The 57,671-nt window shown below is 38.4% G+C and carries 49 protein-coding genes and 3 tRNA genes (1 of these 52 running past the window's edge); 41 read left to right on the top strand and 11 right to left on the bottom strand.

All coding sequences use genetic code 11. The annotated features are described in order from the left end of the window. The first annotated feature begins 47 nt into the window (after positions 1-47). The 7 genes from rlmH to AC3E9F_RS06915 all read left to right on the top strand — a co-directional run bounded on the left by rlmH (position 48) and on the right by AC3E9F_RS06915 (position 3,230). A complete protein-coding gene (gene rlmH / locus AC3E9F_RS06945; RefSeq protein WP_263394198.1) occupies positions 48-527 on the top strand; it encodes a 23S rRNA (pseudouridine(1915)-N(3))-methyltransferase RlmH in 480 nt (159 codons plus the stop codon). 41 nt (positions 528-568) lie between these two features. After that, positions 569-642 (top strand) — tRNA-Arg (locus tag AC3E9F_RS06940). A 163-nt stretch (positions 643-805) separates the two neighbouring features. After that, positions 806-931 (top strand): competence-stimulating peptide ComC, encoded by a 126-nt coding sequence (gene comC / locus AC3E9F_RS06935; RefSeq protein ID WP_006149099.1) that lies wholly within the window; start codon positions 806-808, stop codon positions 929-931. Between the two features lie 28 nt (positions 932-959). Then, complete coding sequence (comD, locus tag AC3E9F_RS06930) at positions 960-2,279, top strand: competence system sensor histidine kinase ComD (RefSeq protein ID WP_263394197.1); 1,320 nt, start codon at positions 960-962, stop codon at positions 2,277-2,279. Then, positions 2,276-3,028 (top strand): competence system response regulator transcription factor ComE, encoded by a 753-nt coding sequence (gene comE / locus AC3E9F_RS06925; RefSeq protein ID WP_195184452.1) that lies wholly within the window; start codon positions 2,276-2,278, stop codon positions 3,026-3,028. Before comD ends, comE begins: the two co-directional genes overlap by 4 nt. 51 nt (positions 3,029-3,079) lie before the next feature. Continuing rightward, positions 3,080-3,151, top strand: a tRNA-Glu gene (locus tag AC3E9F_RS06920). Positions 3,152-3,156: 5 nt separating this feature from the next. Beyond that, positions 3,157-3,230 (top strand) — tRNA-Asn (locus tag AC3E9F_RS06915). A gap of 39 nt (positions 3,231-3,269) precedes the next feature. Here the strand turns inward: AC3E9F_RS06915 and AC3E9F_RS06910 are convergent. After that, a complete protein-coding gene (locus AC3E9F_RS06910; RefSeq protein ID WP_214262866.1) occupies positions 3,270-3,812 on the bottom strand; it encodes a TetR/AcrR family transcriptional regulator in 543 nt (180 codons plus the stop codon). Positions 3,813-3,940: 128 nt separating this feature from the next. Here AC3E9F_RS06910 and AC3E9F_RS06905 point away from each other — a divergent pair, with 128 nt between their 5' ends. Then, on the top strand, positions 3,941-6,595 hold the full coding sequence (locus tag AC3E9F_RS06905; RefSeq protein ID WP_263394196.1) for a YhgE/Pip domain-containing protein: 2,655 nt from the start codon (positions 3,941-3,943) through the stop codon (positions 6,593-6,595). Positions 6,596-6,707: 112 nt separating this feature from the next. Here AC3E9F_RS06905 and AC3E9F_RS06900 read toward each other — a convergent pair whose 3' ends face one another. Then, positions 6,708-8,330, bottom strand: coding sequence for an ATP-binding cassette domain-containing protein (locus tag AC3E9F_RS06900; RefSeq protein ID WP_006150830.1), 1,623 nt, complete (start codon positions 8,328-8,330; stop codon positions 6,708-6,710). A gap of 207 nt (positions 8,331-8,537) precedes the next feature. Between AC3E9F_RS06900 and trpS the strand changes: the two genes are divergently transcribed. Both trpS and guaB read left to right on the top strand, forming a co-directional pair. After that, positions 8,538-9,563 carry a tryptophan--tRNA ligase gene (gene trpS / locus AC3E9F_RS06895; protein ID WP_263394195.1) on the top strand — a complete coding sequence of 342 codons (1,026 nt, stop codon included), beginning with the start codon at positions 8,538-8,540 and terminating at the stop codon, positions 9,561-9,563. Between the two features lie 163 nt (positions 9,564-9,726). Beyond that, a complete protein-coding gene (gene guaB, locus AC3E9F_RS06890; RefSeq protein WP_006154819.1) occupies positions 9,727-11,205 on the top strand; it encodes an IMP dehydrogenase in 1,479 nt (492 codons plus the stop codon). 55 nt (positions 11,206-11,260) lie between these two features. Here the strand turns inward: guaB and recF are convergent, their stop codons facing one another. Next, entirely contained in the window at positions 11,261-12,352 is a 1,092-nt protein-coding gene (recF, locus tag AC3E9F_RS06885; RefSeq protein WP_195183550.1) for a DNA replication/repair protein RecF, read from the bottom strand. 2 nt (positions 12,353-12,354) lie between these two features. After that, positions 12,355-12,723, bottom strand: a complete 369-nt coding sequence (yaaA, locus tag AC3E9F_RS06880) for a S4 domain-containing protein YaaA (RefSeq protein WP_195183549.1) — start codon at positions 12,721-12,723, stop codon at positions 12,355-12,357. 159 nt (positions 12,724-12,882) lie between these two features. Here yaaA and yfmF point away from each other — a divergent pair, with 159 nt between their 5' ends. From yfmF to tsf, 13 genes are all read left to right on the top strand, one after another. Further along, on the top strand, positions 12,883-14,133 hold the full coding sequence (yfmF, locus tag AC3E9F_RS06875) for an EF-P 5-aminopentanol modification-associated protein YfmF (protein WP_263394194.1): 1,251 nt from the start codon (positions 12,883-12,885) through the stop codon (positions 14,131-14,133). Then, positions 14,130-15,410 (top strand): EF-P 5-aminopentanol modification-associated protein YfmH, encoded by a 1,281-nt coding sequence (gene yfmH, locus AC3E9F_RS06870; protein WP_263394193.1) that lies wholly within the window; start codon positions 14,130-14,132, stop codon positions 15,408-15,410. Before yfmF ends, yfmH begins: the two co-directional genes overlap by 4 nt. A gap of 40 nt (positions 15,411-15,450) precedes the next feature. Then, a complete protein-coding gene (gene rodZ / locus AC3E9F_RS06865) occupies positions 15,451-16,278 on the top strand; it encodes a cytoskeleton protein RodZ (protein WP_263394192.1) in 828 nt (275 codons plus the stop codon). 16 nt (positions 16,279-16,294) lie between these two features. Then, the gene (pgsA, locus tag AC3E9F_RS06860) at positions 16,295-16,834 is read left to right on the top strand and encodes a CDP-diacylglycerol--glycerol-3-phosphate 3-phosphatidyltransferase (protein WP_247913081.1); all 540 of its coding nucleotides are present in this window, start codon (positions 16,295-16,297) and stop codon (positions 16,832-16,834) included. Between the two features lie 2 nt (positions 16,835-16,836). Beyond that, complete coding sequence (locus AC3E9F_RS06855; RefSeq protein WP_263394191.1) at positions 16,837-17,664, top strand: energy-coupling factor ABC transporter ATP-binding protein; 828 nt, start codon at positions 16,837-16,839, stop codon at positions 17,662-17,664. Further along, positions 17,649-18,488 (top strand): energy-coupling factor transporter ATPase, encoded by an 840-nt coding sequence (locus AC3E9F_RS06850; RefSeq protein WP_263394190.1) that lies wholly within the window; start codon positions 17,649-17,651, stop codon positions 18,486-18,488. The genes AC3E9F_RS06855 and AC3E9F_RS06850 overlap by 16 nt, the downstream gene beginning before the upstream one ends. Beyond that, positions 18,481-19,275: an energy-coupling factor transporter transmembrane component T family protein gene (locus AC3E9F_RS06845; RefSeq protein ID WP_263394189.1), complete on the top strand. Its 795-nt coding sequence runs from the start codon at positions 18,481-18,483 to the stop codon at positions 19,273-19,275. Before AC3E9F_RS06850 ends, AC3E9F_RS06845 begins: the two co-directional genes overlap by 8 nt. Before the next feature lie 31 nt (positions 19,276-19,306). Next, the gene (gene mreC / locus AC3E9F_RS06840) at positions 19,307-20,128 is read left to right on the top strand and encodes a rod shape-determining protein MreC (protein ID WP_263394188.1); all 822 of its coding nucleotides are present in this window, start codon (positions 19,307-19,309) and stop codon (positions 20,126-20,128) included. Next, positions 20,125-20,619, top strand: a complete 495-nt coding sequence (gene mreD / locus AC3E9F_RS06835; protein ID WP_214262851.1) for a rod shape-determining protein MreD — start codon at positions 20,125-20,127, stop codon at positions 20,617-20,619. The genes mreC and mreD overlap by 4 nt, the downstream gene beginning before the upstream one ends. Positions 20,620-20,712: 93 nt before the next feature. Continuing rightward, the gene (gene pcsB / locus AC3E9F_RS06830; protein WP_263394187.1) at positions 20,713-21,921 is read left to right on the top strand and encodes a peptidoglycan hydrolase PcsB; all 1,209 of its coding nucleotides are present in this window, start codon (positions 20,713-20,715) and stop codon (positions 21,919-21,921) included. Positions 21,922-22,128: 207 nt separating this feature from the next. Beyond that, positions 22,129-23,340: an aminoacyltransferase gene (locus AC3E9F_RS06825; protein ID WP_263394186.1), complete on the top strand. Its 1,212-nt coding sequence runs from the start codon at positions 22,129-22,131 to the stop codon at positions 23,338-23,340. Between the two features lie 281 nt (positions 23,341-23,621). Then, positions 23,622-24,404 (top strand): 30S ribosomal protein S2, encoded by a 783-nt coding sequence (gene rpsB, locus AC3E9F_RS06820; RefSeq protein ID WP_490672950.1) that lies wholly within the window; start codon positions 23,622-23,624, stop codon positions 24,402-24,404. Positions 24,405-24,482: 78 nt separating this feature from the next. Next, complete coding sequence (tsf, locus tag AC3E9F_RS06815; protein WP_006150917.1) at positions 24,483-25,523, top strand: translation elongation factor Ts; 1,041 nt, start codon at positions 24,483-24,485, stop codon at positions 25,521-25,523. 86 nt (positions 25,524-25,609) lie between these two features. On the opposite strand, the gene cysK is transcribed toward tsf, so the two are convergent. Both cysK and AC3E9F_RS06805 read right to left on the bottom strand, forming a co-directional pair. Further along, entirely contained in the window at positions 25,610-26,536 is a 927-nt protein-coding gene (cysK, locus tag AC3E9F_RS06810; RefSeq protein WP_263394185.1) for a cysteine synthase A, read from the bottom strand. Between the two features lie 193 nt (positions 26,537-26,729). Further along, positions 26,730-27,365, bottom strand: coding sequence for a YigZ family protein (locus tag AC3E9F_RS06805; RefSeq protein WP_263394184.1), 636 nt, complete (start codon positions 27,363-27,365; stop codon positions 26,730-26,732). Positions 27,366-27,420: 55 nt separating this feature from the next. Here AC3E9F_RS06805 and AC3E9F_RS06800 point away from each other — a divergent pair, with 55 nt between their 5' ends. From AC3E9F_RS06800 to polA, 9 genes are all read left to right on the top strand, one after another. Continuing rightward, on the top strand, positions 27,421-28,719 hold the full coding sequence (locus AC3E9F_RS06800) for an ATP-dependent helicase ComFA (protein ID WP_490672949.1): 1,299 nt from the start codon (positions 27,421-27,423) through the stop codon (positions 28,717-28,719). After that, positions 28,716-29,378: a ComF family protein gene (locus AC3E9F_RS06795; protein ID WP_263394182.1), complete on the top strand. Its 663-nt coding sequence runs from the start codon at positions 28,716-28,718 to the stop codon at positions 29,376-29,378. The genes AC3E9F_RS06800 and AC3E9F_RS06795 overlap by 4 nt, the downstream gene beginning before the upstream one ends. A 79-nt stretch (positions 29,379-29,457) precedes the next feature. Next, positions 29,458-30,006, top strand: a complete 549-nt coding sequence (gene hpf / locus AC3E9F_RS06790) for a ribosome hibernation-promoting factor, HPF/YfiA family (RefSeq protein ID WP_263394181.1) — start codon at positions 29,458-29,460, stop codon at positions 30,004-30,006. Between the two features lie 152 nt (positions 30,007-30,158). Beyond that, positions 30,159-32,132, top strand: coding sequence for a DHH family phosphoesterase (locus AC3E9F_RS06785; RefSeq protein ID WP_263394180.1), 1,974 nt, complete (start codon positions 30,159-30,161; stop codon positions 32,130-32,132). After that, the gene (gene rplI, locus AC3E9F_RS06780; RefSeq protein ID WP_049494446.1) at positions 32,129-32,581 is read left to right on the top strand and encodes a 50S ribosomal protein L9; all 453 of its coding nucleotides are present in this window, start codon (positions 32,129-32,131) and stop codon (positions 32,579-32,581) included. The genes AC3E9F_RS06785 and rplI overlap by 4 nt, the downstream gene beginning before the upstream one ends. A 42-nt stretch (positions 32,582-32,623) precedes the next feature. Further along, positions 32,624-33,982 (top strand): replicative DNA helicase, encoded by a 1,359-nt coding sequence (dnaB, locus tag AC3E9F_RS06775; RefSeq protein WP_251938711.1) that lies wholly within the window; start codon positions 32,624-32,626, stop codon positions 33,980-33,982. Further along, positions 33,979-34,245: a Veg family protein gene (locus tag AC3E9F_RS06770; protein WP_000128621.1), complete on the top strand. Its 267-nt coding sequence runs from the start codon at positions 33,979-33,981 to the stop codon at positions 34,243-34,245. The genes dnaB and AC3E9F_RS06770 overlap by 4 nt, the downstream gene beginning before the upstream one ends. Before the next feature lie 94 nt (positions 34,246-34,339). Then, positions 34,340-35,467, top strand: coding sequence for an N-acetylmuramoyl-L-alanine amidase family protein (locus AC3E9F_RS06765; protein ID WP_490672948.1), 1,128 nt, complete (start codon positions 34,340-34,342; stop codon positions 35,465-35,467). A gap of 57 nt (positions 35,468-35,524) precedes the next feature. Continuing rightward, entirely contained in the window at positions 35,525-38,158 is a 2,634-nt protein-coding gene (polA, locus tag AC3E9F_RS06760) for a DNA polymerase I (protein WP_263394178.1), read from the top strand. Between the two features lie 106 nt (positions 38,159-38,264). Here polA and AC3E9F_RS06755 read toward each other — a convergent pair whose 3' ends face one another. Together AC3E9F_RS06755 and AC3E9F_RS06750 are read right to left on the bottom strand one after the other, a co-directional pair. Next, complete coding sequence (locus tag AC3E9F_RS06755; RefSeq protein WP_263394177.1) at positions 38,265-39,713, bottom strand: APC family permease; 1,449 nt, start codon at positions 39,711-39,713, stop codon at positions 38,265-38,267. Positions 39,714-40,138: 425 nt separating this feature from the next. Next, complete coding sequence (locus AC3E9F_RS06750) at positions 40,139-42,223, bottom strand: GH92 family glycosyl hydrolase (RefSeq protein WP_263394176.1); 2,085 nt, start codon at positions 42,221-42,223, stop codon at positions 40,139-40,141. A 170-nt stretch (positions 42,224-42,393) separates the two neighbouring features. On the opposite strand from AC3E9F_RS06750, the gene AC3E9F_RS06745 reads away from it, so the two are divergent. The 9 genes from AC3E9F_RS06745 to AC3E9F_RS06705 all read left to right on the top strand — a co-directional run bounded on the left by AC3E9F_RS06745 (position 42,394) and on the right by AC3E9F_RS06705 (position 55,277). Next, positions 42,394-43,674, top strand: coding sequence for a glycoside hydrolase family 125 protein (locus AC3E9F_RS06745; protein WP_263394175.1), 1,281 nt, complete (start codon positions 42,394-42,396; stop codon positions 43,672-43,674). A gap of 204 nt (positions 43,675-43,878) precedes the next feature. Beyond that, positions 43,879-46,524 carry an alpha-mannosidase gene (locus AC3E9F_RS06740; protein WP_263394174.1) on the top strand — a complete coding sequence of 882 codons (2,646 nt, stop codon included), beginning with the start codon at positions 43,879-43,881 and terminating at the stop codon, positions 46,522-46,524. Between the two features lie 84 nt (positions 46,525-46,608). Beyond that, the gene (locus AC3E9F_RS06735) at positions 46,609-47,478 is read left to right on the top strand and encodes an ROK family protein (protein WP_490672947.1); all 870 of its coding nucleotides are present in this window, start codon (positions 46,609-46,611) and stop codon (positions 47,476-47,478) included. After that, a complete protein-coding gene (locus tag AC3E9F_RS06730) occupies positions 47,472-49,352 on the top strand; it encodes a beta-N-acetylhexosaminidase (RefSeq protein ID WP_490672946.1) in 1,881 nt (626 codons plus the stop codon). Before AC3E9F_RS06735 ends, AC3E9F_RS06730 begins: the two co-directional genes overlap by 7 nt. 210 nt (positions 49,353-49,562) lie before the next feature. Further along, positions 49,563-50,492, top strand: a complete 930-nt coding sequence (locus AC3E9F_RS06725; RefSeq protein ID WP_263394171.1) for an ABC transporter permease — start codon at positions 49,563-49,565, stop codon at positions 50,490-50,492. Between the two features lie 13 nt (positions 50,493-50,505). Continuing rightward, positions 50,506-51,426, top strand: coding sequence for a carbohydrate ABC transporter permease (locus AC3E9F_RS06720; protein WP_263394170.1), 921 nt, complete (start codon positions 50,506-50,508; stop codon positions 51,424-51,426). Positions 51,427-51,532: 106 nt separating this feature from the next. Further along, positions 51,533-53,017: an ABC transporter substrate-binding protein gene (locus tag AC3E9F_RS06715; RefSeq protein ID WP_263394169.1), complete on the top strand. Its 1,485-nt coding sequence runs from the start codon at positions 51,533-51,535 to the stop codon at positions 53,015-53,017. Positions 53,018-53,306: 289 nt separating this feature from the next. Further along, positions 53,307-54,293 (top strand): oxygen-dependent tRNA uridine(34) hydroxylase TrhO, encoded by a 987-nt coding sequence (gene trhO, locus AC3E9F_RS06710; protein WP_263394168.1) that lies wholly within the window; start codon positions 53,307-53,309, stop codon positions 54,291-54,293. A 123-nt stretch (positions 54,294-54,416) separates the two neighbouring features. Further along, positions 54,417-55,277: a DUF4299 domain-containing protein gene (locus AC3E9F_RS06705; RefSeq protein ID WP_263394167.1), complete on the top strand. Its 861-nt coding sequence runs from the start codon at positions 54,417-54,419 to the stop codon at positions 55,275-55,277. Positions 55,278-55,381: 104 nt separating this feature from the next. Here the strand turns inward: AC3E9F_RS06705 and AC3E9F_RS06700 are convergent, their stop codons facing one another. The 3 genes from AC3E9F_RS06700 to AC3E9F_RS06690 all read right to left on the bottom strand — a co-directional run. Further along, positions 55,382-56,395 carry a DUF6574 domain-containing protein gene (locus AC3E9F_RS06700; RefSeq protein ID WP_263394166.1) on the bottom strand — a complete coding sequence of 338 codons (1,014 nt, stop codon included), beginning with the start codon at positions 56,393-56,395 and terminating at the stop codon, positions 55,382-55,384. 87 nt (positions 56,396-56,482) lie between these two features. Further along, entirely contained in the window at positions 56,483-57,391 is a 909-nt protein-coding gene (locus AC3E9F_RS06695; protein ID WP_263394165.1) for a DUF4097 domain-containing protein, read from the bottom strand. Next, positions 57,384-57,671 carry the end of a DUF1700 domain-containing protein gene (locus AC3E9F_RS06690; protein ID WP_006151044.1) on the bottom strand. 306 nt of this gene lie beyond the right edge of the window, so the window shows 288 of its 594 coding nt (coding positions 307-594); the start codon falls outside the window, past its right edge; it ends in the stop codon at positions 57,384-57,386. The genes AC3E9F_RS06695 and AC3E9F_RS06690 overlap by 8 nt, the downstream gene beginning before the upstream one ends.

Below are 57,671 nucleotides of genomic sequence, written 5' to 3'. Positions count from 1 at the left end.
TTTGTGAATAAGATGTGAATAGAGTATGATTATGATAAAATAGAAGCATGAAAATTAAAATTGTAACAGTAGGAAAACTAAAAGAAAAGTATCTCAAAGATGGAATTGCAGAATACTCTAAAAGAATATCTCGATTTGCTACCGTAGAAATGATTGAATTAGCTGATGAAAAAACACCAGATCGTGCCAGTGATTCTGAAAATCAGAAGATTTTAGAGTTAGAAGGAAATCGAATTCTTTCCAAAATTGGGGATAGAGAATTTGTTATCGTTTTGGCTATTGAAGGGAAGACCTTATCTTCTGAAGAATTTAGTAGCCAATTAGAACAAGCTTCTATTAATGGTTATTCAACTTTAACCTTTGTTATTGGTGGGAGTTTAGGGCTCTCTCATCAAGTAAAAAAGCGTGCGAATCTATTTCTTAGCTTTGGTCGTTTAACTCTACCACATCAATTAATGCGCCTCGTTCTTATAGAGCAAATATACCGAGCTTTTACTATCCAACAAGGTTCTCCATATCATAAATAGGATTGACTATTCTCGATTATTTTGATAAGATAAACTAGTTAGGTCTCATAGCTCAGCTGGATAGAGCATTCGCCTTCTAAGCGAACGGTCGCAGGTTCGAATCCTGCTGGGATCATACACTAGATGTAACGCTGGGGAAACCCAGCGTTTTTTGTAAAAAATGACAGTTCAGGTACAAAAATGTGCAGTTGAGAATGAATTATTTTAAAATGAACTCCGTTTTGTATAATAGGCTTGTAAGTTAATTTACAAGAAAAAACAATAAAGGAGAATTTAATATGGAAAAAACAGTTAAATTAGAACAGTTCAAAAAACTTACAGAAAAAGAATTACAGGAAATTCAAGGTGGGGATAAAAGATTAACTTACTTTATTACTAACCTTTTTCCTAAAAGGAAAAAATAGAAAACATTGTAGATTATAGGGAGACATAATGGATTTATTAAAAATATTCATAGTTATTCTTCATATTTTTATTTTAACAAATAGCTATAAACTAATTTGTAGAGCAACAAAAAAAGAAAGATTTCTATTCATATGTTGGATTTTTATATTGCAGTCCATAGTTGAAATTTTCTTTTATTTTGTTTTTTTACATGGTTTAGGTTTAGAAAAACTAATGTTTCCCTTTATTATATATGTTTATCTAATAGGAATAAAAAAGTATGATAAGTACAAGGCTATTTTTATCAGTCTACTATTATCTTTATTATATCATAGCACTCATACTTTTTTATCAGTAACTTTATCTTCCATAACAGGTGATTCTTTTGTAACAAAATATGAAAATTTCTTCTTTTTAGTAGTATTATTACTAACTTATTTTGCTATAAAAAAAATTATTACTTATTTTCACCTTGAACTTAATTATTTTGACAAAGACTACCTCTATCCATTTCTTAAGAAAGTTATACTTGCTTTCTTTGCTTTACATGTTCTATCATTCATTTCAGATATGGTGAGCACTCATACGCATTTTAACAGTTTTGGTAGTATTTTAGCAACAATTGTCTTTATTTGTTTACTGCTAATCTTCTTCGCAATGAATTCTCATAAGGTAGGAGTTGAAAAAGAAATAGCCCTAAAACAGAAAAAATTTGAACAAGAACATTTACAGACTTATACAGATGAAATTGTTGGTTTGTACAATGAAATCCGTGGATTTCGTCATGATTATGCAGGTATGCTTGTCAGTATGCAAATGGCTATTGACAGTAGAGATTTACAGGAAATTGACAGAGTTTACAATGAAGTTCTAGTTAAAGCTAATCAAAAATTACGTTCAGATAAGTATACATACTTTGATTTAAACAACATAGAAGATTCAGCTTTAAGAAGTTTAATTGCGCAATCTATTGTATATGCACGAAATAAGAACGTAGAGTTTACACTAGAAGTAAAGGACACTATCACAAAATTGTCAATCGATTTACTTGATCTTGTTCGTATGATGAGTGTTTTGTTGAACAATGCTGTTGAAGGTGCTGCAGAAAGTTATTTGAAACAAATGGAAGTTGCAGTGATTAAGATGGATTTGGAAACAGTTATCGTGATTCAAAATTCGTGTAAAATTACCATGACACCTTCAGAAGATTTGTTTGAACTAGGTTTTTCTACTAAAGGGAGAAATAGAGGAATAGGACTTAATAATGTTAAAGAAATTTTAGGTAAGTATGAAAATATCATTTTAGAAACAGAGATGGAAGATAGTACGTTTAGACAGATTATTAGATTTAAGAGAGAGTTTGAATGAAAGTATTAATTTTAGAAGATGTTATTCAACATCAAGTCAGATTAGAAAGAACCTTGGATGAAATTTCAAAGGAATTAAATATTCCTATTTCTTATAAAACAACAGGTAAAGAACGAGAATTTAAGGAATATATCGAAAATGATGAATTAAACCAACTTTATTTTCTAGATATTGATATTCATGGAGTTGAGAAAAAAGGATTTGAAGTCGCACAGTTTATTCGTCACCACAATCCCTATGCAATTATCGTATTTATCACTAGTAGATCAGAATTTGCTACCTTAACTTACAAATATCAAGTATCAGCCTTGGATTTTGTTGACAAAGATATCAATGATGAATTATTTAAGAAACGTATTGAACAGAGTATCTTATATACCAAGAATATGTTACTTGAAAATAAAGATGTTGTGGATTATTTTGACTATAACTACAAGGGAAATGATTTGAAAATTCCCTACCATGATATTTTGTATATTGAAACAACAGGAGTATCTCATAAGTTAAGGATTATTGGTAAGAATTTTGCCAAAGAATTTTATGGGACTATGGCGGATATTCAAGAAAAAGACAAAGATACGCAAAGATTTTATTCCGCTCATAAGTCATTTCTTGTCAATGTAGGAAATATTAGGGAAATTGATCGAAAAAATTTAGAAGTGGTTTTTTATGAAGATCATCGTTGTCCGATTACCCGTCTCAAGGTTCGGAAATTAAGAGATATTCTGGAGAAAAAATCTAAAAAGTGATTGACAATTAGTAAGAAATTGATATAATGGTTATATCTGCTACAGATAGATGGTCCGTTGGTCAAGGGGTTAAGACACCGCCTTTTCACGGCGGTAACACGGGTTCGAATCCCGTACGGACTATATTATCCGCCATAGCTCAGTTGGTAGTAGCGCATGACTGTTAATCATGATGTCGTAGGTTCGAGTCCTACTGGCGGAGTCAAATAAAAAAGAACACCAATGGTGTTCTTTTTTGTCTCTAGTTTGAATCTCCTAACATTTTCATAAGAAAGTCTGTTATTTCTTGCGGGCTTTCTTTTTTTCCATGAGCAATCCAAGTTTGGCATACACCAAATAGTGCATTTGTTAGATAGATACTACTATACTCTAACTCAATCTCGTTTAAATTTAATTGCATAAATCGTTTCTGGAGATCAGTACTGAGCAGAATGTGCAGTTTATTTCTCAGGAAATTTTGTATTTCTTTTGTACCATTTTCAGATAGAAGAGCAGCTAGTAGCGGTTCAGATTCTAAGTATTCAAATACTTCTAGGATAGCATCTCTTTTATGATTTGCGTGTTTTTGGAAAATGTACTCAAAAGTATGAAATAGCTTACTTTGGTAGTGTTCAATCATATCATACTTATCTTTATAGTGGGTATAAAAGCTAGAACGACTAATTCCGGCTTTTTCTGCTAGTTTAACAGTGCTAATTTGATCAAATGGCTGTTCAGTTAATAATTGAACCATGGCGTTCTCAATAGTACGTTTGGTTTTTAAGCGTTTGTTGCTCTCTTTCATATTTCCTCCTTATGAACAAAAATAGACAATGTGTCCAAATATAATTATTTTAACTTGTAAATCAGATTTTTTAATGTATAATCTATTATATCAAAATTTTAGACAATATGTGTAAAAAAGGAGACAATATGTTTAAAGAATGGAAAGCAATTTTTAAAAAACCAACCTTTATCATTGTAATGATAGGGATTTCTCTTATTCCTGCTTTATACAACATCATATTTTTATCATCTATGTGGGATCCATATGGGCAATTATCTGAGTTGCCTGTAGCGGTTGTTAATAATGATAAGGAAGCTTCTTACAATGGAACTACAATGACCATTGGAGAAGACATGGTGTCCAATTTAAAGGAAAATAAATCATTAGATTTTCATTTTGTCAATGAAGAAGAAGGTCAGAAAGGTCTAGAAGACGGTGCTTACTATATGGTAGTAACTTTGCCAAGTGACTTATCTGAAAAAGCAGCTTCTGTTCTAACAGACCACCCGGAACAAATGACCATTAACTATCAAACTTCTAGTGGGCATAGCTTCATCGCAAGTAAGATGAGTGACTCTGCCATGACACAGTTAAAACAGACTGTTTCTGCTAATGTAACCGAAACCTATACGAAAGCTTTATTTCAAAAGATGGGAGATTTAAAATCTGGTTTAACGAAGGCTGCAGATGGCAGTGAACAATTGGCCAACGGTGCTAGTCAGTTAGTTGTTGGAAGTCAGACATTATCTTCAAATCTTGATACTTTAGCCAACTCAAGTTTAACTTTTTCTAATGGCAGTGAACAATTTACAAAAGGGTTGACAACATATGTCACAGGAGTAAACCAACTAAATGTTGGGTTAGGAACATTTAATGATGGTTTACAGAACTATACAAGTGGAGTTTCACAGGTTGATAGTGGACTTAATCAATTATCTTCAAAAACTCCTGAACTAGTAGATGGTGTCAATCAGCTAAATACAGGAATGAAGACATATGCAGGAGGGGTTTCGCAACTGAATACAGGTCTCAATCAATTTTCAGTTGGTGTCAATGCATATACAAGTGGTGTTGACAAACTATCTGTTGGGACAAATCAATTATCTAGTCAATCAGATTCATTAAGAGATGGTATTACTCAATTAAATAAAGGGATTAAAGAAATTTCTACTCAATTGAATACGACATCTCAACAGAAAGAAGATATAACCCAGTTAACTACTAGTTTAGATGAGTTGAATAAAGCACTTCAAGCTGTAACTATATCAGATAATATTGAACTTAAAACGACAATATCTAATGACTTAGCAACTATATCTACTCTCGCTCAAACTATTGTAACTAATAGTCAATCAGAACAAGCGAGAACTCTTACCAATCTCCAAGCAACAGCAACTTATCAAACTCTCACTGACACTCAGAAAAAAGAATTGACTGAAGCTGTTTCAAATAATTCTAATTCTACGATTGATTCAGCAAAAGAAATTTTAACATCAGTAGGAAACTTAAAAGTAAGTTTGGAAAGTGTAAACCAACCAGTCTCCAACCTTTCTACTTTACAGACGAAAGCAAATCAAGTATTGCCTGTGGCTTCAAGTTCTTTGACATCGATGTCAAGTGGATTTACACAGTTGCAAAATGCTGTTGACAATCAGTTGGTTCCTGGAAGTCAATCAATTGAAAATGGAGTTAATGAGTATACTAAAGGGTTGGATACTATCTCTTTAGGTGTAAACCAACTAAGTGAAAAGAATACAACTTTAACAACAAGTTTAGATCAATTGGTTTCTGGATCAACCAAGTTGACAGAAAAATCTTCAATCTTGACAACTGGTTTGGATTCGCTAGCTGGAAAAACTCCAGAATTAGTAATAGGTATTGAAAAACTCTCATTTGGTTCTAGTCAATTAAACAGTAAGAGTTCAGACTTAATTGCAGGTCTTGATAAAATACAGTTAGGTTCTAATCAATTAACAGATAAATCAAATCAATTACTTTCAGCTAGCTCTCAATTAGGAAGTGGTGCAGAAAAAATTGCAGACGGTGCTGGGAAATTAGCAGATGGCGGTGTAACTTTAACTGCTGGTATAGAAAGTTTACAAGTAGGAGCTACAGAGCTAGGAAAAGGATTAAGTAATGCTAGCAATCAACTAAAATCAGCATCAACAGAGTCCAATAATGCAGAAATATTATCTGAGCCTTTGAGTCTTTCAAAAACAGATAATGATCAAGTTCCTGTAAATGGAATTGCTATGGCTCCTTATATGATATCAGTCGCCCTCTTTGTTGCTGCATTATCAACAAATATGATTTTTGCTAAATTACCTTCAGGTCGTCATCCTGAAAGTCGCTGGGCTTGGTTTAAATCACGCTTTGAAATAAATGGAGTCATTGCTGTGTTAGCAGCTGTCTTAGTCTATGGAGGAGTTCATCTTATAGGTCTAACGGCAAATCATGAAATGAGAACCTTATTCTTAATCATTATCGCAAGTTTGACCTTTATGTCGATGGTAACTGCTTTAACGACATGGAATAGTCGTTTAGGTGCTTTCTTCTCTCTTATTTTGTTATTATTGCAATTAGCATCAAGTGCAGGAACTTATCCACTTGCTTTGACAAATGATTTCTTTAAAGCGGTCAATCCTTGGTTGCCAATGAGTTATTCAGTTTCAGGATTGAGACAAACAATTTCTATGACAGGGAATATGCATCATCAAGTAATTTTCCTTCTTGTAACGTTAGTTCTATTCATAGGATTAGGTATGCTGGCTTATCAACCTAAGAAAATGGACGAAGATTAGATATGTTTCACGTGAAACAATGATATAAACAGATTGATAGAACTATCAACTAAAAATTCATAAAAACAATAAAACTCAGTTGGATTATCCAACTGAGTTTTTATCATCTAATTTAATCTTTCCAAAGTTCTTTGACTTTCGCTTGAACTTCTTCATTTTCAAGGAATTCATCGTAGGTTTCATCGATACGGTCGATGACACCGTTTTTAGATAAGACAATGATATGGTTAGCCAAAGTTTGAATAAACTCATGGTCGTGACTGGCAAAGATGATAGATTCTTTGAAGTTTTTCAATCCATCGTTCAAGCTTGAAATAGATTCCAAATCCAAGTGATTTGTAGGATCGTCAAGTACAAGAACGTTTGATTTCAAAAGCATGAGTTTTGAAAGCATCACGCGCACCTTTTCTCCCCCTGACAAGACGTTTACAGGCTTGTTAACCTCGTCTCCAGAAAAGAGCATGCGTCCGAGGAATCCACGAAGGAAGGTATTGTCGTCTTCTTCTTTACTTGCAAATTGACGGAGCCAGTCAAGAATCGACTCACCACCTGCAAAATCAGCAGAATTGTCTTTTGGTAAGTAAGAGCGACTAGTTGTAACTCCCCACTTGACAGTTCCTTCATAGTCGATATCTCCCATAATCGCACGAATCAAGGCAGTTGTTTGAATATCATTTTGCCCGATAAGAGCTGTCTTATCACCTGGACGCAAGATGAAGCTGATGTTGTCAAGAATAGTTTCACCGTCAATCTTGACAGATAAGTTTTCTACTGTCAAGAGATCATTACCGATTTCTCGTTCTGCTTTAAAGTTGATAAATGGATATTTACGGCTAGAAGGTACAATTTCTTCAAGTTCAATCTTGTCAAGCATTTTCTTACGTGAAGTCGCTTGCCTTGATTTAGAAGCATTGGCAGAGAATCGAGCAACGAATTCTTGAAGTTGTTTGATCTTTTCTTCTGCTTTTGCATTACGGTCAGCTTGTAATTTAGCAGCTAGTTCAGAAGATTCTTTCCAGAAATCGTAGTTACCTACGTAGAGTTTGATTTTTCCAAAGTCAAGGTCGGCCATGTGTGTACATACTTTGTTCAAGAAGTGACGGTCATGGGATACGACAATAACTGTGTTATCAAAATCAATCAAGAAATCTTCTAACCAGGTAATAGATTGAATATCAAGACCGTTGGTAGGCTCATCCAAAAGAAGGACATCCGGTTTACCAAATAGAGCTTTAGCAAGGAGTACTTTCACTTTGTCTCCATTTGCAAGTTCGCTCATATTTTGGTAATGAAGTTCTTCAGGAATATTCAAATTTTGTAAGAGTTGTGAAGCTTCACTTTCAGCTTCCCAACCACCTAGTTCAGCAAATTCTCCCTCAAGTTCAGCAGCACGAACACCATCTTCATCTGAAAAATCTTCCTTCATATAAATGGCGTCTTTTTCTTTCATGATGTTGTAAAGTTTTTCGTTTCCCATGATGACAACATCAATAACACGCTCGTCCTCATAGTCAAAGTGATTTTGACGAAGAACTGAAAGACGTTCATCTGGTCCGAGAGAGACATGACCAGTTGTTGGTTCAATATCACCAGCTAAAATTTTCAAAAAGGTTGATTTTCCAGCACCATTAGCACCAATCAAACCATAGGTGTTTCCTTCTGTAAATTTAATGTTGACATCATCAAAAAGTTTGCGATCACTAAAACGTAGTGAAACATCAGATACTGTTAGCAATGTTTTTCTCCTATTATACGTAATACTCTAATTCTACTAGAAAATTAGTAAATATTCAAATTTTTATTTGTCAATTTTTTGTAAAGTAAGTTGACAAATGATTTACAGTTGAAAGGGGTAACAAGTCTATTGTTTGAATAAAAAAATTATCTGTCTTTTTATTAAAAAAATGCTATAATTGAAAGGACCATATCAAAGGAGAATCAAATGAATAAACCCATTATTTTAACAGGAGATCGTCCAACGGGGAAATTACATATTGGGCACTACGTTGGAAGCTTAAAAAATCGTGTCTTACTACAGGAAGAAAATAAATATGACATGTTTGTCTTTTTAGCTGATCAACAAGCCTTAACTGACCATGCAAAAGATCCTCAAACAATAGTAGAGTCTATTGGGAATGTCGCTTTGGACTATCTTGCAGTGGGGTTAGATCCTAATAAATCAACGATTTTCATCCAAAGTCAAATACCAGAATTGGCAGAACTTTCCATGTATTACATGAATTTGGTTTCTTTGGCCCGTTTGGAACGAAACCCAACCGTCAAAACAGAAATTGCTCAGAAAGGATTTGGGGAAAGTATTCCAACTGGATTTTTGGTTTATCCAGTTGCGCAAGCCGCTGACATTACAGCATTTAAAGCTAACTTGGTTCCAGTAGGGAATGACCAAAAGCCGATGATTGAACAAACACGTGAAATTGTTCGTTCTTTTAACCATGCCTACAATTGTGATGTTTTAGTGGAGCCAGAAGGAATTTATCCTGAGCATGAAGGTGCAGGACGTTTGCCAGGTTTAGATGGTAATGCCAAAATGTCGAAATCACTTAATAATGGTATTTACCTAGCTGACGATGCGGATACTTTACGCAAAAAAGTGATGAGTATGTATACTGATCCAGATCATATTCGTGTTGAAGATCCAGGTAAGATTGAAGGTAATATGGTTTTCCATTACTTAGATGTTTTTGGTCGCCCAGAGGATGCACAAGAAATTGCTGAAATGAAAGAGCATTACCAACGTGGAGGTCTTGGTGATGTTAAGACCAAGCGTTATCTCCTTGAAATCCTAGAACGTGAACTTGGTCCAATTCGTGAACGTCGTATTGAATTTGCTAAAGATATGGGTGAAGTCTATAACATGCTTCAAAAAGGCAGTGAAAAAGCTCGAGAAGTTGCTGGTCAAACACTCTCTGAGGTCAAAACAGCAATGGGTCTAAATTACTTTCATTAATAGATAAAAGGTGAGCTATAAAACTATCTCTTTCTTAAAATTAGAGGGATAGTTTTTTTATTTGTTCTCTTATAAATTTAATTGACAAATTTTCATAGAATGGTATGATAGATACAATACAAAAATCGTTAAGCTCAATAAAGAAAGAAATGAGGAAACTTCAATGTCTAATTGGGACACTAAATTTTTAAAAAAAGGTTTTACCTTTGATGATGTATTACTTATTCCAGCAGAGAGTCATGTGTTGCCTAATGATGCGGATTTAACAACAAAATTAGCAGATAATTTGACTTTAAATATCCCAATTATTACAGCTGCAATGGATACTGTAACAGAAAGCCAAATGGCAATTGCAATCGCGCGTGCAGGTGGGCTTGGAGTTATCCATAAAAACATGTCTATTGAGCAACAAGCTGACGAAGTTCGCAAGGTAAAACGTTCTGAGAATGGTGTTATTATCGATCCATTCTTCTTGACTCCAGAACATACAATCGCTGAAGCAGATGAGCTAATGGGTCGCTATCGTATCAGTGGTGTGCCTGTAGTTGAAACTCTTGAAAACCGCAAGTTAATTGGTATTTTGACTAACCGAGACCTTCGTTTTATTTCCGACTATAACCAACCAATTTCAAAACACATGACTAGTGAAAACTTGGTTACTGCACCGGTTGGTACAGATTTAAAAACAGCGGAGAGTATTTTACAAGAACACCGCATTGAAAAACTTCCTTTGGTTGACGAAGAAGGTCGCCTTTCTGGTTTGATTACTATTAAAGATATTGAAAAAGTGATTGAGTTTCCAAATGCAGCTAAAGATGAATTTGGTCGTCTTCTAGTTGCAGGTGCGGTAGGTGTTACTTCTGACACCTTTGAACGCGCTGAAGCCCTCTTTGAAGCAGGAGCAGATGCGATTGTTATCGACACTGCCCACGGACACTCTGCAGGAGTTCTCCGCAAAATCGCTGAAATCCGTGCACACTTCCCAGACCGTACATTGATTGCCGGAAATATCGCTACTGCTGAAGGAGCACGTGCCCTTTATGACGCAGGAGTTGATGTTGTTAAAGTTGGTATTGGTCCAGGTTCAATCTGTACAACTCGTGTGATTGCAGGTGTTGGTGTTCCACAAGTTACAGCAATTTACGATGCTGCAGCAGTTGCGCGTGAATATGGTAAAACGATTATTGCCGACGGTGGAATCAAGTATTCTGGAGATATTGTTAAAGCCCTTGCTGCTGGTGGAAATGCAGTAATGCTTGGATCAATGTTTGCAGGAACAGATGAAGCTCCAGGTGAAACTGAAATCTTCCAAGGACGTAAGTTCAAGACTTACCGTGGTATGGGTTCAATTGCTGCTATGAAGAAGGGGTCAAGCGACCGTTACTTCCAGGGTTCAGTTAATGAAGCAAACAAACTGGTTCCAGAAGGAATTGAAGGTCGTGTTGCTTATAAAGGTGCAGCGGCTGACATCGTCTTCCAAATGATTGGTGGTATTCGTTCTGGTATGGGTTACTGTGGTGCTGCGAATCTTAAAGAATTGCATGATAATGCTCAGTTTATCGAAATGTCTGGTGCAGGTCTAAAAGAAAGTCATCCGCATGATGTGCAAATTACTAACGAAGCACCAAATTACTCAATGTAATTAAAAAAAGCTCCTGTTTAACAGGAGCTTTTTTGTTTTAACATGCATGTAAAGTTTAGTTTACAGATAGTTGACCATCATTTACTGTAAAGACGCTTAGGTTATCAGGCAAGTTTTGAAGGTGGTCTAAACTTGTAGTTGTTATAAAGGTTTGAATGTTATGAGAGATAGTCTCTAATAATTTAAGTTGACGATTATTGTCAAGTTCACTCATAACATCGTCAAGTAAAAGAATGGGAGATTCCTTGGTAATGCTTTCCATCAACTCGATTTCAGCTAGTTTGACAGACAGAACTAGGCTACGATGCTGTCCTTGACTGCCAAAACTTGCTTCTATACCGTTGATTAAGAAAACCATATCATCTCGATGAGGACCAACTCCTGTGTTCTTTTTAAATAAATCTCTAGGTTTACTCTTTTGAAGTGCTATATAAAAAGAATCAGCTAAATGTTCTTTGTCAACAAAGTTTACAGAAGGTTGATAGCGTATTGACAGTTCTTCTAATTGGTCTGAAATGTCAAAATGTTTCTTTTGACCAAAGAAATCCATTTTCTGGATAAAATCAGCCCTGTGAATCATTACACGACATCCATATTCTACAAGTTGATCATCAAGAACGGATAAAAATGTTTCATCAATATTTTGTGTAGTTTTTAGATAGGTATTTCTCTGTTTAAGAATATGGTTATAGCTTGACAAGTCTGACAAGTAAATCGGTTTGATCTGTCCCAACTCCATGTCAATGAATTTACGTCGAATGGCTGGCGCACCTTTGACAAGTTGTAAATCTTCTGGAGCAAATAAGACAACATTCATATGTCCAATATAATCAGAAAGACGAGCTTGTTTTAAATGATTCACTTTAGTAATCCGACCTTTTTGTGTTAAGTCGATTTCAAGTGGTATAGTTGCTGTTTTCTTCTGCAACAGACCGGAAACTTGTAGTTGTTCTTCTTCAAACTGAATTAAATTTTTGTCTGTCTTTGTTCGATGACTTCTTGTTAAGGCTAAAAAGTAAATACTTTCAAGAAGATTCGTTTTCCCTTGGGCGTTTCGGCCAACAAATACATTTAATTTTGGATTAAAATCAACTTTGATATTATGATAGTTACGAAACTGTTTAATGGATAAGTTTTTCAACCACATGATTATCTACCTGGAAAACGTGGTGCAGATTTTGTATTTGTTGGTTGAGCTTTTTTTGTAGATTTTTTTTGAACTTTCTTATTCATTTCCTTTACAAGCTTAGCTACACGTTCTTTCTCAAGTTTTTCTAGATGAAACTCCTCTAGTTCTTCTGGGGTTGGTTGAACTAGAACAATCTGGGTTTTTAAATCAGGGATTTCAATAGAATCCCCGATTCTAATTTTCTTGCCTCGACGATTTTCTAATTCTCCATTAAAATAAACAAGGTGGTCAGATAAAAAAGATTTAATAGCACCGCCACTTTGTATGATTCCAAGGTCTTTCAAAAGAGATTGGAGAGTAATAAATTCTTCAAATAATTTGTATTCCATAGTTCACCTCAATCTTTGGTATTATACCATAATTTGCTCAAAATAGTTGAGAAGAAACCACTGATATGAAAACGATTTTAATTTTAAAAGAGTCAAAGAGAACAAGAAAAATTTTCGTTTTCATGGTATAATAGAACTCTATGTAAAAGGAGGTAAAAGATGGAGTTATTCCCTGGAATTGCAGTCCATTTTATCCAATCTAAAAAGTTTAAGACTAATAAAATAACCATGCGTTTTACAGCTCCGTTATCTCTGGATTTAATTTCAGGTCGCATGTTAAGCGCTAGTATGCTTGAAACAGCTAATAAAAGTTTTCCAACTGCTCAAATTCTTAGAAAATATTTAGCAGCATTGTATGGAGCGGATTTATCGACTCATGCATATAGAAGAGGACAAAGCCATCTTGTAGATGTCAGTTTAACGTATGTTCGAGATGAATTTTTAAGTAAGAAAAACGTGCTAACTTCTCAAATTTTAGAATTATTGTATCAAGTCATATTTAATCCCTTGTCAGATGAGGAAGGATTTGAAAAGAATGTCTTTGAAATTGAGAAAAAACAACTGTTGGCAAGACTGGAATCAGAATTAGAGGATCCTTTCTTCTTTGCGCATAAAGAATTAGATCATTTGTTTTTCCAAGAAGAATCCATGCAGTTAGTCCCTAAAGATTTGATTTCCAGAATTTCTGAAGAGACTTCTAAAACTTCTTATTCAAGTTTCCAAAAAATGCTGAAAGAAGATAGGATTGATTTATTCTTTTTAGGGGACTTTAATGAAATTGAAGTTCTAGAAAACCTGAAGAAATTGAACTTGACAGGTCGTAAAGCAACTGTAAACATTCAGTATCGACAAGAATATTCAAATGTACTTAGGGAGGGAATTGACAGGAAAAACCTAGGGCAGTCTATTCTAGAAATGGGCTATCATAGCACAATTGGTTATGGGGATGATCAAAAAATGGCTTTACTACTTGTAAACGGTCTGCTTGGAGCTTTCCCTCACTCTAAATTGTTTACTCAAGTAAGGGAAAAGGAAGGGTTGGCTTATACTGTATCTAGTTACCTGGATCTTTTTAGTGGATTTTTACGATTATTTGCTGGAATCAATCGTCAGAACCGAAACAAGGCAAGAAAATTGATGAATGATCAATTACTCAATATCAAAAATGGTAGATTTACAGATATTGAAGTTAATCAAACTAAGGAAATGATTCGTAGGACGATGTTATTGAGTCAGGATAATCAAGATTCGATTATAGATAGAGAATATTTAAGCCTCTTTTTTGGTAAATCGGTTTTAGACCTGGATACTTTGATAGAGACACTAGAGCAAGTTGACAAGGAGGCAATCTGTAGGGCTGCGTCTAGCCTGAAATTGCAAGCTATCTATTTTATGGAAGGAGCAGAATGACTAGAGTTACTTTTGACGAGAAATACTATCCAGCTGTAAAGGAAACTCTTTATCAAGCAACATTAGAAAATGGCTTGACAGTTACTTTGCTTCCAAAAAATGACTTTAACGAAGTTTACGGTGTAGTCACTGTTCAAATTGGTTCAGTTGACACAGAGTTTACAGTAAGAGATGGAAAAAGAAAAATATATCCAAAAGGGATTGCTCATTTTTTAGAGCATAAACTTTTTGAAAGAGAAAATTCTGAAGATATCATGGCTGCTTTTACTGAACTAGGTGCAGATAGTAATGCCTTTACAAGCTTTACAAGTACAAGTTATATTTTTTCAACGTCTGACCATGTTACTGAGTGTTTGGACCTGCTTGACGAGCTAGTTACAAGCTTTAATATTACTGAAGAATCTGTTGAACGCGAAAAGGATATCATTCAGCAAGAACGCGAAATGTACCAAGACGATCCGGATTCCTGCTTATTCTTTAAAACACTTGCAAATCTATATCCAGAAAGTCCTCTGGCTTCAGATATTGTTGGAACTGAAGATTCGATAGAAAATATTAGATTAGAGGATTTACGAGACAATTTTGAAGAATTTTACACTCCTGTCAATAGTCATATTTTCCTTGTTGGGAACTTTGATTTAGAACTGATACAGAATTATTTCAGACAAAAGGATGTTGGAGATTGGATAGAAGAAACTTCGAGAGAAACAATCGCTTTAAACCCTGTAAAGAAGGTTGATAGCAGTCGTATGGATGTCGCCTCTCCTAAATTAGCTATTGGTGTTCGAACAAATTCCAATATGAGTAATCAGGATTGTTACCGATATAGTATTTTGCTAAGAGCTTTATTTACGATGATGTTTGGTTGGACTTCTAAAAGATTTCAGAGTTTGTATGAAACTGGCAAATTAGATGCTTCATTAGCTTTAGAAGTTGAAATCAATCGACGGTTTAACTTTTTGATGCTGACAATGGAGACGAAGGAGCCTGTTGCAATTTCGCACCAATTTCGAAAGGCGATTCAGAACTTTGTGACTGATGCAGATGTTTCGGAAGAACATCTTGATTTAATAAAAAGTGAAATTTATGGAGAGTTTATCCATAACATGAATTCTTTAGAATTTATTGCGACTCAATATCAGTCGCATATTGAGGAATCAACCCTATTTGATTTGCCAAAGATTATACAGGAAATGACCTTGGAAGATGTTCTTGAGGTAGGACATCATTTTATCGACAGTAGTGAAATCGTTGAATTTACGATTTTTCCACTATAGTCATTCAAGTAAAACAGACTAGAAAGAAGGAATGGTAAGTATGAGAAAAAAAACAATTGGTGAAGTTTTACGTTTAGCAAGAATTAGTCAAGGTTTGAGTCTGGAGGAATTGCAGCGTAAAACGGACATCCAACTTGATATGCTAGAAGCCTTAGAATCAGATGATTTTGATAAATTGCCTAGTCCCTTTTATGCTCGTTCTTTTTTGAGGAAATATGCTTGGGCAGTTGAGTTGGATGAAAACATTGTTTTAGACGCATATGATTCAGGGAGTATGATTACCTATGAGGAAGTTGATGTTGATGAGATAGAACTAACAGGTCGTAGACGTTCCAATCGTAAGAAGCGTTCCTTGCTTCCACTTTTTTACTTTGTTCTATTCTCCCTATCAATTTTAATTTTCGTAACCTACTATGTTTGGAATTATATTCAAACACAGTCAACAGAAACAGCTTCAGCTAACTATAATATTGTGACTACAACTACAAATGCACCAAGTAGTGAAACAACAAGTAGTAATCAAACCACTAATCCATCAAGTTCGACTGAAGCCTCAACTGTGACAGTCACAGGGCAAGGAGATGTCATATCAGTGGAATATAAAACTCCTAAAGAAACTGCCGAACTTCAATTATCTGTAACGGATGCAACAAGTTGGGTTAGCGTTTCAGATACTGATTTGGCTGGAGGGGCAACTCTAGATCCAAATAATAAAACAGTTAAAACAACAATTTCTAAAGGATCTCCAGTAACTATCACATTAGGTGTTGTTAAAGGTGTGAAAATAAAAATCGATAATCAGGAAATCGATACTTCGAAATTAACAGGCCAAACTGGTTGGATTACAATGAATTTGAGTTCAAATTAAATTAAGGAAGGATAATATGAAAAAAGAGAATATTCCTAACATACTTACGCTTGGTAGAATTTTATTTATTCCAATTTTTGTTCTCCTTCTATCATTTGGACAGTCTCCTGTGTTACATAAAATAGCAGCAATTATTTTTGCCGTTGCCAGTATCACTGACTATCTAGATGGCTATTTAGCTAGAAAATGGCAAGTAGTTAGCAATTTTGGTAAATTCGCAGATCCAATGGCAGATAAGTTGTTAGTTATGTCGGCCTTTATCATGCTAGTAGGTCTAAATATGGCTCCTGCTTGGGTAGTAGCTATTATCATTTGCCGAGAACTTGCAGTTACTGGGTTGCGCCTACTCTTAGTTGAAACTGGTGGAACTGTTTTAGCTGCAGCAATGCCAGGAAAAATCAAAACATTTAGCCAGATGTTTGCGATTATCTTCTTGTTATTTCATTGGAATTTACTTGGTCAGATAACTCTTTATATCGCTTTGTTCTTTACAGTTTATTCTGGTTATGATTACTTCAAGGGAAGCGCGTATTTGTTTAAAGGAACCTTTCGCTAGATATGGAATCGATTATTAAAATTAAGGATCTGTCATTTCGATACCAGGCAGATCAAGAACACTATGATGTTCATAACATTTCGTTTCACGTGAAACGTGGAGAATGGTTGTCTATCGTTGGTCATAATGGTAGTGGAAAATCAACAACTGTTCGCTTGATTGACGGTTTGCTAGAAGCGGAATCTGGAGAAATTTGGATAGATGGTGATTGCCTAACTCCGGAAAACGTCTGGGAAAAAAGACGTAAGATTGGTATGGTATTTCAAAATCCTGATAACCAATTCGTGGGGGCAACCGTAGAAGATGACGTTGCTTTTGGACTAGAAAACCAAGGGATTCCACTTGAAGAAATGGAGGTTCGAGTTACTGAAGCTTTATCATTGGTTGGCATGGCAGAATTTTCTAAAAAGGAACCATCTCGTTTATCAGGCGGTCAAAAACAAAGGGTTGCTATTGCAGGAGTTGTTGCTCTGCGACCAGACATTTTAATTTTGGATGAGGCTACAAGCATGTTGGATCCAGAGGGACGACTAGAGTTGATTAAGATCGTCCAAAAGATTCGCCAAGATCACCAAATGACAGTAATCTCCATTACGCATGACCTAGATGAGGTGGCCATGAGTGACCGTGTTTTGGTGATGAAAAAAGGAGAAATCGAATCAACTAGTACTCCTAGAGAATTATTCTCTAGGTTAGATTTAGATCAAATTGGTTTAGATCAACCCTTTGTCAACCAATTAAAAGAATCTCTACGTACTAGTGGCTTGAAATTACCAGAGCACTACCTGACCGAAGAGGAGCTCGAGGAGGCTTTATGGGAATTATTCTAGACAATGTGAGTTATACGTATCAGGAAGGAACACCCTTTGCCTCAGCTGCCTTGTCCGATATTAATTTGTCAATAGAGGATGGATCTTATACAGCAATTATTGGGCATACAGGAAGCGGGAAATCTACAATTCTACAACTTTTGAATGGTTTGTTGGTTCCCACAAAGGGAAGTGTTCGTGCCTTTGATACACTAATTACATCAACATCCGTCAATAAGCAAATTCGTCAAATTCGCAAACAAGTAGGATTGGTATTTCAGTTTGCAGAAAATCAAATATTTGAAGAAACTGTCTTAAAAGATGTAGCTTTTGGTCCTCAGAATTTTGGAGTTTCTGTAGAAGAGGCCGAGGCTATTGCGCGTGAAAAATTAGATTTAGTAGGAATTGACGAGTCACTTTTTGAACGTAGTCCATTTGAACTCTCAGGTGGTCAGATGAGAAGGGTCGCTATTGCTGGGATTTTAGCAATGGAGCCAAGTATCTTGGTTTTAGATGAGCCTACAGCAGGACTAGATCCGATTGGTCGGAAAGAGTTGATGACTTTGTTTGAAAAGCTTCATCAAGACGGCATCACGATTGTTTTGGTGACTCACCTTATGGATGATGTAGCAGAATTTGCTGACCAAGTTTATGTGATGGAAAAAGGAAGATTGGTTAAGAGTGGAGCGCCTAGTCTTGTCTTTCAAAATCTGGAGTTTATGGAAAATATCCAATTGGGTGTTCCAAAAATCACAAGATTTGCTCAAAGACTAGCTGACCGAGGAGTTTCTTTTAAACAAATGCCGATAACGATAGAAGAGTTTAAGGAGTTCATTAATGGATAACATGATTTTAGGTCGTTACATACCAGGAAACTCGATTGTCCATCGTCTGGACCCTCGGAGTAAGTTAGTGGCAATGATTTTATTGATTATTATCGTTTTTTGGGCCAACAATCCAATTACAAACGTAATACTTTTCGTTGCAACAGGCATATTTGTAGCTCTATCAGAAGTTCCCTTATCTTTTTTCATAAAAGGTTTGAAGTCGATGTTTTTTCTGATTACCTTTACCACCCTTTTTCAACTTTTCTTTATTTCTGGTGGTCAGGTCCTATTTGAGATGGGGTTCATAAAAATTACTACTCAGGGGATTGAGCAGGCTGGAATCATTTTTTGCCGTTTTGTGTTGATTATTTTCTTCTCAACCTTGCTTACTTTGACTACAATGCCACTAAGCCTGGCAACGGCAGTTGAGTCCTTGCTTGGCCCTTTAAAAAGATTTAAAGTGCCTGTTCATGAAATTGGACTGATGTTGTCAATGAGCTTGCGTTTTGTACCAACCTTGATGGATGATACAATTCGAATTATGAACGCTCAAAAGGCGCGTGGTGTAGATTTTGGAGAGGGGAATATCATCCAGAAGGTTAAGGCTATGATTCCTATTTTAATTCCATTATTCGCTACAAGTTTGAAAAGAGCGGATTCTCTTGCTACAGCTATGGAAGCTAGAGGATATCAAGGTGGGAATGGACGTAGTCAATATCGACAGTTGAATTGGATGCATAAAGATAGTATGGCCTTACTACTTGTATGTGTGTTAGGTGGAATCTTGTTTTTATTAAAATCCTAAAGTGAAGTATAGAATAATATAAGGTAAAGGCATGAATCGTTTCAAAAAATCAAAATATATCATCGTTCTATTTGTCGTTATACTAATGGTTTCTGTCTTTTTAGTAACGACACAATCCAGTGCAGTTGTGACAAAGGTTGGAGATGGCATTTCGCTGATAGATAGAATTGTACAGAAACCATTTCAATGGTTAGAATCTACAAAGTCAGATTTAGGAAATTTGACGAGAGCTTATAATGAGAATGAGACTCTTAAAAAAGAACTCTATCAAATGGAAAAAGAAACAAATGAAGCAGACAGATTAAAAGAAGAAAATGAACAACTGCGTCAATTATTAGATATGAAGTCAAAATTGAACGCGAGCAAGCTAATTACTGCAGATGTCATTATGAGAACTCCAGCAACTTGGAGACAGGAATTGACAGTTAATGCCGGATCAAAACAAGGTGTAACAACTAGTATGCTCGTTGTTTCTGGTGGAGGGCTTGTTGGAAGCGTTGAAAAAGTAGAAGACAACTCATCCGTAGTCAATTTATTAACAAACGCTGAAAACACAGAGAAGATTTCTGTTAAAATCCAGCACGGATCTAGTAGTATTTATGGTATTATCATTGGTTATGACAAGGAAAAAGAACTACTAAAAATCAGTCAATTAAACAGCAGTGGCGACATTAGTCAAGGTGACAAAGTGGTAACTGGAGGCTTAGGAAACTTTAATGCTACAGATATCCCTGTAGGGGAAGTCGTATCAGTGACACATAGTACGGACTATCTAACAAGAGAAGTCATGGTTAAATTGCATGCTGATCCAATGAACCTTAAAGTTGTAGAGTTAGTGGGGAATCCATCATGAGACTTTTTAAGCAGATAGGAATGTTTGTACTATTGCCCTTGATTGTCTTGATTGATAGCCATTTAGGGCAGTTTGTAAATAGTTTTTTTCCACATATACAAATTGTTAGCCACTTTATTTTTATCTTCTTATTATTTGAAACGATAGAAGTATCTGAGTATCTGTTTTTAGCTTATTGCCTAGTTGTAGGACTTGTATACGATATTTATTTCTTCCATTTGATTGGAATAGCTAGTCTACTATTTGTAATTATTGGAGCAATAGTGTATAAAAGCAACTCAGTTATTTTGTCAAATAGATGGACTCGAGTACTTGCCGTTTTAATGATGACTTTTACATTTGAATTTGCTAGCTTTATCCTAGCACACTTGGTAGGATTAACTGCAGAAAATTTATCTGTGTTTATGGTTTATAGTCTTGTTCCTACTATGATATTGAATTTTATATGGATGTTAGTTTTCCAATATATTTTTGAAAAAATATATCTATAAGAAAGAAACAAAACTGTAATAAAGGCGTAATATTTATTAGGCCTTTTTTTGATATACTAGTATTGTCTTTTTAAAGAAGGAGTATTTACACTTATGAAGAAAAAAATTCTAGCATCACTATTATTAAGTACAGTATTAGTTTCACAAGGAGCTGTGCTTTCAAGTGTTAAAGCTAACACAACAGATGAAAAAATTGCAGCTCAAGATAGCAAAATTAGTGAGTTGACAACACAACAAAAGGAAGCTCAAAAACAAGTAGACGAAATTCAAACTAAAGTTTCAGCTATTCAATCAGAGCAAGAAAAATTACAATCTGAAAACGAAAAGCTTCAAGAAGAGTCTAAAAAACTTGAAGGAGAAATTGCAGAGCTTTCAAAAAATATCGTAGCTCGTAATGAATCGCTTGAAAACCAAGCTCGTAGTGCACAAACTAACGGAACTGCTACAAGCTACATTAATACAATTATTAACTCTAACTCAATCACAGAAGCTATTTCTCGTGTAGCAGCTATGAGTGAAATTGTCTCAGCAAACAATAAAATGTTGCAACAACAAAAAGAAGATAAAAAGGCTATCTCTGAAAAACAAGTTGCTAACAATGAAGCAATCAACACAGTTATTGCCAACCAACAAACACTTGCTGATGACGCTCAAGCTTTGACAACAAAACAAGCTGAATTGAAAGCAGCCGAGTTGAATCTTGCAGCTGAAAAAGCTACTGCAGAAAGTGAAAAAGCAACCTTGCTAGAGCAAAAAGCAGCGGCTGAAGCAGAAGCGAAAGCAGCAGCAGAAGCAGAAGCAGCATACAAAGCGAAACAAACAAGTCAACAACAAACGGTTGCTGCTTCAGCAAACACAACTTTTGCTGCACAAGTACAAGCAACTTCAAGTTCTTCATCATCAGATGATGATTCAAGTTACACTCCTGCAGCAACTACTGTAAGTCAACGACCAACTTATAGTTCAAATGCTTCAAGTTACCCTGTAGGTCAATGTACATGGGGTGCTAAGACTTTGGCTCCATGGGCTGGTGATTATTGGGGTAATGGTGGTCAGTGGGCTACTAGTGCAGCAGCAGCAGGTTTCCGTACAGGTTCTACACCACAAGTTGGAGCAATTGCTTCATGGGATGATGGAGGATACGGACACGTAGCAGTTGTTACAGCAGTTGAATCATCAACTCGTATTCAAGTTTCTGAATGTAACTATGATGGTAGTGGAACTCAACCAATCGGAAATTATCGTGGATGGTTTAATCCGACAGCATCAAGAGGTACTGTAAGATACATTTATCCAAACTAATATACTGATTATTACTAAAATTAGGGTGAGATTTTATTAATCTCACCCTTTGTATAGTGCTGAAAAATAAATTTCATAATATCATTAGTTGTCATTGACATATTATTTTCGTATTCGTTTAGGTAAAGCAATACGAAATATAGAGAATTAGCACATAAGCAAGCTAATGAAGATAAAATAGATTTTAAGAGAGTTGGTACTGGAATTATGTTTACGTATAAAATGAATGTTGATGCTCAAGAGTGGGATTTATTTTTGCAAAATCATCCTCAAGGAAATTTATTGCAGAGTAGCGATTGGTCCAAGATAAAGGATACTTGGGGGAATGAGAGAGTAGGATTTTATAAAGATAATCAATTGGTTGGGGTAGCGAATATCTTAATTCAGCCGCTACCATTAGGGCTTTCTATGTTCTATATTCCACGAGGCCCAGTAATTGACTATGAAGATAAAGAGCTTCTAAAATTTGTTCTGTTAACGTTGAAAAAACTTGCTAAAAAAAGCCATGCAATAATGGTTAAATTTGACCCAAGTTTATTTATCAGTAGAGGTCTTATTGGCCAAGAAACTATCCAAAATTCTATGACTTTAGAAATTGTTGAAGAACTGAAAAAAAATAAAGTTCATTGGACTGGCTTAACAGAGAATATGGCAGAAAATATACAACCACGTTTTCAAGCTAATATTCATAAAGAAAATTTCTCACTGGATCAACTTTCTAAGTCTACTAGACAGGCCATCCGAACTGCAAGAAATAAAGGATTGGAAGTAAAATTTGGTGGGCTCGATTTATTAGATAAATTTTCGTTTTTAATGAAGAAAACAGAGTCTCGCAAGAACATTAGTTTACGAGACAAAGATTATTATCAAAAGTTACTGACTACTTATCCTAACAACTCCTTTATCACACTAAGCTATTTAGATTTACATAATAGATTGAAAGAAGTTGAGAAGCAACTTGAAAAGAATCTAAAAACAGCGCAGAAGTTTACAGATAAAACAAAAGAAGGCAAAGTAAAAGATAATCAGCAAGAGAGAAACCGATTAGAAGAAGAAATTTCTTTTCTTAAGGGCTATATTGATAAAGGAGATAGTGTTGTCCCATTGTCTGGCACTTTAACTATCGAATTTGGGAAAACTTCTGAAAACTTATATGCTGGAATGAATGAAGAATTTAGACACTATCAACCAGCTATTCCTACATGGTTTGAGACAGCTCAACATTCTTTTGAACGAGGGGCTGAGACTCATAATATGGGTGGAATTGAAAACAACTTAGAGGGTGGGTTAATTAACTTTAAATCCAAATTTAATCCTACTATCGAGGAATTTGTTGGTGAGTTTAATTATCCAACCAGTTCATTATACTTCTTGTTTAATCTAGCTTATAAAATTCGTAAGAAACTTCGAAGTAGATAGGATAAACTAATTATTTTGCCACTACATTAAATTTAAAAAAATTTAGCTATTAGAACATCTCAGCAATATATGTTGAGATGTTTTAAATTTAGAGTTTTTAACGAGTAATTTAATAAGGAGAAAATAACAAAACTACTTGAAATAAAGCTCCAATTATGGTAGAATGAAACTTGTCGTGTGAACGATAATACTCATTCTTGATGAATTGTGAAACTGTTGCCTTCGGGTTGTTTTGCAAGTTGAAATTGAGGAGAGGAAAAAACAAAAAAGGAGAAATACTCATGGCAGTAATTTCAATGAAACAACTTCTTGAGGCTGGTGTACACTTTGGTCACCAAACTCGTCGCTGGAACCCTAAGATGGCTAAGTACATCTTCACTGAGTGTAACGGAATCCACGTTATCGACTTGCAACAAACTGTAAAATACGCTGACCAGGCATATGACTTTATGCGTGATGCGGCAGCTAACGATGCAGTTGTATTGTTCGTTGGTACTAAGAAACAAGCTGCTGATGCTGTTAAAGAAGAAGCAGAACGTTCAGGTCAATACTACATCAACCACCGTTGGTTGGGTGGAACTCTTACTAACTGGGGAACTATCCAAAAACGTATCGCTCGTTTGAAAGAAATTAAACGTATGGAAGAAGAAGGAATCTTTGATGTTCTTCCTAAGAAAGAAGTTGCACTTCTCAACAAACAACGTGCACGTCTTGAAAAATTCTTGGGTGGTATCGAAGATATGCCTCGTATCCCAGATGTAATGTACGTAGTTGACCCACATAAAGAGCAAATCGCTGTTAAAGAAGCTAAAAAATTGGGTATCCCAGTTGTAGCGATGGTTGACACAAACACTGATCCAGACGATATCGATGTAATCATCCCAGCTAACGATGACGCTATCCGCGCAGTTAAGTTGATCACAGCTAAATTGGCAGATGCTATCATCGAAGGTCGCCAAGGTGAAGATGCTGTAGCAGCAGTTGAAGCAGAATTTACAGCTTCAGAAGCTCAAGCAGATTCAATCGAAGAAATCGTTGAAGTTGTAGAAGGCGACAACGCTTAATTCAAATAAGTAATCATTACCTAGGAGGGCGGGGCTTAGCCCGGCTCTCCTATTTTTAAAAAATATAGGAGAATCAAAATGGCAGAAATTACAGCTAAACTTGTTAAAGAGTTGCGTGAAAAATCTGGTGCTGGTGTCATGGACGCTAAGAAAGCATTGGTTGAAGTTGAAGGTGATATCGAAAAAGCGATTGAATTGCTTCGCGAAAAAGGTATGGCTAAGGCAGCTAAAAAAGCCGACCGTGTTGCTGCAGAAGGTTTGACTGGTGTATTTGTTAACGGTAACGTTGCAGCAGTAGTTGAAGTAAATGCTGAAACTGACTTCGTTGCGAAAAACGCTCAATTCGTTGAGTTGGTAAATGCTACAGCTAAAGTAATCGCTGAAGGTAAACCAGCTAACAACGAAGAAGCACTTGCTTTGACAATGCCTTCAGGTGAAACTCTTGAAGCTGCATATGTATCTGCAACAGCTACAATCGGTGAAAAAATCTCATTCCGTCGTTTTGCTTTGCTTGAAAAAACAGATGCACAACACTTCGGAGCATACCAACACAATGGTGGACGTATCGGTGTTATCTCTGTAATCGAAGGTGGAGACGAAGCGCTTGCTAAACAAATCTCAATGCACATCGCTGCAATGAAACCAACAGTTCTTTCATATAAAGAATTGGATGAGCAATTTGTTAAAGATGAGTTGGCACAATTGAACCACGTTATCGACCAAGATAACGAAAGCCGTGCAATGGTTGGTAAACCAGCTCTTCCACACCTTAAATATGGTTCTAAAGCTCAATTGACTGATGAAGTCATCGCTCAAGCTGAAGAAGATATTAAAGCTGAATTAGCTGCAGAAGGTAAACCAGAAAAAATCTGGGATAAAATTATTCCTGGTAAAATGGATCGTTTCATGCTTGACAATACTAAAGTTGACCAAGCCTACACACTTCTTGCACAAGTTTACATCATGGATGACAGCAAGACAGTTGAAGCATACCTTGAATCAGTTAACGCTACAGTAGTTGAGTTTGCTCGCTTTGAAGTTGGTGAAGGTATCGAAAAAGCTGCAAATGACTTTGAAGCAGAAGTTGCAGCTACAATGGCAGCAGCTTTGAATAACTAAAAATAAAAAGAGGAAGCAAGTTTGCTTCCTTTTTCTTTTATAAAAATTTAAAAGCCCTTTAACAAGGGCTTTGTGTATTTAGGAGACTACACTTCAAATTCATAGAGCGCTGTAGATAGATAACGTTCTCCGTTATCTGGTGCGAGTGCAAGTACTTTTTTACCTGCTCCAAGTTTTTTAGCAACTTCAATAGCTGCATAGATAGCTGCAGCAGAAGAAATACCTACTAAGAAGCCTTCTTTTCCGCCAATCTCACGGCCAAGTGCAAGGGCATTGTCTGATGTTACACGAACAATCCCATCGTAAGCTTCCGTATCAAGTGTTTCTGGAATAAATCCAGCTGAGATACCTTGAATTTTGTGTGGTCCAGGTTTTTCACCTGACAAGATTGCTGATTCGTCTGCCTCAACTGCAAAAACTTGAATGTTTGAATTAGCAGCTTTAAGGGCGTGAGAGACACCAGAAATAGTTCCTCCAGTACCAACACCAGCAACAAAGGCATCTAAACCATCAGTTCCGAAATCAGCTAGAATTTCAGCTCCTGTTGTTCTTTCGTGAACTTCTGGGTTAGCTTGGTTGACGAATTGTAAAGGTAGGAAACCATCGCGCTCAGCAGCAATTTCTTGCGCTTTCGCAATCGCACCTTTCATCCCTTCGCTACCAGGAGTAAGGACTAGTTCAGCACCATAAGCTTGGATGATTTTACGGCGTTCAACACTCATTGTTTCAGGCATAACGATAACAACTTTATAGCCTTTAGCAGCACCAACCCATGAAAGACCAATACCAGTATTACCACTTGTTGCTTCTACAATAGTAGAACCCGGTTTCAGTTTCCCTTCTTGCTCTGCTTTTTCAATCATGCTAAGAGCAATACGGTCTTTAACCGATGAACCTGGGTTGAAAGCTTCCAGTTTTACATAAACATCTGCTGCACCTTCTGGTACAATGTTATTCAATTTAACAATCGGTGTTTTTCCGATGAGTTCAGTGATATTGTTATAAATAGCCATGTTAGCACCTCTTTATATAAGATGCTTCTAGTATAACGCTAACTTTGCCTTTTGTAAAATATAGAAATCCTATCAAAGTGATAGGATTTTTTTATATCAATAATCAAAACTGTTAATTCTCAGACGGTTTTGTTCGCTAAAATTTCCAGCGACTCCATTGCTTCATTTCCGAAAACTATATTTTTTTTCCTGTTTAAGCTAAGTCAACAGGAACTTCAACTTCTCGTAAACCTTGGTCTATTAAGGTGACTTTCCCATTGAAAAATTCGATAAGGGCTGCTTTGATACCTTCTTTATCCTCTTTATCAACAAAGATCATCGTTTCAACTTGATCTGTAAAGTTGCTTTCAAGTTCTATAAGATGATGTTCTTTAAGAAAGTTCCCATATTCTTGATATTGAGCATAGGTCATGTGAATCTGAATGCCTGCTTGCTCTTTGATTTCAATGATGCCAATTTCTTGGACTGCCAATGCGACACTTCCTGCATAAGCGCGAATGAGGCCTCCGGCACCCAGCTTAACACCACCGAAATAACGAGTAACAACCACGCAAACATTGGTCAAATTGTGATTTTCTAGAACTCCTAGCATAGGCACACCAGCAGTTCCACTTGGCTCACCATCATCACTAGTTCGTTTAATTTCGCTACGTTCCCCGATTATAAAAGCAGAGCAATTGTGAGTCGCTTTATAGTGTTCTTTCTTAATAGCTGTGATGAAAGCACGAGCCTCTTCTTCACTATAGACACGCTTTGCATGGCAAATAAAGCGAGATTTTTTGATTTCTTCTTGGACTTGTCCGTCCTCTTTTATTGTTCTACATTCCATATTTTTATTGTACTAAAAAATAGGATAAAGTTCTAGATTTTACGAATAAAGAAGTATGAAAATAAATCCAAATTATCTAGGCCGACTTTTTACCGAACAGGAATTAAGTGTAGAAGAACGACAACTGGCAGTAAAACTGCAGAGTATGAAAAAAGAGAAGGGAAAGCTTGTTTGTCAACGATGTGATAGTGTGATCCAAGAGGAATGGTCTTTGCCTCTTGATGCCTATTACTGTCGAGAATGTCTGTTGATGAAGCGAGTTAGGAGTGATCAAGGATTATATTATTTCCCTCAGGAAAAATTTCCAAAACAAGAGGTTCTTAAATGGCAGGGACAATTGACTCCATTTCAAACGAAGGTATCAGAAGGTTTACTTCAAGCGGTAGAAAGTCAGCAACCTACCCTAGTTCATGCCGTGACTGGGGCAGGAAAGACAGAGATGATTTATCAAGTTGTTGCTCAGGTTATTAATGACGGTGGGGCAGTTTGTCTAGCCAGCCCTCGTGTAGATGTTTGCTTAGAGTTACATAAGCGGCTACAGAACGATTTTGACTGTGAAATTGCTTTACTGCATGGGGAGTCTGAACCATACTTTCGAACACCACTGGTTGTTGCAACAACGCATCAATTATTAAAGTTTTATCATGCTTTTGATTTATTAATAGTAGATGAAGTAGATGCATTCCCCTATGTTGACAACGCAATGCTTTACAACGCTGTAAATAATTGTGTAAAGGAAGATGGTCTCAGCATCTTTCTTACAGCAACTTCTACAGATGAGTTGGATAAAAAGGTTTGCTTAGGGGAGCTAAAACGACTAAGCCTGCCAAGGCGGTTTCATGGAAATCCTTTGATTATTCCCAAACCCGTTTGGCTATCTGATCTGGATAAATGTTTGGATAGGTTTCGCCTACCACCAAAGCTAAAAAGATATATTGAAAACCAGAGAAGAACTGGCTACCCCTTACTAATATTTGCATCAGAAATTACAAAGGGAGAGAAGTTGAAGGAAATCTTACAAGAGAAATTTCCAAATGAGAAAATTGGTTTCGTATCCTCAGTTACTGAAGATAGATTAGAGCAAGTTCAAGCTTTTAGGGATAAGGAATTAACCATATTAATAAGTACAACCATATTGGAACGAGGAGTTACCTTCCCTTGTGTAGATGTAGTTGTAGTGGAAGCCAATCATCGCCTCTTTACAAAATCGAGTCTCGTTCAAATTGGAGGGCGTGTAGGTCGAAGTATGGATAGACCAACTGGAGATTTAATGTTCTTTCATGATGGATTAAATCGTTCGATTAAGAATGCTATAAGAGAAATAAAATTGATGAACAAGGAGGCTGGCTTATGACTTGTTTACTATGTGGACAGCATTTGAAAAGTAATCTAACTTTTAACAATCTACTTTTGTTGAAAAAAGAGGAGACTTCAGTCTGTTTAACTTGTTTATTGAGCTTTGAAAGGATTGGGGAAGAACATTGTCCAAACTGTTATAAAAAAGGGCTGTCAACTTCTTGTAAAGACTGTCAACTTTGGTGTAAAGAAGGGATTGATGTGAAGCATCAAGCAATTTTTGTTTATAATCAAGCAATGAAAGACTTTTTTAGTCGTTATAAATTTGATGGTGATTATATACTTCGAAAGGTTTTTACATCGATTTTGAGGGATTTTCTAATCAACTATAAGGACTACCATTTTCTTTTAATCCCATTAAGTCCTGAGAGATATGCAACAAGAGGTTTTAATCAGGTTGCAGGATTAATAGAGGCTACAGGCCTTTCTTATGAGAGACTTTTAGAAAAAAGAGAAGAGAAAGCGAGTTCTTCAAAAACTCGTTCAGAACGTTTAGCGACTGAACTTCCGTTTTTTATTAAGGATGGCGCCACGGTTCCTAAAAAGATTTTATTGATTGATGATATATATACTACAGGAGTGACACTGAATCGTGTGAAAAAACTACTTGAGAATGCAGGTGCAGAAGAAGTTAGAACATTTTCCCTCGTAAGATGAGGAAAAAGATTGCAATAATTTTTTGAAAGCGTTATAATTAATATAGAAAAACAAATATGTTTAGAAAGAAGGTACTTATATGATTAAATATAGTATCCGTGGTGAAAACCTAGAAGTAACAGAAGCAATTCGTGATTATGTAGTTTCTAAACTCGAAAAGATCGAAAAATACTTCCAAGCAGATCAAGAACTAGATGCACGTGTAAACTTGAAAGTATATCGTGAAAAGACTGCTAAGGTAGAAGTAACGATTCCACTTGGATCTATTACCCTTCGTGCAGAAGACGTTTCTCAAGATATGTATGGATCTATTGATTTGGTGACAGATAAGATTGAGCGTCAAATCCGTAAGAATAAGACTAAAATTGAACGCAAAAACAGAAACAAAGTTTCTACTAGCCAATTATTTACAGATGCTTTGGTTGAAGAGGCAGATGCAGCTCAACCTAAAGTTGTTCGTTCAAAACAAATTGATTTAAAACCAATGGATCTTGAAGAAGCACTTCTTCAAATGGACCTATTGGGCCATGATTTCTTCATTTACATTGATGTTGAAGATGAAACAACGAATGTCATTTATCGACGCGAAGATGGAGACATTGGTCTTCTTGAAGTAAAAGAATCATAATTCTTAGTATGATTAGATTAAAAAGGTGGTTTACACTAGTGTAAACCACCTTTTGTATTCATGTGCACTACATCTGAGTACAAGTGCTATTCCTTCTTTAAAGGTCGCTTTTTTAGTGCAAATATGGTATAATATTGCGCAAGAGGTTTATAATGAAAAAAAATGAAATGAATCCCTTTTTTGTATACTTATTTGTCGGGATTGCCTTTATAATCATGACTGTATTAGTTATTTTTCTTCAAAATAACCTAGTCACAATAGCGTGCTTATTTTTCTTGATGGTGGCATTTCTTTTGCTATTTTATTTTCAGAAGAAATCTTATCAGAAAACAGAAATTGAACAGATCCAGTACGTAAACCATCAGGCGGAAGATAGTTTAAGTTCACTTTTAGAACAGATGCCTGTTGGAGTTGTCAAGATAAACATGGAAAGTAGTGAGATTGAGTGGTTCAACCCCTACTCAGAGTTAATGTTGACAACGGAAGATGGAGAAATTGACCTTCCTCAAGTTCAAGAAATTATAAAAACATCCATATCTTCGCCTGGTATTTATGCTAATGTAGGAGAAAAACGTTATGCGGTGCATCTAGATAGAAATTCTGGTGTGCTTTACTTTTTCGATGTTTCTGGAGAGTACGAAGCCACAGTAGAATTGGTAACGAGTCGTCCTGTAATTGGTATAATTTCAGTAGATAATTATGATGATTTAGAGAACGAAACATCTGAATCAGATATCAGTCATATTAATAGTTTTGTCGCGAATTTTGTCGCAGAATTTACCGGAAAACATAAAATGTTTTCTCGTAGAGTGACCATGGATCGTTTTTACTTATTTACTGACTATACGGTATTGGAACATTTGATGCAGGAAAAGTTTTCTGTGATTGATACCTTCCGTGAAGAAGCAAAGCAGAGAGATTTAGCCTTAACCATGAGTATGGGCTTTTCATACGGTGATGGCGATCATGAGAGTATTGGTAAAGTTGCTTTATCCAATCTCAACCTTGCAGAAGTTCGGGGCGGAGACCAAGTCGTTGTAAAAGAAAACGATGAAACGAAGAATCCAATTTATTTTGGTGGTGGCTCTGCAGCTTCTATTAAGCGAACAAGAACACGTACTAGAGCAATGATGACGGCAATCTCTGAAAAATTGAAGAGTGTCGATTGTGTATTTATTGTTGGCCATAAAAACTTAGACATGGATGCTTTGGGATCTGCCGTCGGTATGCAATTGTTTTCTAGTAACGTCTTGGACGAAAGTTATGTAGTCTATGATCCAGAACAAATGTCTCCGGACATCCATCGTGCCATTCAATTTTTAGAAAATGAGGGAGTTACAAAACTTCTTCCTCTAAATCAGGCTATGGAAATGGTCACGAATCGTTCCTTGCTAGTGATGGTGGACCATTCAAAGACGGCCTTGACCTTGTCAAAAGAGTTTTATGATTTATTCACACAAACGATTGTTATTGACCATCATAGACGAGATCAGGATTTTCCAGAAAATGCTGTTATCACCTATATCGAGAGTGGGGCAAGTAGTGCGAGTGAGCTTGTAACCGAGTTGATTCAATTCCAGAACTCTAAGAAATCACGTTTAAGTCGTATCCAAGCTAGTGTTCTCATGGGTGGTATAATGCTGGATACTAAGAATTTCACCTCTCGCGTGACTAGCCGAACCTTTGACGTGGCAAGTTATCTAAGAACACGTGGTAGTGATAGTATTGTAATTCAAGAACTTGCGGCGACTGACTTTGAAGAGTATCGATTGGTTAATGAGCTAATCTTACAAGGACAGGCCGTACAACCTTCAATTCTTGTCGCTCAAGCCAAGGATACTAAGGAGTATGATACGGTAGTGATTAGCAAAGCAGCTGATACTATGTTAGCCATGTCTGGCATTGAAGCTAGCTTTGTCATTGCAAAAAACAGCCAAGGGGATATTTCCATTTCTGCAAGAAGTCGAAGTAAGATCAATGTGCAACGGATTATGGAAGAATTGGGTGGTGGAGGCCACTTCAACTTGGCAGCTGCTCGACTTGCAGATATGAGTCTGCAAGAAGCGGGTGATAAACTAAAAACCGTTATTTCTAATGAAATTAGAGAAAAGGAGACAGAAGAATGAAAGTAATCTTTTTAGCAGATGTAAAAGGAAAAGGGAAAAAAGGCGAGATCAAGGAAGTGCCAACAGGTTATGCGCAAAACTTTTTGATTAAGAAAAACCTTGCTAAAGAAGCGACTTCACAAGCAATTGGTGAGTTGCGCGGGAAGCAAAAATCTGAAGAAAAAGCACATGCTCAACTTCTTGCAGAAGCACAAGAAATTAAGGCGAAACTTGAAGCAGAAGAAACAATTGTTGAGTTTGTTGAAAAAGTTGGTCCAGATGGAAGAACTTTTGGTTCAATTACTAGCAAGAAAATTGCGGAAGAGCTCCAAAAACAATTTGGAATTAAAATTGATAAACGTCACATCCAAGTACAAGCGCCAATTCGAGCAGTTGGCTTGATTGATGTTCCAGTAAAAATTTATCAGGATGTAACTAGCGTCATCAATCTTCGTGTAAAAGAAGGCTAAGCTAGATTTGAGTAATGATTTTGTAAAAGGAAGGAAAATCTGATGGCAGAAGTAGAGGAACTACGAGTTCAGCCCCAGGATATTTTGGCAGAACAATCTGTATTGGGAGCTATATTTATCGATGAGAGTAAACTCGTATTTGTTCGAGAATATATTGACTCTCGAGACTTCTTTAAGTATGCTCACCGTTTGATTTTTCAAGCCATGGTTGATTTGTCAGATCGAGGCGAAGCCATTGATGCAACGACTGTTCGTACGATATTAGATGATCAAGGTGATTTGCAAAATATTGGTGGCTTGTCCTACCTTGTTGAGATTATCAACTCTGTACCAACCTCTGCAAATGCTGAATACTATGCAAAAATTGTAGCAGAGAAAGCCACGCTTCGTCGTTTGATTGCTAAGTTGACAGAGTCTGTAAACCAAGCTTATGAAGCCTCTAGCCCTGCAGATGAAATTATTGCTCAAGCAGAAAAAGGCTTGATAGATGTCAGTGAAAACGCAAATCGTAGTGGTTTTAGAAATATTCGAGACATTCTAAATCTTAACTTTGGAAACCTGGAAGTTCGATCGCAACAAACGTCGGATATTACGGGGATTGCAACTGGTTATCAAGATTTGGATCATATGACAACTGGTTTGCACGAGGAGGAGTTGATTATTCTTGCTGCTCGGCCTGCGGTTGGTAAAACTGCTTTTGCCTTGAATATTGCTCAAAATATTGGAACCAAACTTGACAAGACTGTTGCAATTTTCTCTCTCGAGATGGGGGCAGAGAGTTTGGTCGACCGTATGTTGGCTGCCGAAGGACTAGTAGAGTCTCATTCTATCCGTACAGGACAACTGACTGAAGAAGAATGGCGCAAATATACGATTGCTCAGGGGAATCTTGCTAAAGCAAGCATCTATATTGACGATACACCTGGAATCCGAATTACAGAGATTCGATCACGCGCCAGAAAATTGGCTCAGGAAACAGGAAATCTTGGATTGATCTTGATTGACTACCTGCAGCTAATCACAGGGACTGGTCGTGAAAATCGTCAACAAGAGGTTTCAGAGATTTCACGTCAGTTGAAAATTCTGGCCAAAGAATTAAAGGTGCCTGTAATTGCGCTAAGTCAGCTGTCACGTAGTGTTGAACAACGTCAAGATAAAAGACCGGTGCTATCAGATATTCGTGAGTCGGGATCTATCGAGCAAGATGCGGATATCGTAGCCTTTCTTTATCGTGACGACTATTATGAGCGTGGTGGCGAAGAAGAGGAAGGTCTTCCTAATAACAAAGTAGAAGTTATTATTGAGAAGAACCGTAGCGGGGCACGTGGAACGGTAGAATTGATTTTCCAAAAAGAGTATAACAAATTTTCAAGTATTTCCAAGAGAGAGGAACAAAGATGACAGATGCATTTACAGATGTAGCCAAGATGAAAAAAATCAAAGAAGAAATCAAGGCGCATGAAGGACAAGTAGTGGAAATGACCTTAGAAAATGGTCGTAAACGCCAAAAGAATCGCTTAGGAAAACTTATCGAAGTTTATCCATCACTCTTTATCGTTGAATTTGGAAATGTTGAAGGAGATAAACAAGCCAATGTCTATGTTGAATCCTTCACCTATTCTGATATTTTAACAGAAAAGAATTTGATTCACTATTTGGATTAAGGTTGAAAGTGGGAGTTTTCTCACTTTTTTCTTTTTCTTTCGAATGATATAAATGAGGTCAACCTCAAAAATTTATCTATTCGAAGGAGAATGAATGGCATTTAGTAAAAAGAGAACTTTGCTTAAAAGAACGACTGTGGGTACAGCTTCACTATTGTTAGCAGGAGCTTTTCTGTTTGGTGGCGGAACTGTTCATGCCAACCAGGCAAACAATGGATCGTTGGCACGTGGAGATGATTATCCTTATTATTATAAAAATGGAAGTCAAAATATTGATAAATGGCGTCTATACTCCAGACAGTGTACATCTTTTGCTGCTTTTCGATTAAGTAGTGTTAATGGATTTGAACTACCAGCTGCTTATGGGCATGCGAAAGAATGGGGCTATCGAGCTCAAAAAGAAGGATATCGTGTGGATCAGAGACCAGCGATTGGGGCTATTGCTTGGAGCACGAGGGGAACTCATGGTCACGTAGCTTGGGTTTCTAACGTGATTGGAGATATGGTTGAAATCGAGGAGTACAATTACGATTATACAGAAACGTATCATCGTAGGACGGTTAAAGCAAGTACTATGACTGGGTTCATTCATTTTAAAGATGTGGGGAATGCTAGTGTAGGAAATAATCAATCTGTACTAGCTTCTAGTGGAACTCACTACTTTACAGAAAAAGCAGCTATTATGAATCAGCCATCATTGACATCTACTATTATCGATTACTATGAACCTGGAATGAGTGTTCATTATGATCAAACACTTGAAAAGGATGGCTATAGATGGATTAGTTATATTTCACGAAGTGGGAACAGACGCTATATCCCGTTAAATAAAACAGAAACCTCTAAGAATGGATGGGAAAAACAGGGGACAACTTGGTATTACTATGAAAATGGGAAAGTCGCACTTGGTTGGAAAAAGATTAATGGAAGTTGGTACTATTTCCAAACCAATGGTTCCATGAGAACAGGTTGGTTAAAAGACGGTTCCAAGTGGTATTATCTGAAATCGTCTGGTGAAATGCAAACGGGATGGTTGAAGGACAAAGGCATTTGGTATTATCTTGAAAGCTCAGGAGCAATGAAGGCTAGTCAGTGGTTCCAGGTTTCAGGGAAATATTATTACGTGAACGCATCTGGAGAATTGGCAGTAGATACGACTATCGATGGTTTCCAAGTTGATAGCAATGGTGCGCGAGTTGAAAAAAATCCCAATAAGCCTTGACCGATAATCTAACTCTTAGCAATGGTATTTTTCCCTGCTTTCCTTTATAATGGGTGTATGGACAAGAAAAAATTATTATTGATTGATGGATCTTCAGTTGCTTTCCGGGCATTTTTTGCACTTTACCAGCAACTGGATCGTTTTAAAAATGACAATGGACTACATACCAATGCAATCTACGGATTTCATCTAATGTTAAATCACCTATTGGAACGCGTCCAGCCGAGCCATATTTTGGTTGCTTTTGATGCAGGGAAGACGACTTTCCGAACAGAGATGTATGCAGATTATAAAGGTGGACGTGCTAAGACACCGGATGAGTTTCGGGAACAATTCCCCTTCATTCGTGAGTTGCTAGACCATCTTGGAATTCGCCATTATGAGTTGGCTCAGTATGAGGCGGATGATATCATTGGAACTCTTGGTCGCTTAGCTGAAAATGAATCTTTTGATGTAACAATCGTCAGCGGAGATAAAGACTTAATCCAGCTGACGGATGAACATACAGTGGTTGAGATTTCTAAGAAAGGTGTGGCTGAGTTTGAGGCCTTTACACCAGAATATCTCATGGAAAAGATGGGAATCACACCAGCTCAGTTTATCGATCTCAAGGCACTCATGGGGGATAAGTCTGATAATATTCCTGGGGTGACCAAGATTGGTGAAAAGACTGGGATCAAGCTCTTGTTAGAACACGGATCGCTGGAAGGTATTTATGAAAATATCGATGGCATGAAGGCTTCCAAGATGAAGGAAAATCTTGTTAATGACAAGGAACAAGCCTTTTTGTCTAAAACACTGGCAACGATTGATACCAAGGCACCAATCGAGATTGGCCTAGATGACTTGGTCTATAGTGGTCCAGATGTTGAAAGTCTTGGGAAGTTCTACGATGAGATGGGCTTTAAGCAGCTCAAACAAGCCTTGAATGCTTCTCAGTCTAATCAAGCTGAGACATTAAATTTCACCATGGTGGACAAAGTGAGTGAAGAGATGTTGAGTGCCGACTCCATCTTCCACTTTGAACTTTTTGGTGAAAACTATCATACAGATGATTTGGTTGGTTTTGCTTGGTCTTGTGGAGATAAGCTCTATGCGACAGATAAGTTGGAACTTCTGCAAGATCCAATTCTTAAGGATTTTCTAGAAAAAACACCTCTGAAAGTTTATGATTTTAAGAAAGCTAAAGTCCTCTTAAATCGCTTTGGTTTGGACTTGCAGGCTCCTGCTTTTGACAGTCGCTTGGCCAAATACCTTCTCTCTACTGTCGAGAATAATGAAATTTCAACCATTGCTAGTCTCTACGGACAAACTTATTTGATGGATGATGAATCCTTCTACGGCAAGGGGGTCAAGAAAGCTATCCCTGAGAGAGATAAATTCTTGGAACACTTAGCTCGTAAGGTTGCTGTATTGGTGGAGACAGAGCCTGTCTTACTTGAAAAATTAAGTGAAAACGGGCAATTAGACCTCCTCTATGAGATGGAGCAGCCTCTGGCCTTTGTTCTTGCTAGGATGGAGATCGCTGGGATTAAGGTTAAAAAAGAAACCCTAGTCGAGATGCAGGCAGAAAATGAGCTTGTTATTGAAAAGCTAACTCAAGAGATTTATGAGCTAGCTGGTGAGGAATTTAATATTAACTCACCTAAACAGCTGGGGGAACTGCTTTTTGAAAAGTTAGGTCTTCCCCTCGAATACACCAAGAAAACCAAGACAGGTTATTCAACAGCAGTGGATGTGTTAGAGCGCCTTGCTCCTATTGCCCCAATCGTCAAGAAAATTTTAGATTATCGTCAGATTGCTAAGATACAGTCGACTTATGTGATTGGTTTGCAGGATTGGATTTTAGCTGATGGTAAGATTCATACTCGCTATGTGCAGGATTTGACTCAGACAGGGCGTCTATCTAGTGTCGATCCTAACTTGCAAAATATCCCGGTTCGGTTGGAACAAGGCCGCCTCATTCGTAAGGCTTTCGTGCCCGAGTGGGAAGATAGTGTCCTTCTCAGCTCTGACTATTCACAGATTGAGTTGCGAGTTTTGGCGCATATCTCTAAGGATGAACACTTAATTAAGGCCTTCCAAGAAGGAGCGGATATTCATACCTCGACAGCCATGCGTGTCTTTGGGATTGAACGTCCTGAGGATGTGACTCCGAATGACCGTCGCAATGCCAAGGCTGTCAACTTTGGAGTGGTTTACGGAATTTCAGACTTTGGTTTATCGAATAATCTCGGCATTAGCCGTAAAGAGGCGAAGGCCTATATCGATACCTACTTTGAACGCTTCCCAGGTATTAAAAACTACATGGATGAAGTGGTGCGTGAAGCGCGTGATAAGGGTTATGTAGAGACTCTCTTCAAACGTCGTCGTGAGTTGCCAGATATCAATTCGCGTAACTTTAACATTCGTGGTTTTGCGGAACGTACAGCTATCAACTCACCTATCCAAGGTTCGGCTGCAGATATTCTCAAAATTGCTATGATTCAGTTAGATAAAGCCTTGGTAGCAGGTGGTTATCAGACTAAGATGCTGTTACAAGTACACGATGAAATTGTACTTGAGGTGCCTAAGTTAGAATTAGCTGCTATTAAAAAACTTGTCAAACAAACCATGGAAGAAGCCATTCAACTCAGTGTGCCCCTGATTGCTGATGAAAATGAAGGCGTGACTTGGTATGAGGCCAAATAAAAAATAGACTATTAGACAAAAAGAAATCCCCTTGAGCGTTATTGTTCAAAGGGATTTTTATTTCAGGAAAAAAACAAAAGTGGAACTATCTGGCAAATAGTAGAGATTATTTGACTTGTTTCTTTTGTTCTTTTTTGGCAAGTATTGGTAGAATAACACCTAAACCAATCAGAATAATTGGGGTCAAGATGTTTGTAAGAAGAGAGAATTGCCAAGCAGTTGGATTCTCAGCATAGTTAATTTTTGGAACCATACCTAGGATACAAGCAAATGCAGTGAAGAGGAAGCACCAAGTACCGATAATAAAGCCAAGCTTAGGATTGTTCACAAACTTGTATTCGGCATTTTTGTATGTTTTCCAAGCGCGATTGAGCATCATATAGGCAAGGAATACCCAGAGATAACGCATTGGCATTACGATAGAATTGAGGTTGGTCATCCATTTTACAAGTCCGTCAATTTCCTGAATACCAAAAATTGGAAGGATGATGATAAGGCTAACGAGGACGCCTGTAAGGAGGTAACCGTTAATGAGGATACCTTTTTCAGTACGTTTACGAAGCCAGCTTGGGATGTAGTTTTCGTCAGCGTTATTGAGTAGGATTTGCAATGGTGCATCGATAGAGAAGGCAAGTGCCGCGATTTGCCCGACCATGTTTGTAAGAGCATAGATTACGACAAAGAGGTTTCCAACGCCCCAATAATTTCCTAACATTTGGAAGGCTTGATAAGCACCATTACGCATGAGGTCTTCAGGGATATTATTGCCATCAAATAGCATTCCCATGGCAACAGAACCGAGGATAGCAGAGAGACCGACCATGATGGCCATCACAATCATACCTTTAGGAAATTCTTTCGCAGGGTTGCGGGTTTGATTCACGTAAGGGGAAATTTTTTCACAACCACCAACTGCAAAGACCAGTAGTGAGATGGTTGTAAAATAAGAAAAATCAAAGTTTGGAATGTAGGTGCTTAGTTGATCCATGTGTGGTGTCGCAAACTGGATGTCTGGTTTGATGAAAGGTAGACCGACAGCCAAAAGCACAAAGAGTAAAGACATGATTAACATGGCACTTCCTGCCAAACTACCAATGACTTTAAGAGTTGTCAAACCTTTTGTAGAAAGGTAGAGGAAAAGTCCAAAGATTAGTAAGCAGAGAATAACAATCCAGTGGATGTCAATTTGTTTTAGAAACTGTCCGTTACCTTGCAAGGCCCATCCGAGCGGGATTAGGATTCCTTGAGGCTTTTGTGCGAGGTAAGGAATGTGAACAACCCAGTATGTCCAAGCAGCAAAGTAAGCTAGACGTTTGGTTGATGTTTTTTCAACCCAGTCACTAACACCGCTACCGCTTTCCTTGAAGGTAGAACCGAGTTGTCCGACGATGAGTGAGTATGGGATGAAGTAAAGCGCGAGGATTAAAATCCAAGATACGACGACTGAAATTCCCTGTTGAGAATAGTTATTGACGACGTTTCCTAGCCCCCAAACCATGTTGAAGGCAATCAGAGAAACCATCAGCCAATTCAGTTGGTGTTGATCTTTTTTCATAATGTCTCCTTTTCTGATAATTTCAGTATATCATGTTTTTTGAAAGCGCCTAACAAAATTTTAAATTTACTATAAAAAATGTAAAAACTAGCTAACAGATAGGGAGTAGGGCTTGTTGGTTGAGAAAAGGTTATCCACAACGTGTGGATAACTCAAGGTGTCAACAACAACTGTCTCTTTCTAGTTTTGATGTGAGAAGTGGAGATAAAATTGATAGAATGGAAAACAATGAAGTCTTTGTAAACCTTGGTATAACAAGATTTGCAGACTGTGTTCGGTTGTAAATCCTATAGACTTGGATTGGAAAACATTTTGGAAAAACTTGAAACTATTTTCCAAAGAAAAGTTGAAAGTTATTCACAGCTTGTGGAAAACTTTATATGGATAAGAAAACCCCTTTGTGCATGACAAAGGGATTTGATCTATTAGTGCTTCGGTAACCAGCTGAGGGTAAAGTCAAGAGTCTTGGCATTGAGCAGTTCCTGATGGCTGATGCTTTGTTTTTCTTTCCCGTCCAGTAGACAGTTTTGGACAAAGTGGAAGTGTTCATGATTCTGTTGAGTACGAATATCAAGCCATTTATCTTCTTGGGCTAGATAGACACGAAGGTGGTCAAAGTACGGAATTCCAAGGTCATAACTTGCTTTTCCTGGGCAAGTTGGGTAAAGTCCGAGAGCAGACCACACATACCAAGCCGATAGACTGCCATTATCCTCATCTCCTGGATAAGCATCCCAGCCAGCTCGAAAGGCCTTTTGACGGAGAGTCTTGATCAAAAGACTGGTATATTGGGGAACATTACTATAGCGGAAAAGATAAGGGATGTGGAAACTTGGTTGGTTTGAAATGGCTAGTTGACCAAATGGCGCTGTTGCCATCTCACTCATCTCATGGATTTCATAGCCATAGCCCGTCGTTTCAAAGAGTGGGAGACTTTGACAAGCTTTCAAAAGATAGTTGCTAAAAGCTTCTTTTCCACCCATTAGTTGGCTAAGTCCAGAAATGTCATGCAAGACACCCAGACTGGCTTGAACGGCTGAACACTCAGCGTAGTCACGGCCCCAACTATAAGGAGAAAAGTCAGGACGGAAGTTTCCATCTACATCACGCGCCCTCATATAGCCTGTCTCAGGGTCAAATAGATTTTGATAATTCTTAGAATAGTGGGCATAGGTTTGGGCTAGCTCTTCTTGCCCTAATTTTGCTGCACAAGTAGAGATACAAAAGTCACTGTATGCATAGTCTAGTGTGTGACTGACACTTTCATGATAATCTGTGGATAAGTAGCCGATTTCTTGGTATTGAGAAAGGCCATGGCGTCCGTTGATGGCTTTTGGATCTGACTTGGTCGCAGTTTCGATCATGGCTTTGAGAAATTCTTCTTCAAGCTCAGGCGCCATGTCTTTGCAAGCACTATCTGCTAGTACACCATCAATCAAAGTACCAGGCATCATTCCTCGTTCGTCAGGAGCAAGCCACTTAGGGAGATAGCCCGTGTCGCGGTAGCTATTAAGGAAACCCTCAAGAAATTGGTGATAGTATTCCGGAATAATCAAGGCAAAGAGTGGGAATGAAGTGCGGAAGGTATCCCAAAAACCATTGTTGGTGAAGAGTAGACCAGGCTTGATCGTTCCTGAAGCAAGGTCCATATGAATATTCTCGTCCTGCTCATTCACCTCATAGAAGGTTTGCGGGAAAAGAAAGAGTCTGTAAAGACAGTGGTCAAAAAATGTTCGATCTACTGGTCCAGTTTCCACGACATCAAAACGGCCCAGAAGGTCTTCCCAACTTTCTTTGGCGTTTGTTTTTGTCTCTTCAAAATTCTGTTTAGGAAGATTAAAGAGAGCTTGTTCTTTGGAAATAAAGGAAGTCGCTAGTTGAACCTGAGCTTCCGCTCCAGCCAAATCAATCCGCCAGTCCTGTTCCTCTTGCTTGATAGATAAGATTTCTACTGAAAATGCGAGGGCAGTGAACATGACGAGAGAACTTTTGTTGGTTTCGGTTAATCCGCTTTGGCGAAGATTCAGAGTTTGCTTATCCACTTGATCCACTGTCAAATCATCATTCGCATGCAGATAGATGGATAGGGATTTTCCTTGTATCTGTCTTAGTTGAATAGAAGCTCCATAGCATGTAGGAGTTAACTGAGTTTCAATCTGATAACGCTCAGAAAAAATTCTGAGATAATGGGGATTGAAAATAGCACGATCAAGGTTATAGGAAGACTGACGATGGAAGAGCGTGTCGCCGCTAATTTCTCCTGCAACAGGAGTCAGTAGCAACCAAGAATAATCGCCAATCCAAGGACTAGGCTGGTGGGTTAGTCGAATGCCCTGAAATATGGGAAGATGGGGATCAAAAAACCAAGATCCTTCCTGATCACTGGTTTGTGGAACAAAGTAATTCATCCCAAAAGGCACTCCAGTATATGGTAGTGTGTTTCCTCGTGAAAATGCATGTTTACTGGCTGTTCCAAAACGCGTATCGATGCTTTCAAGTATAGGTTTCATAGAATATCCTTTAGTCGTTTTCTACATTATATCAGAAAATTTAGCCTTTAGAAAAGGAGTTTTAAATATAACAATTTTGTAGAAAAATGACTATCATTTGTGTATATATTTTCTGGGCTAAAAGCTATATACTGAAAATGAAAATCTGTTTGAAAGAGGCAAAATAGTTTATGGTTTATTCTAAAGAAATCGTTAGAGAATGGTTGGACCAAGTAGCGGAGCGTGCTAAAGATCATCCTGAATGGGTAGATATTTTTGAACGTTGCTATACAGACACTTTAGACAATACAGTTGAAATCTTAGACGACGGCTCAACTTTTGTATTGACTGGAGATATCCCAGCTATGTGGCTTCGTGACTCAACTGCTCAGCTGAGACCTTACCTCCATGTGGCTAAAAGAGACCCTCGTTTGCGTCAGACCATTGCTGGTTTGGTCAAACGACAGATGACCTTGATTCTCAAAGATCCTTATGCCAACTCTTTCAATATTGAGGAGAACTGGAAGGGGCACCACGAGACCGACTACACCGATTTGAATGGCTGGATTTGGGAGCGCAAGTATGAAGTAGACTCACTTTGCTATCCCTTGCAGTTGGCTTATCTTCTGTGGAAAGAAACAGGTGAAACTAGCCAATTTGATGAAACCTTTGTTACAGCGACTAAGGAAATCCTTCATCTCTGGACGGTTGAACAAGACCACAAGAACTCACCTTATCGCTTTGTTCGTGATACCGATCGTAAGGAAGATACCTTGGTAAATGACGGCTTTGGTCCTGACTTTGCCGTGACAGGAATGACTTGGTCAGCCTTCCGTCCAAGTGATGACTGCTGTCAGTATAGCTATTTGATTCCGTCAAATATGTTTGCAGTGGTTGTCTTGGGTTATGTCCAGGAAATCTTTGCAGAATTGAATCTAGCTGATAGTGAAAGCATCATTGCTGATGCTAAACGTCTGCAAGCTGAAATCCAAGAAGGGATCGAAAATTACGCCTACACGACTAACAGCAAGGGCGAGAAGATCTATGCCTTTGAAGTAGACGGTTTAGGAAATGCTAGCATCATGGACGACCCTAACGTACCAAGTTTGTTAGCTGCTCCATATCTTGGTTATTGTGATGTCAATGACGAAGTGTATCAAGCAACTCGTCGCACCATTCTCAGCCCTGAAAATCCATACTTCTACCAAGGAGAATACGCTAGCGGTCTCGGAAGCTCTCATACCTTCTATCGTTATATCTGGCCGATTGCCCTATCAATTCAAGGCTTAACAGCTACAGATAAAGCTGAGAAAAAATACTTGCTAGACCAACTAGTTGCCTGCGATGGCGGAACAGGTGTTATGCATGAAAGCTTCCACGTAGATGATCCGACTCTCTACTCTCGTGAATGGTTCTCATGGGCCAACATGATGTTCTGCGAATTGGTCTTGGATTACCTAGATATTCGCTAATACTCTTCGAAAATCAAATTCAAACCACGTCAGCTTAACCTTGCCGTACTCAAGTAAAGCCTGCGGCTAGCTTCCTAGTTTGCTCTTTGATTTTCATTGAGTATAAGGAGTACGTTTTCGCTCAACTGATTCTTGGAAAGAATCACAAATTTACATTTAAAACGTTAACAATAAAAATTTAAATTTAGAATGAGGTTTTACTTCATGGAAAATGTTGTTGTACATATTATCTCTCACAGTCACTGGGATCGTGAGTGGTATCTACCTTTTGAAAGTCACCGTATGCAATTGGTGGAACTTTTTGACAATCTTTTTGATCTTTTTGAAAATGATCCTGAGTTCAAGAGCTTCCACCTAGATGGGCAAACCATTGTCCTTGATGACTATTTAGAAATTCGCCCTGAAAACCGTGACAAGGTTCAGCGCTATATCGACGAAGGCAAATTGAAGATTGGTCCTTTCTATATCTTGCAGGATGACTACTTGATTTCCAGTGAAGCGAACGTCCGCAATACCTTGATTGGACAAGCGGAATGTGCTAAATGGGGCAAATCAACTCAAATCGGCTACTTCCCAGATACCTTTGGAAATATGGGGCAGGCTCCTCAAATCCTTCAAAAATCAGGGATTCACGTAGCAGCCTTTGGTCGCGGTGTGAAGCCAATCGGATTTGACAACCAAGTCCTCGAAGATGAGCAATTTACCTCTCAATTTTCAGAGATGTACTGGCAAGGAGCTGATGGTAGCCGTGTACTCGGTATTCTTTTTGCTAACTGGTACAGTAACGGGAATGAAATTCCAGTGGATAAAGACGAGGCTTTGACTTTCTGGAAGCAAAAATTAGCAGACGTCCGTGACTATGCATCGACCAACCAATGGTTGATGATGAACGGCTGTGACCACCAGCCTGTACAGAGAAATATTAGTGAAGCCATTCGTGTGGCAAATGAACTCTTCCCTGACGTGACCTTTATTCATAGCTCCTTTGATGAATATGTGCAAGCAGTGGAAAGTGCACTTCCTGAAAACCTATCAACGGTTACAGGCGAGTTGACCAGTCAGGAAACAGATGGCTGGTATACTCTTGCCAACACTTCTTCATCCCGCATTTACCTCAAACAAGCCTTCCAAGAAAACAGCAATTTGCTAGAGCAAGTGGTGGAACCCTTGACCATTATCACTGGTGGCCATAACCACAAGGATCAATTAACCTATGCTTGGAAGACCCTCTTGCAAAATGCGCCACACGATAGTATCTGTGGATGCAGTATCGACGAGGTCCACCGAGAAATGGAAACTCGTTTTGCTAAGGTCAATCAAGTCGGGAATTTTGTCAAGAGCAACCTTCTTAATGAGTGGAAACACAAAATAGCAACTCACGAAGCGCAAAGCGATCACCTCTTCACCGTTGTTAACACAGCTTTACATGACAAGGTTGATACTGTCAGTGTTGTGGTGGATGTTGCCACTTGTGATTTCAAAGAATTGCATCCGACAGAAGGCTACAAGAAAATGGCAGCCGTGACCTTGCCAGAGTACCATGTTGAAGATTTGGATGGTCATGTCCTTGAAGCGAAGATTGAAGACTTGGGAGCAAGTTTTGGTTATACTTTGCCAAAGGATAAGTTCCGTCAACCTTATATCGCTCGTCAAGTGCGCGTGACAATCCCAGTTCATCTTGCTCCACTTTCTTGGGCTAGTTTCCAATTGGTTGAAGGCCAAGTAGAATACCGAGATGGTATTTATCAAAATGGGGTTATTGATACACCGTTTGTAACTGTGAGTGTAGATGAAGGAATCACAGTCTATGACAAGACTACAAATGAAGCTTACGAAGACTTTATCCGCTTTGAAGACCGTGGAGATATCGGAAACGAGTATATTTACTTCCAACCAAAAGGTACTGAGCCAATCTATGCTAAATTGAAAGGATACGAAGTCTTAGAAAACAATGCTCGCTATGCTAAGGTATTGCTCAAACATGACTTGACGATTCCAGTCAGTGCAGATGAAAAATTGGATGCTGAACAAAGAGGTATTATCGAGTTCATGAAACGAGATGCAGGTCGTTCAGAAGAGTTGACAACCATTCCTCTTGAAACTGAGATGACCATCTTTGTGGATAATCCACAGATTCGTTTTAAAACTCGTTTTACCAATACTGCAAAGGATCACCGAATTCGTCTCTTGGTGAAAACTCACAACACTCGTCCAAGCAATGATTCTGAAAGCATCTATGAAGTTGTGACAAGACCAAATAAACCAGCAGCTTCTTGGGAAAATCCTGAAAATCCACAACACCAACAAGCCTTTGTCAGCTTGTATGATGATGTCAAAGGAGTGACCGTATCCAATAAAGGATTGCACGAGTATGAAATCCTTGGAGATGACACTATGGCTGTAACTCTTCTTCGTGCTTCAGGCGAACTCGGTGACTGGGGCTACTTCCCAACACCGGAAGCTCAGTGTTTGCGTGATATCGAAGTTGAGTTTGCAGTAGAGTTCCACCAAGCAGGCGAACGCTTCTCAGCTTTCCGTCGCGCCAAAGCCTTCCAGGTGCCATTTACAGCTCTTCAAGTCGCAAAACAAGAGGGTAGTGTTGCCGCAACGGGTAGCCTCTTTAACCATGCGGCACTGAACTTACCACAAGTCTGCCCAACGGCATTTAAGGTGGCTGAGAATGAAGAAGGTTATGTCCTTCGTTACTACAATATGAGTCAAGAAAATGTTCGCGTTTCTGAAAAACAACAAGCCATTCTTGACTTGCTGGAACGCCCATACCCAGTTCATTCAGGACTATTGGCACCACAGGAAATTCGCACAGAATTCATTCAAAAAGAAGAAATTTAATTTCAAATAGTAAACAGAAACAGAAAGGAGGAGCGAAGAAGTAAGAACCAACTGCGGACTCGCTCCTTTTTGCAGGTAAAAGCAATGACCATTGCAACGATTGATATCGGAGGGACTGGGATTAAGTTTGCTAGTCTCACTCCTGATGGAAAGATTTTAGATAAGGCCAGCACCCCAACTCCAGAAACTCTAGAAGATTTGTTGGCTTGGTTGAACAAGCGATTGTCAGAACGTGGCTACCGTGGGATTGCCATGAGTGTGCCAGGGGCTGTTAATCAAGAAACAGGAGTGATTGAGGGGATTAGTGCCATTCCTTACATTCATGGATTTTCATGGTACCAGGCCCTTGCTCATCACCAACTCCCTGTCCATCTAGAAAATGATGCTAACTGTGTTGGACTCAGTGAACTGCTGGCTCATCCTGAGATTGAAAATGCAGCCTGCGTCGTGATTGGTACAGGGATCGGTGGAGCCATGATTATCAATGGCAAAATTCACCGTGGTCGCCATGGCTTGGGTGGAGAGTTTGGTTACATGACAACTATCGAACCAGCAGAAAACCTCAATAACTGGTCACAACTAGCTTCTACAGGAAACATGGTTCGGTACGTGATTGAGCAATCTGGTCAGACTGACTGGGATGGCCGAAAGGTTTACCAAGAGGCTGCAGCAGGCAATGCCCTTTGCCAAGAAGCCATTGAGCGGATGAATCGTAATCTTGCTCAAGGATTACTCAATATCCAGTATCTAATCGACCCAGATGTCATTAGCCTAGGTGGCTCTATCAGTCAGAACCCAGATTTTATCAAAGGGGTGCAAAAAGCGGTAGACGTCTTTGTGGAAAGATATGAAGAGTATACAATTGCGCCAGTCATCCAAGCCTGCACCTATCAGGCAGATGCCAATCTCTACGGTGCCCTTGTCAACTGGTTACAGGAGGAGAACCAATGGTAATTTTTACAGGACTTAGTTCCAAACAAGCACAAGCTATTGAAGTATTAAAAAATCACATTTCCCTACCAGATGTAGAAGTGGCAGTCGCTCAGTCTGATCAAGCCTCTATCTCTATCAAGGGTGAGAGTGGAAACTATCAATTGACTTATGACAAACCTCACCAACTCTACCGCGCCGTATCCGTTCTAGCAACAGCTTTAGCAGAAGGTGATAAGGTAGAGATTGAAGAGCAGGCAGCCTATGAAGAATTAGCCTACATGGCAGATTGTTCCCGAAACGCTGTTTTGAATGTTGCATCTGCCAAGCAGATGATTGAGGTCTTAGCTCTCATGGGCTACTCAACTTTTGAACTCTACATGGAAGATACCTATCAAATCGAAGGACAACCTTACTTTGGCTATTTCCGCGGAGCATACTCAGCTGAAGAGTTACAGGAAATTGAAGCCTACGCCCAACAGTTGGATATGACTTTTGTTCCTTGTATTCAGACCTTGGCTCACTTGTCAGCCTTTGTTAAATGGGGTGTCAAAGAAGTCCAGCAACTCCGTGATGTTGAGGACATTCTCCTTATCGGAGAAGAAAAGGTTTATGACCTGATTGACGGCATGTTTGCGACCCTGTCTAAACTACAAACTCGCAAGGTCAATATCGGAATGGACGAAGCCCACTTGGTTGGTTTGGGACGCTACCTCATCCTGAACGGCGTTGTTGACCGTAGTCTTCTTATGTGCCAACACTTGGAGCGCGTGCTGGATATTGCAGACAAGTATGGTTTCCACTGCCAGATGTGGAGCGATATGTTCTTCAAGCTCATGTCAGCAGATGGCCAGTATGACCGTGATGTGGAGATTCCAGAGGAAACTCGCATTTATCTAGACCGTCTAAAAGACCGTGTGACTTTGGTTTACTGGGATTACTATCAGGATAGCGAAGAAAAATACAACCGGAACTTCCGCAACCACCACAAAATTAGCCAGGATATCGCCTTTGCAGGTGGTGCTTGGAAGTGGATTGGTTTCACGCCTCATAACCATTTCAGCCGTCTCATCGCAGTCGAAGCCAATAAAGCCTGCCGTGCTAATCAGATCAAAGAAGTCATTGTGACGGGTTGGGGAGATAATGGTGGTGAAACAGCCCAGTTCTCTATTCTGCCAAGCCTACAAATCTGGGCAGAACTCAGCTACCGCAACGATTTAGAGCGTTTGTCAGCCCATTTCAAGACCAATACAGGTCTATCCGTTGAGGACTTTATGCAGCTTGACCTGGCCAACCTCTTACCAGATCTACCAGGAAATCTCAGTGGGATTAACCCCAACCGCTATGTCTTTTATCAAGATGTTCTTTGCCCAATTCTTGATAAGCACATGACACCTGAACAGGACAAACCACACTTTGCGAATGCTGCGAAGACTCTTTCAGAAATCAAAGACAAAGCAGGTATCTACGCCTATCTCTTTGAAACTCAGGCCCAGTTAAATGCTATTTTAAGCAAAAAAGTGGATGTAGGACGACGCATTCGTCAAGCCTATCAAGTAGATGATAAAGACAGCTTGAAACAAATCGCCAGAGAAGAATTGCCAAAACTCAGAAGTGAGATTGAAAACTTCCACAAACTCTTTAGCCAGCAATGGTTGAAAGAAAACAAGGTCTTTGGCTTGGATACCGTGGATATCCGTATGGGTGGACTCTTACAACGGATCAAGCGTGCAGAAAGCCGTATCGAGGCTTATTTGGCTGGTCAAATTGACCGCATCGAAGAATTAGAAGTCGAAATTCTTCCATTTACTGACTTCTACGCAGATAAGGATTTCGCAGCCACAACAGCTAACCAGTGGCATACCATTGCAACAGCTTCAACCATTTATACGACATAAAGATTAGAACACCCTGCATGAAGCAAGATGTTTCTCGTGAAACACACTTCTTATATAAAAAAGTTCTCCACATAAAATAATTTGTGGAGTTTTTTCTATAATTTGTAGTTTAAACTGTCCTAAAAATAAGAGTATACTATTTTTGTAAACGTTATCAAGTCTAAAAAATGTGAGATTATGAAGTTTTAGAAAATAAAAAGGGAGGAAATTATGAACAAGTTTTCAAAAACTTTAAGAGATAATTGGATTTTTCTCTTAATGGTTCTACCAGGAACAATTTGGTTGATTTTATTCTTCTACATTCCAGTTTTTGGGAATGTGGTTGCCTTCAAAGACTACCATATGACTGGTGAAGGATTCGTCCACAGTATTATAAACAGTAGATGGGTCGGACTAGATAACTTTAAATTCTTGTTTAGTTCCAAAGATGCCTTTGTCATCACTCGAAACACTGTACTTTACAACCTTGGATTTATCTTTCTCGGTTTGGTTGTGTCAGTTGGTATCGCCATTATCCTTAGTGAACTTCGCTCTAAGCAAATGGTTAAAATCTACCAAACATCTATGTTGTTCCCTTACTTCCTATCTTGGGTTATCATCAGTTTCTTTACAGATGCTTTCCTAAACATCGATAAAGGGCTTATCAACCACACCTTAGAAGCTCTTGGAATGAAGGGTATTAACTTCTACGCTGATGTAAGTATTTGGCCTTACCTCCTCCTCTTCCTAGGTATCTGGAAAGGCTTTGGATATAGTAGTGTTATGTACTACGCAACTATCATGGGTATTGACCCAACTTACTACGAAGCAGCGACAGTGGATGGTGCTAGCAAATGGCAACGTATCCGTAACGTAACTATTCCTCAGTTGACACCGCTTGTGACAGTATTGACTATCCTTGCAGTCGGAAACATCTTCCGTGCAGACTTCGGTCTTTTCTACCAAATCCCTCACAACGCTGGTCAGCTCTATAGTGTAACAAACGTATTGGACGTTTATGTCTTTAACGGATTGACCCAAACAGCAGATATCGGTATGGCGTCAGCAGCCGGTCTCTATCAGTCAGTCGTCGGTTTGATTCTCGTTGTCCTATCAAACTTACTTGCAAGACGTGTTGATCCTAACTCAGCACTATTCTAGAAAGGAGGAGCATATGGCAAAAAAAATTCAAAAAGAAAAAATTGATAATGTTGGCATACACTCCTTCAGCAAAAAAGCAGATATCTTCTTTAGTATCATATCTGGTTTGCTGGCCTTCTCTTGTATCTTGCCTTTCATCTTCGTAATCATTATCTCAATTACAGACGAAAAAAGTATTGTTCAATATGGATATAGCTTCTTCCCATCGAAGTTTGGTGTAGATGGATTCCAGTTCTTGGCTCAGTTCAAGGACAAGATTCTACAAGCGCTCTTTATCTCAGGTTTTGTGACAGTTGTAGGTACGTTGACAAACGTATTCATCACAACAACCTACGCTTATGCCATCTCACGTTCAACATTTAAGTATCGCAAATTCTTTACAATCTTCGCTCTTCTTAGTATGTTGTTCAATGCTGGTTTGGTACCAGGCTATATCGTGGTAACTCAGTTACTTCACTTGGGTGATACTATTTGGGCCTTGATTGTTCCGATGCTTCTATCACCATTCAACATCATGTTGATGCGGTCTTTCTTCAAGAAAACCATCCCAGAAGCAATCCTCGAATCAGCTCGTATCGATGGAGCTAGCGAGGCGCGGATCTTCTTCCAAATCTGTTTACCACTCTCTCTTCCAGGGATTGCGACTATCACACTTTTGACAGCGCTTGGGTTCTGGAATGACTGGTTTAATGCCCTACTTTACATCAAGAGTGACAACTTGTATCCATTGCAATATTTGCTCATGCAAATTCAAAACAACATGGATTATATTGCTAAGTCAGTTGGTATGTCAGGACAACTTGCGGTTGCCCTACCAAAAGAAACAGGTCGTATGGCCATGGTCGTAGTTGCGACTGTTCCAATTGCGATTCTCTATCCATTCTTCCAACGCTACTTTGTAAAAGGTTTAACTATCGGTGGTGTTAAAGAATAAGAGACGCTGAGAAACAAGCTTTCTCTACCCTATCTAACTTTTCTTTGTTGAAAAGTAGATCACTAAAATTGTTTTAAATTTAAAAATAAAAAAAGGAGTTTTTATCATGAAAAACTGGAAAAAATATGCTTTTGCATCTGCTAGCCTTGTAGCTTTAGCTGCTAGCCTCGCTGCTTGTGGAAACCTTAAAGGTAACAACCAAAAAGCTGCTGACTCAGCTTCAGGTGACAAAACTGTTATCAAAATGTACCAAATCGGTGACAAACCAGATAACTTGGATGAATTGCTAGAAAATGCAAACAAAATCATCGGAGAAAAAGTTGGTGCTAAATTAGATATCCAATACCTTGGATGGGGTGACTACGGTAAGAAAATGTCAGTTATCACTTCATCAGGTGAAAACTATGATATCGCATTTGCAGATAACTACGTTGTAAACGCTCAAAAAGGTGCTTATGCTGACTTGACAGAATTGTACAAGAAAGAAGGAGCTGACCTTTACAAAGCACTTGACCCAGCTTACATCAAAGGTAACACTGTAAACGGTAAAATCTATGCAGTTCCAGTTGCAGCCAACGTTGCATCTTCACAAAACTTTGCTTTCAACGGTCCACTTCTTGAAAAATACGGAATCGATATCTCAGGTGTAACTTCATACGAAACACTTGAACCAGTATTGAAACAAATCAAAGAAAAAGCTCCAGATGTAATGCCATTCGCTGTTGGTAAAAACTTTATCCCATCAGAAAACTTTGACTACCCAGTTGCAAATGGTCTTCCATTCGTCATCGACCTTGAAGGCGACACTACTAAGATCGTAAACCGTTACGAAGTTCCTCGTTTCGTAGAACACTTGAAGACTATGCACAAATACTATGAAGCAGGATACATTCCAAAAGACGTAGCAACTAGTGATACTTCATATGACCTTACTCAAGATACTTGGCTTGTTCGCGAAGAAACAGTAGGACCAGCTGACTACGGTAGCAGCTTGCTTTCTCGTGTTGCTAACAGAGACATCAAAATCAAACCATTTACTAACTTCATCAAGAAAAACCAAACAACTCAAGTTGCTAACTTTGTAATCTCAAACAACTCTAAGAACAAAGAAAAAGCAATGGAAGTGTTGAACCTCTTGAACACTAACCCAGAACTCTTGAACGGTCTTGTTTACGGTCCAGAAGGCAAGAACTGGGAAAAAGTTGAAGGTAAAGAAAACCGTGTTAAAGTCCTTGACGGATACAAAGGAAACACTCACATGTCAGGATGGAACACTGGTAACAACTGGATCCTTTACATCAACGAAAACGTAACAGATGAACAAATTGCACAATCTAAGAAAGATTTGGAAACTGCAAAAGAATCTCCAGCGCTTGGATTCATCTTCAACACTGACAACGTGAAATCTGAAATCTCAGCTATCACTAACACTATGCAACAATTCGATACAGCTATCAACACTGGTACTGTAGACCCAGAAAAAGCTATTCCAGAATTGATGGAAAAACTTAAATCTGAAGGTGCTTACCAAAAAGTATTGGATGAAATGCAAAAACAATACGACGAATTCTTGAAAAGCAAAAAATCATAAGAATAATTGATTTCGTGTATTCATTCCTAAAAATTGCAATCACTGCCTTATCTGGATTTTTCCAGACGGGGTGGTGATTTTTTTGGTCAATACATATAATTATCTGTATTTGTATCTAGATATTTGCTCTGCCATATAAGATTGGACACCGTCACAGCTGAAAAAAGATCTGAAATTGGGTCTTGTTTTCAATTTTCGGTCAAATAAATTGCATTCGCTTTCTTGAGGGGTTATACTGTTATAGTTGAATAAAAAATTCTGATAATTTAATCTTAGAAAAGAGAAGCAAATGTCAAAAGATATTCGAGTTTTACTTTACTATAAATATGTTCCCATCGAAAACGCGGAACAATTTGCTGCAGACCACTTGGCTTTCTGTAAGTCTATCGGGCTCAAGGGGCGTATCCTAGTGGCTGACGAAGGGATCAACGGAACCGTTTCTGGTGACTACGAAACAACGCAAAAATACATGGACTACGTTCACAGCCTTCCAGGTATGGAAGACCTCTGGTTCAAGATTGACGAAGAAAGTGAGCAAGCCTTCAAAAAGATGTTTGTTCGCTATAAAAAGGAAATTGTCCACCTTGGTTTAGAGGATGATAACTTTGATAATGACATCAATCCTCTTGAAACAACAGGTGCTTACTTGTCACCAAAAGAATTTAAAGAAGCCCTTCTAGATGAAGATACAGTTGTCCTTGATACGCGTAATGACTATGAGTATGACCTGGGGCACTTCCGTGGAGCTATCCGTCCGGATATCCGCAACTTCCGTGAATTGCCACAATGGGTCCGTGATAACAAGGAAAAATTCATGGACAAACGTGTCGTGGTATACTGTACTGGTGGAGTCCGCTGCGAGAAATTCTCTGGTTGGATGGTTCGTGAAGGCTACAAAGATGTCGGCCAATTACACGGTGGTATCGCGACTTACGGTAAAGACCCAGAAGTTCAAGGGGAACTTTGGGATGGGAAAATGTACGTGTTTGACGAGCGTATTGCAGTCGATGTCAACCATGTCAATCCAACTATCGTAGGGAAAGACTGGTTTGATGGAACACCATGTGAACGCTATGTCAACTGTGGAAATCCTTTCTGTAACCGCCGTATCTTGACATCAGAAGACAACGAAGACAAATATCTTCGTGGTTGCTCACACGAGTGTCGTGTTCACCCACGTAATCGCTATGTTTTAGAGCATGAATTGACACAAGATCAAGTTATCGAGCGTTTAGCAAAAATTGGTGAGAGCCTAGATCATTCAGAAGTTGTATAATAAACATTAACAGTCCTAAAGGGCTGTTTTTCTATGCTTTTGACTAAAAAATCTTAAATTTGTTTCTGCATCTTTCAGGAAAATGGTGTATACTATATGTAAACGATTTCAAAGGAGACCATTATGGTTAAAACATTTTTTATTCCAAATAAACAAAGTATTTTAGGACAACAGGAGATTTTAACAGCTAAGTCAGTTTTGGCCCTAGTAGAAGGCTTAGAGTCACATAGTTATGATGCAGTTTACCTCCGTCAACCTCTCAATCGCCTTGAGTATATCGAGTGTGGGATCGTAGGTAAGTCTCAATTTCTCTTTAAAGTTCGATATCTAGATGCTCAAAAAGGCTATCAAGTAATCATTCCTGACTTGATTACAAGAGCTGACTGGGAAATTGTAGAAGGGCTCTTGCGTGCTTTGTCTAGCAAGGTTGGTGAAGCAGTTGAAGGCTTGGCAGACTTTGATTTGGAAGACTATTTCCAAGAAACTGTTAAAAACTATCTAGCTGATAAAGCTGCTCGTTTAGGTTTCTGCCAAGGAATTCTTTCACCTGTTTACTTTGATAAGAAGGACTTAGAAAGCTTTCTAGAAGAAGATGGAGTGGCACGTTTTGAAGAGTTAGTTAAGAGGGTTCAAGAATCAGATGCATATCCTTCCAGTGCTAAATTCTATCCAGATGGTGAAGGTAAGGTTCATGGGGTCTATCACCTAGCTCAGGGAGTAAAAACCATTTTGCCAAAAGAACCGGTGATTCCTGCTCCTTACGTGGAGCAATTAGTTGGCAAGGAGCTTGTTTGGGAGATTGATTTGGTAAAAATCTCTGGAGATGGTTCAAAACCAGAAGACTATGAAGCAGTAGCTAGACTGGATTATCAAGCGTTTTTAGGAGCTTTGCCAAAAGAACTTTATCAGGACTTAGATGCTAACCAAGTAGAAGTAGGCCCTGTTTTAGGTGAAGATTTTGAGAACTTAGTAAAAGGTAACTAGAGGCATAAATGAAAGATATTGGTTTTAAATAATGTGAAAAGGCAGATCGTTTGATCTGCTTTTTGTGTACACAAAAAAACCTGTCAGAGTGACAGGTTTTTATCTTACATAAAAGCAAGGATTCGAAGATAGTCGAAAACAAGTGCCATTTCTGCTAGGAAGAAGAGAAATAGAACACCACCGTTGACTAGGAAAGCTAAGAGAAGGCGATAGAAGGGATCAGTTTGACTATCCTTGCTAGGTCTTGAGATGATGTAGAGATTGGCCAAGATAGTCAGACCAATGCTAATGAGGCAGAGAAGAGCTGCAAAACGTAGACTATTAAAGAAGGCAAAGAAACTCGCAATACCCGTGAGCAGGATAGGAAGGGCGAAGAGCCTGCTGTATTCTTGCAAGGTTTTTTCTAGTGTCCAGTCACTGTCCTGGTCGACAAAGCGTTTGACTACAAATCCACCCATGAGGATTGAAAAGAAGAAGAGACTTGTCGCTACTAGGATGGAGAAGACCGAGAAGAGATTGAGAGACGGGAATTGTTCCATGAAGTGAGTATCGATGCTTGCCATACGACCATAGTAGCCTTGTTTGGCGTGATAAACTGTAAAGAGGAAACTTGTGGCAGAAAAGATAGTTAGTAGCGTAAAGGCGTTATAACTATGTTTTTTATCTGTATCAATGCTTGCTGTTGGTTCTTTCAGAGCACCTTGTAACCAGCCCCAAAAATCAGCCAATTCTTCTTTGAAGATTGCAGTTTTTGTAGGGACAGGGTCTGGGACAAATGGACTTTCCAAAGATTTGCTAGGCTGAGGTGCTTCCTTAACTGGTTTTTCTGCTTGGTCTGTCTTTGTTGCCAGTTCTTCTTGTTCTTCAGTCTCTACAGGTTCTTCTGACTTATCTATCTTTTCTGTATTTTCCACGAGTTCTGCGTGTTCGTCATTCTCTACTTTTTCTAGGTCAGCTTCTTGTTCTTCAGGGTTGACTTGAAGACTTTCTTCAACCACTGGCAACTCTTCTTTTTCTTTTAACTCTTCTTGAGGAATGACTAGGTCAGATGGATGTTCTTTTTTCTCATTGTTGGCTGTTTTCTCGAAATCAGCACTTTCAAACCATTCTTGAGTCATAATAGACCTCCCTTTTTTGATTAATTTTTGAGTAGTAACTACTAGTTATCTTTATTCATGATTTCTATAAGAAAGCATGCGATCTTATTATGGGAAATAGATACTTTGATTCGATTTTGCGACGAGGAGATCTTGCGTATCTTTTTTTTCTGTTTTGTAGGGGTTCGCTAATGCTTCACCTTTACTACCTCCCGTAGGTATGTCACGTCTGTCTCGATGCCAACGATAGATATCACCATGTTCAGCAGAAAACTCAACATTGATTCGATCAAGTTCCTTTTGAGATAACTCGAGTGAGATATCTTTTCTTGCCTCGAATTCTACCTTACCGTGGACTTGGATGTCGTCAGCAGAGATATGTTGATGTTCTGCTTGGATACGGCTATCTGTTAGACTGATTCCAAATACATTGACAATTCCAGTTGTAGTCAGCTGGCTATTTTTGATCTCGCTATTAGTGATACGAAGAAGATAGCCATTTGACTGAATCTTGGCATTGCTGAGTTTTACATCGGCAATCGAAAGGACACCGTGGTCGACCTGGGCGGTTAGATCTTTTAATTCTCTTCCTTTTGGCAACGATAGAACGACCTCATCATTGCGGCTGGAAATTCCGCTTGCGATAAAGAGGATACCTTCGATACTAGAACCTACAGAACGACGTGTCGTTGACTTGGTGTCAGAAATCTCAAGAGTTTTTTCTTTGATAGAATGCTGGAGGTTTTCTTTTTCAGAGATGGTCGGGTGATACTGAAGGTGAATCTTGTCATCGCTAGATTCTCTAATGACTAACGAATGTTCTGTCAGTGACATGTTAAGATTTTCAATATCTTGATCAAAAACGAGCTCTTCCATTCGGCTTTCAAAGACTGGATTTTGAGACATTGCAAGGAGGCTTCTGACACCATCGGTTTGGATGCCGATGATTATCATGGCAAAACCGATGATACTAGTAACAACACCAAAGATAAGAAATCCTTTTGTTAATTTACGCATGACTTTCACCTCTCTTTCCTCTATTAAGAATCCACTGAATAAGTCGAAGGATTAGTAATCCAAAGAAACGTGCTACATAGGAAGTCGCTAGTAAGACTAGAGACGAAGCCCCGATAGCTAGTAAACCTCCACCAAAAATCAGCACAAAAGCAGATGTAGATTCAGCCAGGACGTAGAAGCTTTCAAATAGGAGAACGCCTCCTAGGATTAGTCCAGCTGCTGATACAGCAAAGAAGGCTAAAAGTACACTAACCGCAGCGATAAAAATCCCGATGATAGC

The organism is Streptococcus sp. SCPM-O-B-15277 (M60), assembly GCF_058200335.1.
The sequence above is the reverse complement of the archived record's forward strand: the minus strand, read 5'-3'. Positions and strand labels throughout refer to the sequence as shown.

Excerpts from the sequence above, each read along its gene's own strand:
- rlmH (WP_263394198.1), top strand. The coding sequence starts at position 48 with ATGAAAATTAAAATTGTAACAGTAGGAAAACTAAAAGAAAAGTATCTC.
- comC (WP_006149099.1), top strand. The coding sequence starts at position 806 with ATGGAAAAAACAGTTAAATTAGAACAGTTCAAAAAACTTACAGAAAAA.
- comD (WP_263394197.1), top strand. The coding sequence starts at position 960 with ATGGATTTATTAAAAATATTCATAGTTATTCTTCATATTTTTATTTTA.
- comE (WP_195184452.1), top strand. The coding sequence starts at position 2,276 with ATGAAAGTATTAATTTTAGAAGATGTTATTCAACATCAAGTCAGATTA.
- AC3E9F_RS06910 (WP_214262866.1), bottom strand. The coding sequence starts at position 3,812 with ATGAAAGAGAGCAACAAACGCTTAAAAACCAAACGTACTATTGAGAAC.
- AC3E9F_RS06905 (WP_263394196.1), top strand. The coding sequence starts at position 3,941 with ATGTTTAAAGAATGGAAAGCAATTTTTAAAAAACCAACCTTTATCATT.
- trpS (WP_263394195.1), top strand. The coding sequence starts at position 8,538 with ATGAATAAACCCATTATTTTAACAGGAGATCGTCCAACGGGGAAATTA.
- guaB (WP_006154819.1), top strand. The coding sequence starts at position 9,727 with ATGTCTAATTGGGACACTAAATTTTTAAAAAAAGGTTTTACCTTTGAT.
- recF (WP_195183550.1), bottom strand. The coding sequence starts at position 12,352 with ATGTGGTTGAAAAACTTATCCATTAAACAGTTTCGTAACTATCATAAT.
- yaaA (WP_195183549.1), bottom strand. The coding sequence starts at position 12,723 with ATGGAATACAAATTATTTGAAGAATTTATTACTCTCCAATCTCTTTTG.
- yfmF (WP_263394194.1), top strand. The coding sequence starts at position 12,883 with ATGGAGTTATTCCCTGGAATTGCAGTCCATTTTATCCAATCTAAAAAG.
- yfmH (WP_263394193.1), top strand. The coding sequence starts at position 14,130 with ATGACTAGAGTTACTTTTGACGAGAAATACTATCCAGCTGTAAAGGAA.
- rodZ (WP_263394192.1), top strand. The coding sequence starts at position 15,451 with ATGAGAAAAAAAACAATTGGTGAAGTTTTACGTTTAGCAAGAATTAGT.
- pgsA (WP_247913081.1), top strand. The coding sequence starts at position 16,295 with ATGAAAAAAGAGAATATTCCTAACATACTTACGCTTGGTAGAATTTTA.
- AC3E9F_RS06855 (WP_263394191.1), top strand. The coding sequence starts at position 16,837 with ATGGAATCGATTATTAAAATTAAGGATCTGTCATTTCGATACCAGGCA.
- AC3E9F_RS06850 (WP_263394190.1), top strand. The coding sequence starts at position 17,649 with ATGGGAATTATTCTAGACAATGTGAGTTATACGTATCAGGAAGGAACA.
- AC3E9F_RS06845 (WP_263394189.1), top strand. The coding sequence starts at position 18,481 with ATGGATAACATGATTTTAGGTCGTTACATACCAGGAAACTCGATTGTC.
- mreC (WP_263394188.1), top strand. The coding sequence starts at position 19,307 with ATGAATCGTTTCAAAAAATCAAAATATATCATCGTTCTATTTGTCGTT.
- mreD (WP_214262851.1), top strand. The coding sequence starts at position 20,125 with ATGAGACTTTTTAAGCAGATAGGAATGTTTGTACTATTGCCCTTGATT.
- pcsB (WP_263394187.1), top strand. The coding sequence starts at position 20,713 with ATGAAGAAAAAAATTCTAGCATCACTATTATTAAGTACAGTATTAGTT.
- AC3E9F_RS06825 (WP_263394186.1), top strand. The coding sequence starts at position 22,129 with ATGTTTACGTATAAAATGAATGTTGATGCTCAAGAGTGGGATTTATTT.
- rpsB (WP_490672950.1), top strand. The coding sequence starts at position 23,622 with ATGGCAGTAATTTCAATGAAACAACTTCTTGAGGCTGGTGTACACTTT.
- tsf (WP_006150917.1), top strand. The coding sequence starts at position 24,483 with ATGGCAGAAATTACAGCTAAACTTGTTAAAGAGTTGCGTGAAAAATCT.
- cysK (WP_263394185.1), bottom strand. The coding sequence starts at position 26,536 with ATGGCTATTTATAACAATATCACTGAACTCATCGGAAAAACACCGATT.
- AC3E9F_RS06805 (WP_263394184.1), bottom strand. The coding sequence starts at position 27,365 with ATGGAATGTAGAACAATAAAAGAGGACGGACAAGTCCAAGAAGAAATC.
- AC3E9F_RS06800 (WP_490672949.1), top strand. The coding sequence starts at position 27,421 with ATGAAAATAAATCCAAATTATCTAGGCCGACTTTTTACCGAACAGGAA.
- AC3E9F_RS06795 (WP_263394182.1), top strand. The coding sequence starts at position 28,716 with ATGACTTGTTTACTATGTGGACAGCATTTGAAAAGTAATCTAACTTTT.
- hpf (WP_263394181.1), top strand. The coding sequence starts at position 29,458 with ATGATTAAATATAGTATCCGTGGTGAAAACCTAGAAGTAACAGAAGCA.
- AC3E9F_RS06785 (WP_263394180.1), top strand. The coding sequence starts at position 30,159 with ATGAAAAAAAATGAAATGAATCCCTTTTTTGTATACTTATTTGTCGGG.
- rplI (WP_049494446.1), top strand. The coding sequence starts at position 32,129 with ATGAAAGTAATCTTTTTAGCAGATGTAAAAGGAAAAGGGAAAAAAGGC.
- dnaB (WP_251938711.1), top strand. The coding sequence starts at position 32,624 with ATGGCAGAAGTAGAGGAACTACGAGTTCAGCCCCAGGATATTTTGGCA.
- AC3E9F_RS06770 (WP_000128621.1), top strand. The coding sequence starts at position 33,979 with ATGACAGATGCATTTACAGATGTAGCCAAGATGAAAAAAATCAAAGAA.
- AC3E9F_RS06765 (WP_490672948.1), top strand. The coding sequence starts at position 34,340 with ATGGCATTTAGTAAAAAGAGAACTTTGCTTAAAAGAACGACTGTGGGT.
- polA (WP_263394178.1), top strand. The coding sequence starts at position 35,525 with ATGGACAAGAAAAAATTATTATTGATTGATGGATCTTCAGTTGCTTTC.
- AC3E9F_RS06755 (WP_263394177.1), bottom strand. The coding sequence starts at position 39,713 with ATGAAAAAAGATCAACACCAACTGAATTGGCTGATGGTTTCTCTGATT.
- AC3E9F_RS06750 (WP_263394176.1), bottom strand. The coding sequence starts at position 42,223 with ATGAAACCTATACTTGAAAGCATCGATACGCGTTTTGGAACAGCCAGT.
- AC3E9F_RS06745 (WP_263394175.1), top strand. The coding sequence starts at position 42,394 with ATGGTTTATTCTAAAGAAATCGTTAGAGAATGGTTGGACCAAGTAGCG.
- AC3E9F_RS06740 (WP_263394174.1), top strand. The coding sequence starts at position 43,879 with ATGGAAAATGTTGTTGTACATATTATCTCTCACAGTCACTGGGATCGT.
- AC3E9F_RS06735 (WP_490672947.1), top strand. The coding sequence starts at position 46,609 with ATGACCATTGCAACGATTGATATCGGAGGGACTGGGATTAAGTTTGCT.
- AC3E9F_RS06730 (WP_490672946.1), top strand. The coding sequence starts at position 47,472 with ATGGTAATTTTTACAGGACTTAGTTCCAAACAAGCACAAGCTATTGAA.
- AC3E9F_RS06725 (WP_263394171.1), top strand. The coding sequence starts at position 49,563 with ATGAACAAGTTTTCAAAAACTTTAAGAGATAATTGGATTTTTCTCTTA.
- AC3E9F_RS06720 (WP_263394170.1), top strand. The coding sequence starts at position 50,506 with ATGGCAAAAAAAATTCAAAAAGAAAAAATTGATAATGTTGGCATACAC.
- AC3E9F_RS06715 (WP_263394169.1), top strand. The coding sequence starts at position 51,533 with ATGAAAAACTGGAAAAAATATGCTTTTGCATCTGCTAGCCTTGTAGCT.
- trhO (WP_263394168.1), top strand. The coding sequence starts at position 53,307 with ATGTCAAAAGATATTCGAGTTTTACTTTACTATAAATATGTTCCCATC.
- AC3E9F_RS06705 (WP_263394167.1), top strand. The coding sequence starts at position 54,417 with ATGGTTAAAACATTTTTTATTCCAAATAAACAAAGTATTTTAGGACAA.
- AC3E9F_RS06700 (WP_263394166.1), bottom strand. The coding sequence starts at position 56,395 with ATGACTCAAGAATGGTTTGAAAGTGCTGATTTCGAGAAAACAGCCAAC.
- AC3E9F_RS06695 (WP_263394165.1), bottom strand. The coding sequence starts at position 57,391 with ATGCGTAAATTAACAAAAGGATTTCTTATCTTTGGTGTTGTTACTAGT.